Here is a 57,285-nt window from a genome sequence, read left to right on the forward strand (position 1 = left end):
TGCTGCTTGCCGCCAGCAGGCACAGGCTGCGCGGCGGCAGCGTCCAGGCGCCTTCCTCATCCGGCTCCAACGGCGTTTCGTCGGTCTGCAGGAGTACGCGCCGGAACGACAGGGCGTCGTCTGACACACAGAACCGCTGCGGGTGCTCCCCGGCGTTCAACAGCAGGGCCAGGCTGACATGCCGCCCGGGCTCGCGCAGGCCACTGTCCGGACTGCGACCGTCCAGTACGATCAGTAGCGCACGCAGCCCTGCGTCATGCCAGTCCGCTTCCTCCATGCCGCGACCATCTGGATGCCGCCAGTCGATATCGCGCAGGCCCAGCGCCTCATCGTATTCGCCGCGCAGGAACCGGTTCCGGCGCAGCAGGCCGTAGCGCCGGCGCAGTGACAGCGCCCGCCGCACGAACGCCACCTGCGCCTGTGCAGCCGGCAATGCTGCGCGCTCCCAGTCGATCCAGCTCAGCGGGTTGTCCTGGCAGTAGGCGTTGTTGTTGCCCTGCTGCGAATGGCCGAACTCATCCCCGGCGAGCAGCATCGGGGTGCCCTGCGCCAGCAGCAGCGTGGCCAGCAGGTTGCGCATCTGCCGCGCACGGAGGGAGAGAATCTCCGGATCATCGGTCTCACCCTCCACGCCATGGTTGCAGGAAAGGTTGTGCGAATGGCCATCACGGTTGTCCTCTCCGTTGGTCTCGTTGTGGCGATCGTTGTAGCTCACCAGATCGTGCAGGGTGAATCCATCATGCGCCGTCACCAGATTGATGCTGGCCGACGGCCGCCTGCCGTGGTGTTCGAACAGGTCGGCCGAGCCGGTGAAGCGCGTGGCAAACTCCGCCAGCTGGCCGCCATCGCCGCGCCACAGCGCGCGCACCGTATCGCGGAAGCGGTCGTTCCACTCGGCCCAGCCCGGCGGAAACTGGCCCAGCTGATAGCCGCCCGGGCCGATGTCCCAGGGCTCGGCAATCAGCTTCACCTGGCTCAGGATCGGGTCCTGGCGTACCGCATCGAGGAAGCTGCCCGAAGCGTCGAAGCCATGCCGTTCGCGGCCGAGGATGGTTGCCAGGTCGAAGCGGAACCCATCCACCCGCATCTCGGTCACCCAGTAGCGCAGCGAGTCCATGACCATGCGCAGCGCACCGGCATTGGTCAGGTCGAACGTATTTCCGGTGCCGGTATCGTTGATGTAGTAGCGGCGATCATCGGCCAGGCGGTAGTAGCTGGCGTTGTCGATGCCCTTGAACGACAGCGTAGGGCCCAGCTCATTGCCTTCGGCGGTGTGGTTGTAGACCACGTCCAGGATCACTTCGATGCCGGCATTGTGCAACCGCGCGACCATCTGCTTGAACTCGGCCACGATGCCCAGCGACAGGTAGCGAGGCTGCGGCGCGAAGAAGCCGATGGTGTTGTACCCCCAGTAATTGCGCAGCCCGCGCTCGAGCAGCTGCTGGTCATCGACGTATGCGTGCACGGGTAGCAGTTCGATGGCGGTCACGCCCAGATGGCTGAGGTGGTCGACCACTGCGTCATGGCGCAGGGCAGAGAAGGTGCCACGCTCGGCCTGCGGGACATCGGGATGCTGCATGGTCAGCCCGCGCACATGCGCTTCGTAGATCACGGTCCGGTCCCAGGGCGTGGCAGGTGCACGCTCGACACCCCAGCTGAAGGCCGGGTCGATCACGGCGCAGCGCGGCATGTAGCTGGCGCTGTCGCGGCGGTCGAAACTGAGATCGCCATCGCGGTGACCCAGGGTGTAGCCGAACAGGTGGGGGGCCCACTTCAGTTCGCCGACGATCTGCTTGGCGTAGGGGTCCAGCAGCAGCTTGTTGGGATTGAAGCGATGGCCCTCTTCCGGCGCATACGGGCCGTGCACCCGGTAGCCGTAACGCTGCCCGGGCCGCACGTCCGGCAGGTAACCATGCCAGATCTCGTTGGTGTACTCGGGCAGCGCGATGCGTTCCACTTCGCGGTTGCGTCCATCGAACAGGCAGAGTTCCACCCGCGTGGCGTGCCGCGAGTACAGCGCGAAGTTCACACCCAATCCGTCCCAGGTCGCCCCCAGCGGGAACGGCCGGCCTTCGCGCACCCGCGAGGTCTGCGTCCACTTACGGCTCGCCATCAGTGCCCTCCTCCCCGCGCGCGGCGGCAATCTCGGCTTCCACCAGCCGCTCGGCCATGTGCCAGTGCCGTTGCTGCTGGTCGTCCGGGCGCCCTTCTGCCTCCCAGATCTGGTGGGCAAGTGCCTCAATCCGCTGCCGTCGTTCCCTGCTGTCCATCCCTACCTGTCTCCTCGTTGATCCATATCGCCAACGGGCTGCCAGCCAGAAGCCCGGCCACGTCCGCGGTTGCGTTGAAATGTTCGATGCGCCCGTCCAGGACATTGCGCATGGGGCCTGCCGGCAGCCCACGCAGCGTCACGCCGCTGCCGACGTCGCGCGGAATGTGCAGGCTGGGCCCCGGCATGGTGGTGGGCGAACTTCGCCGTACGACCACCAGCAGCACCTGCGCCTGATGCCTGCGCGTGAACGCCAGCCACGGCGAGCGCGCAGGCGCGGACAGCGGCTGCAGCGCGCCGTGCAGGAAAAGATGCGGGTGCCTGCGGCGGCAATCGAGCAACTGCCGGAGCAGGAATGCCTTGATCCCACCGTCCCGCCAGTCATCCAGCAGCGCGGGCCACCCGCGCGCATCACGCAGCCACGCGTGCCGCGCCGGATAGTCCACCGCGTACCGGTTGTCCGGGTCCACCAGGCTCAGGTCCCAGCCTTCGCCGCCCTGGTAGAGGTCGGGCACGCCGGGCAGGCAGTGCTGCAGGCACAGCTGTGCCAGGCCGTTGCAGGCGCCCGCCGGCGCGATGCGCGCCACGAACGTCGCCAGCGCCTCCCGCACCGGCTGCAATGGCGCTCCATCCAGCAGCGCGTGCAGCCACTGCGCGGCGGCCTCCTCCACGGCCACGTTGGGATCGGACCAGCTGCTGACCCGTTTACCCTCGCGCAATGCCTTGGTCAGCCATTGCACCATCCTCGATGCGAAGTCGGCGCCGGGGGTACCGTGCATCGGCCACGCGGCGACGAGCGCCTGCCATAGCGCATAGGTCTCGGCACCCGGCAACGGCATCGGCGCGCCGGCGTGGGTCGCCATCCGGCTCCAGCGCCGCACCGCGTCCCGCCACTCGACCGTGCAGGTACTGAGAACCGCCAGCCGTGCCCGGCTGTCGGCCCCGCGCTTGTGATCGTGGGTGGCCAGCGCAAGCAGCGCCCTGGGATGGCGCCGCAGGCGCCCGGCTGCATGTTCCAGCAGCTCGCGCCCTTCCATGCCCAGCCGCTGCGGATCACTGCCGACTTCGTTGCGCGACAGCAGCCTGAAGTAACGATAGAAGCCTGTGTCTTCCACCGACTTGGCATTCAACGGCGCGGCCAGCTGCCCGAACCGTACACGCAGCTCGGTTTCAGCCGGCGCCTGGCCGGGAAGTGCCTGCAGCAGCAGATCCAGCGCGGCGCGTGCCGCACCGTCCAGCGCCTCGCGCGCAGCAGCTGCAGCGTCCACCAGCGCCTTTCGTTCACCCGTCCACTGCAGCGAATAGGGCCGGTAGGTGCGGTAATGCCGCAGCAATGAAGCCAATGCGCGTGCCAGCGCAGCCACTCCGATATCGGCCTCGGCCAGCCGGGGCTGCAGGACCTGCTGCGCACTGCGCAGCAGCCGCTGGAAGTCTGCGTGAAGGCCCTGGCGCAACATCATGCCGCGAGCGTCCTGCTGAATCCAGTCAAAGCTGCGCGAGTCACCGCCCAGCGCCTGCCACGTGCGCGAGAGCGCGGGGGCAGCCGCCGGATCGTGCAACCAGGCACCGGTCTGGTCCATGAAGTCATAGCCGGTGGTACCGTCGCAGGCCCAGCTGTCGGGCAGCTGCTCGCCCTCGGCCAGTATCTTCTCCACATGCAGGCTCACCGCCTGCGGATCACGACCGCCGGCCGCACAGGCTGCGTCGAGCGATTCACGAAGGCGCCGCAGGTAGGCGCCCGGGGAGGACAGGCCATCCACATGATCGATACGCAGGCCGTCCACCCGTCCCTCGCGTACCAACCGCAGCGGCAGCGCATGCACCGCCTCGAACACGTCGTCACGCTCCACCCGCAGCGCGGCCAGTTCATTGATATCGAAAAAGCGCCGGTAGTTCACCTGATCGCCCGCCGTGCGCCACCAGGCCAGCCGGTAGTGCTGCCGCTGCAGCAGCGTATGCAGCCGTTCAACGCTGCGGTTGCAGCGCTCGGCCCACGCCGGCCACTGCGCGGGGTCCAGTGGATGGCTGCGCGGCGACAAGGGCAACGCCAGCCCGTGGTGGCGCAGCACGGGACGCGCGTTGTCCACCACCACGCGCACTACGCCATCGCGCACCGCGTCGTGCAACGGCCGGTCCAGTGCAGGCAGCCAGAGCCGGCCCTCGCAGCCCGGCGCCTCCCAGTCGATGTCAAACCATTCTGCGTGCGGGCTTCGACGCCCGTGCATCAGCACATCGTTCCACCAATGGCTGTGCGGGGACGCCGCCAGATGGTTGGGTACGATGTCGAGGATCAGGCCCATGCCGTGCGCGCGCGTCGCTGTGGCCAGTTGCCGGAAGGCTTCTTCGCCGCCCAGTTCCGGATTGATGCGGGCCGGGTCGATGCCATCGTAGCCATGCGTAGACCCGGGCAGCGCAGCGGTGATCGGCGACAGGTAAAGGTGGCTGACGCCCAGCGCGGCGTAGTACGGCAGCTTCGTCGCGGCGGCCTCGAGGTCGAAGCCTGCATGCAATTGCAGGCGTACGGTGGCACGCAATGGAGTCATCGCCGCTCCCTCCGCCGCGTGGCGCTGAAGCGGGCAATACGTGCGTCAACCGCGTCCTGGTCCCACGCTAGCGGTAGCCGCCGGCGCCAGTTCGGATGGCCGTTGACGGTGCCCGGCAGGTTCACCTGCGCGCGACTGCCCAGGGCGTCTTCCAGCGGGAGCAGCGCCAGCCGTGACGATGCGTGCGCGACCAGCGACAGCGCACGCGCTTCAAGCGTGGCCCCCTCGCCCCGGGCGACTGCGGACAGCGCCTGGACCTCTCTGGAGCGCGCGTGCAGCGCCGACGGAAGCCCGCTCAGCTCACCCAGGCGGGCACGCCAGCGCAGGTCGCGCCCGTGCAGCCAGCCGGACAGCGGTGGCAGATCATGGGTGGAGGGCATGGCCACCGCATCGCGGCGCCACCGTGGCGCCGGCAGGAAGCGCTCACCGTTGCGGGCGAACGGCAGCACCTCGATGCCCAGGATGCCGCGGGCTGCCAGCCGCTGGCGAACGCCCGGCGGCACCACGCCCAGGTCTTCACCAATCAGCACGCAGCGATGCCGCCACGATTCCAGCACCAGCAGGTTGATCAGATCATCGAACGGATAGCGCAGGTAAACGCCCTGCCCGGCGCCCGCCCCGCGGGGAAGCACCCACAGGCGCTGCAGGCCAAGGATATGGTCGATGCGCAGCCCGCCACGGCCGGCCATCACAGCGCGCAGCACGCGGATGAACGGCTCAAAGCCCTCGCGCTGCAGGGCGAAGGGTGACCAGCTGGTGATACCCCAGGCCTGGCCCAGCGGATTGAACGCATCCGGCGGCGCGCCCAGTTCAAGACCCTGCAGCAGTTGGTCGCCGCCGGTCCGCGCCTCGACGCCCTGCGGTGCGCAACCCACCGCCAGATCCGCGATCAGCCCGATCGACGCGCCGTCGTTGCGCAATCCCGCCTGCACCTGCGCCCAGCCCTGCCGCGCCAACCATTGCGCAAACGCATGGTCGTCGGCGCTTCCAGTGAACCGGTCGGCGGCGTGCTGGCAATAGCGCAGCAGGGGTTCGCCTTGCGCATCGCGCCACGTCTGCATCTGTTCGCACTGTGCCGGCGCCTGCTGCCGCAGCCACTGGTGCACCTGGCGCAGCCAGCGCCACTTCAACGCCGCCGAGTGCGGCCAGTCGATGCGGCGCGCTGCGGTGGCGGCTGCAACTGCCGTCGCCAGTGCTTGGTCTTCAGCCAGCACGGCGTCGGCTGCCTCCGGCAGTACCTGCGGCAGGGACACCTGCAGTGGATCGAGCCAGTGCCGGTCGCTGGGCGAATAGGGGCTGTAGCCTGGCCCAGGTGGCAAGCCGGCATGCAGCGGGCTCAACGCCACTGCATCGCCGCCGTGACGGTGCAGCAGTTCGCTCCATCGTGCACAGCCGGCGCTGTCACCGATGCCAGCGTCGCAAGAGGCGCGAAGGCTGTAGACCTGCGCCGACAGGCCCCAGCCGCGCAGCGTGCCCTGCGGCCACCAGGCACGTTGTGGCGCCACCGCAACCGCCTGTTGCCGGTCGCCCCGGCGCCACTGCCAGTAACCCGGCTGGTCCGGCACGCGCCAGCGCCCTTGCGCATCGGCGCGTGCCGGCAGCACTGCGCCATGCTCATCCACCCAGCACGCTGCGCCGGCTGCGTCCGGCATCGCCAGCAGCTGTCCACAGCAGGCCGTGCGCAGGCCACCGTGCTCGGGCGCTGCATCGCCCTGCAGCCCCTCCAGCACCGCGCGCAGCACGTCCGGTGCGACCTCGCGCTCGACACCGGCCACGTCGGTCCAGCGAACCAGCAGGCCCGCGCGCCGTGCCGCCTCCAGAACCGCCGCATCGGTACTCATGCGGCGACCCAACAGGCAAGCACGCCGCCGCCTGCGGGCAGCAACGTGGCAGCGTCCGGCCCCACAACGTGCTCCCCGGCCGGCATCGCATGCACCACCGGCGACGGGCCGACATTGACCGCGATCCACCACTGGCCCGACGGCAGCTGCCAGCCCGCCTGCACCGCGCCTTCGCCCAGCACGCGCGCACCCAACGACCGCGCCTGCAGCAACCCGGGCTGCAGATAGCGCCTGCGCAGTGCCAGAAACCCGCTCGTGCAGCGCAGCCAGTCCTGCGACCAGGAATCATCGCCGGGCGGCGACGTGTAGGACGCCTGCAGGGTGGCCGGGTCGTTCGGGTCGGGAATACGCGCGCGCGCGGCGGCGTCGGCAAAGGCGCTGAAACCAGCGAACTCGCGGCGACGCCCTTCGCGCACCGCCTCGTCCAGCGGCGGCGCGTAGTCGGTGAAGAACAGGAACGGCGATTGCGCCTGCCACGGTTCGCCCATGAACAGCAGCGGGATCATCGGCGTCAGCAGGGTCAACGCCAGCGCCGCACGCAGCCGCGCCGGATCCACCAGCATCGACAAGCGCTCGCCGAAAGCACGGTTGCCTACCTGGTCGTGGTTCTGCGCGAATGCCACAAAACACGCGGGAGACAGGTCGGCGCTGGGTTCGCCGCGGGGATCGCCGCGCAGGTCCGGTTCACCCTGCCAGGCGAATCCTTCGGCCAGGCAGCGCGCCAGCAGTGCTTCGGCGCGACCGGCATAGGCCGCGTAATAGCCCTCCTGCTCGCCGGTCAGCATCACGTGCAGCGCATTGTGGAAGTCATCGTTCCACTGCCCCTGGTAGGCGCCGCGCAGCCACCGCGCCTGGTTGCGCTCGTTCTCCAGCACCAGGTGCGCGTGCGGGGCCACCGCACGTACCTCATCGGCCAGCTGCTGGAGGAAACCGTCATCGTCAATGGCGTGCACCGCGTCCAGGCGCAGGCCATCGAAGCCGTAGTCGCGCAACCACATCAGCGCGTTGTCGATGAAAAAGCGCCGCACCCAGGGCTGGCGGAAGTCGATGGCCTCGCCCCACGGCGTGCTGCGGTCGTCACGGAAGAACCCGCGCGCGTAGTCGCGCAGGTGGTTGCCCTGTGGTCCGAAGTGGTTGTAGACCACATCCAGCAGCACCGAGAGCCCTGCATCGTGCGCCGCTTCGATGAAGGCCCTCAGCGCTGCCGGCCCGCCATAGGCATGGGCCGGCGCATACGGGAACACGCCGTCGTAGCCCCAGTTGCGCTGGCCGGGAAACTGCGCGACCGGCATCAGTTCAATGGCGGTGATGCCCAGCGCGGCCAGCATCGGCAGCTGCGCGGTCAACGCCGCGAAGCCGCCGCCGGCCTCGATGTGTGCTTCATAGATCACCAGATCCTGCCAGGCATGCCCGCGCCAAGCGGGTTGCGCCATGGCCGTGTCCAGCACCACCGCGCTGTCTCCGTCGATGCCGTCCGGCTGCCAGCGCGAGGCCGGGTCGGGCACGTCCTGACCGGAAGGAAGGCGAAAACGGTAGCGGTCGCCATGCGATGCCGGTGTCCGCAGCCAGTGGCAGCCGTCCGGGTCACGTTGCATCGGCTGTTGCGTGCCGCGCAGGCACAGCGCCATCGTCCTTGCGTCCGGTGCCCACACGCGGAACTCCACCCCGTCACCGGCCACCGGCCAAGCGCCCAGGCGCGGGGCCACTGTGGTCATGCATCAACCTGCAGGTACAGCGTGGACAGCGGCGGCAGGGTCAGCCGCAGCGACTGGGCGTGGCCGTGCATCGGCCTCGACTCGGTATGCACTGCACCGAGGTTTCCCGCATTGCCGCCACCGTAATACGCGCTGTCGGTGTTGAGCCGTTCGGTCCAACACCCCGGTTGCGGCACGCCGACCCGGTAGCCGTCGCGACGCACCGGAGTGAAGTTGCTCACCACCAGAAGGGTGCGGCCGCTACCGGCAGGATCCCGGCGGATGAAGGCGTAGACGCTGTTGCGGCTGTCGTCGGCCACGCTCCAGTCGAAACCGCGTTCGTCGCGTTCGTCGCGATGCAACGCAGGTTCGGAACGCAGCACGGCATTGAGGTCGCCCACCAGGCGTGACAGGCCCTGGCCCTCACTGCTGGCCGCCCGTACCCAGTCCAGTGCCGCATCGTGCGACCACTCCTGTCCCTGGCCGAACTCGCCGCCCATGAACAGCAGTTTGCTGCCCGGGTGCGCCCACATGAAACCGTAGTACGCGCGGAGCTGGGCCGGCCGCTGCGCCGGCTCGCCCGCCATCTTGGCCAGCAGCGCCCCCTTGCCGTGCACCACCTCGTCATGCGAAAGCGGAAGCACGAACCGTTCGGAGAAGGCGTAGACCAGGCCGAAGCTGATCTCACTATGATGATGCTGGCGATGAACCGGATCGCGCCCCAGGTACTGCAGGGTGTCGTGCATCCAGCCCATGTTCCATTTGTGGGTGAAACCAAGTCCGCCCTGCTCCACCGGCGCGGTCACCCCTGGCCATGCGGTGGATTCCTCGGCGATCACCAGCACGTCCGGAAAGCGCTCGCGCAGCGTCTGGTTCATCCGCCGCAGGAACGCGACCGCCTGCAGGTTCTCGCGTCCGCCCTGCTCGTTGGGTATCCACTCCCCCTCGGCACGGCTGTAATCCCGGTACAGCATCGACGCTACTGCGTCCACGCGCAGACCGTCGATATGGAAGCGCTCCACCCATTCCAGCGCACTGCCGATCAGGTAGGCAGCCACTTCGTTGCGGCCATAGTTGTAGATCAGCGTGTCCCAGTCGGCGTGCACGCCTTCGCGCGGGTCGGCGTGCTCGTACAGCGCGGTCCCATCAAACCCGGCCAGGCCATGGGCATCGTTGGGGAAGTGCGCGCTCACCCAGTCCACGATCACGCCGATGCCGGCCTGATGGCAGCGGTCCACGAAGCGCGCGAAGGCCTGCGGCGTGCCGTGGCGCGCCGTCGGCGCGTAGATCCCCAGCGGCTGGTAGCCCCAGGAACCGCCGAAGGGATGCTCGCTCACCGGCAGCAGCTCGATGTGGGTGAAGCCAAGCCCGGCCACGTACGGAATCAACCGGTCGGCCAGGGCATCCCAGTCCAGCGGCGCGCCCTCGTCGCTGCGCTGCCAGGAGCCCGCATGCACCTCGTAGATCGACAGTGGCGCGCGGGTTCCGGCGTGGGGACGGGCCGCCATCCATGCGTCATCGTGCCACTCCATCCGCCCCGCAGAAGGCACCCGCGAAGCAGTCGCGGGAGGCAGCTCGGCCCAGCGCGCCATCGGATCGAACTTGTCGGTCATCACCTGGCGATCAGCCCCGACAATGCGGAACTTGTAACGGGCGCCCGGCTGCACGCCAGGCAGGAACAACTCCCAGACGCCAGCGGTATGCCGCAGACGCATCGGATGGCGTCGGCCATCCCAACCATTGAAATCGCCAACCACGGCAACCCGTCGCGCATTGGGGGCCCATACCGCGAAGCGCACCCCGTCGATGCCCTGCAGCTGCATCGGCAGCGCGCCCAACTGCCGCGCTGCATCAGCATCGCCGGCATGGAAACGCTCCAGCAGCGCCTCATCCAGCAGCGGACCGAAGGAATAGGCATCGTGTATCTGTTCCACACCCTGCTCGAAATGCAGGGCGAGCAGCGGCACGGGCGCTTCACCTGCTGCACCTTCGAACAGGCCAGGCAAGGGGCCCGGTTGCAGGTCCCAGCGCCGCTCCGGGCCCGCAATCACCTCCACGCGACGCGCGTGGGGCACCAGAACGCGCAGCTGGCGCTGGCCATCGGGCTGTTGGTGCGGCCCGAGCCAGGCAAACGCATCGGCCGGTCGTGCATGGACGAGGTCCTCCAGCGCCGGCGCGACCCGCTGATCCAATCCCGTCTCCGGGATCGTCTCATCCTCCAGGGCGGCCAGATGCAGGCTGTCGTGACTCATGCGGCCACCTGGCAGGTCTGCTGGTACAACGCCAGGTAGGCACGCCCCGCCGCATCCCAACCGCCCGGCCGCAGCATGGCCGCGCGGCGCATGGCCTGCAGCAGGCCGGGCAGGCGGAAGGTGCGCATCGCCCGTTCCACGCAGCGGCGCAGGCCGTCGGCATTGGCGCCGTGGAACAGGAATCCGGTTACGCCATCCTCGACGGTATCGACCAGCCCGCCGGTCGCGTGCGCGATGGGCAGGCAGCCGAAGCGCTGCGCGTACATCTGGCTCAACCCACAGGGTTCGAAACGCGAAGGCATCAGCAGGAAGTCGGCGCCGGCAAACATCTGGCGGGCCAGCGCCTCCTCGAAGCCGATGAATGCGCCCACCCGTCCGGGGTAGCGCCGGGCCAGCGCCTGCACCTGCGCTTCCACCTGCGGCTCGCCACCGCCGATGATGACCAGCTGGCCGCCGGCCGCCACGATCTGCGGCGCCACGTCGCAGGTGATGTCCAGGCCTTTCTGGTGCACCAGGCGGGACACCACCGCGAACAGCGGGCCGGCGGAGGGCGCCAGGCCGAATGCCTTGCGCACCGCATGCGCATTGGTGGCGCGCCCGGTCCACTCACCAATGCCGAAGTGGGCCTTGAGATGGATATCGCGACGCGGGTCCCAGCTGGCGTCGATGCCGTTGACGATGCCACTCAGGTGCCCGCCGGCCGCGCGACGCGCCAACAGATCATGCAGCCCGCAGCCGTCATCCGGGGCGGTGATCTGCTGCGCGTAGCGCAGGCTGACCGTGTTCAGGCGCGTGGCGTTGGTGATCCCGCCTTGCAGGAACGACATCTGCCCGTGGAAGTGCAGTTCATCCAGGTGTTCGGCCGGTACGCCCAGCACAGCTGCAAGCGCGTACGGAAACAGCCCCTGGTACGCCAGGTTGTGGATGGTCAGCAGGGTCGGCACGGTGGTCCGGTCCCAACGCACGTAGGCGGCCGCCATGGCCACGGGCCAGTCGTTCAGGTGCAGCAGCTGCGGCGACCAGTCCAGCCCGGCACGCCCGGCCGCGATCTCCGCGGCCGCGTGTGAGAGCGTGGCGAAGCGAACCGCGTTGTCCTTCCACTCCTGGCCCTGCCCGTCGACGTAGGGCGATCCTTCACGCTCGTACAGCTCAGGCGACAGCAGCACATAGATCGGAAGACCGTCTGCCTGCACCGCCATGCCGATCGTGCACGCCGGCAAGCCGGCCCGCGCGCTGACCTGCCCCACCCGCTGCAACTGTGGCAGGCGCTGCAGTACTTCCGGGTAGCCGGGCAGCAGCACGCGCGAATCACAGGCGCCGCGCACCGCACGCGGCAGGGCCGCGGCCACGTCGCCCAAGCCTCCGGCCTTGATGAAGTCGGCCATCTCGGTCGCGACGAACAACACACGCTGTACCAGTTCCGGCAGCTGCAGTGGTTGCGAGTGGCCACGGCGGGTGCCGATCGGCACGGGCGTGACCGGAGAGATCGCAACGGGTGAAGCGGACTGGGCGGCGCGGGCCATGGGGATGATCTCGGATGCTTCAGGCAGACAGACGCCAGCGGCGCCCGGACGGGCGCTGATGCTGGGAGGGAAGTCGACGCAGGACGTGGGGGACGTCAGCGAGAGGCTCAGGACGACAATAGCCCTGCATGCGATCAACCAACCGTGAAGCCATGGCGATTTCTTTGTGACAAGGTGTCATGAGCTCAGTACACATGACAGGCGCCCGCCTCCCGCCCGTGTCTCTTCCGTAGAGCCGAGCCCGCGCCCGGCTGCTGGCAATCCCGTTTGCCCCGTGAGCCGAGCATGGGCTCGGCTCTACAGAGATTCTTCCTGCGACACCCGGTCGCAGGCCATCGCATCACCCACTTGACCAATGTCAAACCGCCCGCCGCCGTGCGGGCGTATCTCTATGCAGGACCCGAACACGCCGGCGTTACCGGCATCCACAAGGACCCTGCGATGAGCTACACCCCCGACAACGCCCAGCTCGTGAATGCGCTGCAGAACGTCATGGTGATCTCCACCACCGACCTGCAGGGCAACATCACCTACGCCAATGACCTGTTCTGCACGCTCACCGGCTTCGCCCGCGAAGAGCTGATCGGCCAGCCGCACAGCATCGTGCGCCATCCGGATGTGCCCAAGGCCGTCTACAAGGACATGTGGGACACCATCAAGGCCGGCAAGACCTGGACCGGCATCGTGCCCAACCTCGGCAAGGGCGGCGTGCTCTATGTGGTCGATACCACCGTGCAGCCGCTGTTCGACGCCGACGGCAACATCACCTCGTACATCAGCATCCGCCGCGTGGTGAACGACCTGATGCAGAACTACGACCTGGTCGAGTTCAGCAAGGAAAAGTTCGACGACTTCTACGAGGCCGCGTGAACGCCCTCCCGACCAGTACGCCCTTCAGCCGCCTGCTGGTGGGTTTCGCGTCCGAGTCGGGCAATGCCCGCGCCCTGGCCCAGCGCCTGGGCGCGGACCTGCAGCCGCACGGCCCGCAGGTGCTCCCGTTCAACGACATCGACGTGGCCAGCCTCGGCCAAGGCGACGTGCTGCTCGCGATCTCCAGTTCGTTCGGCGATGGCGAACCGCCGGCCAACGGCGAGCAGTTCTTCGAAACACTGCGCCAGACCCCGACGCTGAGCGGCCTGCGCTATGCGGTGTTCGGCCTTGGTGACACCGGCTACCCCAGCTTCTGTGGCTTCACCAAGGCGCTGGATGCTGCGCTGAGCGAGCGCCAGGCGCAGCCGCTGCTGCACCGCGTGGACGCCGACCTGGGCTACGAGCAGTTCTTCCAGCAATGGCAGCCGGTGCTGGGCCAGGTGCTGGACGGCGACCTCAGCGCCGGCCGTGACCTGCACCTGCAGGTCACCGCCTATGGCGAAGACAATGCCTTCGCCGCCCCCATCCTCGAACGCCGTCGCTTGAACAGCAGCGACCCGGCCGCCTGGCACCTGCAATTGGACATTGCCGGCAGTGGCATGGCCTACCGCGCGGGCGACACCCTGCACGTGGTGCCAGAGAATGACCCTGCCCTGCTGCAGGCATTGGCCAGCTGGTACGGCGACACCGCCGCCGTGGCCGCCCTGCATGACCGCGAGCTGCGCCTGCCGAGCAAGGGCGTGCTACGCGAACTGGCCAGGCTCGGTGGCAGCGAGGTACTGAAGGGCCTGTTGAAGGTCAGCCAGAAGCGCGAGCTGGACGCCTACCTGCATGGCCTGGACCTGCTGGACGTGCTGCAGGACCACGCCACCCCGGACAGCGTTCCGCTGGACCGGCTGCGCGAACTGCTGTCACCGCGGCTGCCGCGCGCCTATTCCATCGCCTCGCACCCGTGCGACGACCAGCTGAGCCTGTGCGTGCGCGAAGTGCGCTACACCCTGCGCGGCCGCGAGCGCTTCGGCACTGCCACCGGCAGCCTCCTGCATGGCAGGGACCATGCCCGTGTGTACTGCCGCTCCAACCCTGGCTTCCACCTGCCCGATACCGGCGAGGCACCGCTGCTGCTGGTCGGCACCGGCACCGGCATCGCGCCCTTGATGGGCCTGATGCAGGAACTGCAGGCCAACGCCTGCGAACGTGAAGTGCACCTGGTGTTCGGCGAGAAGCATCGCCAGCACGACTACCTGTACCGCGACCAGCTGCAGGACTGGCACACGCGTGGCGTGCTGGCCGGCCTGCATACCGCGTTCTCGCGCGATGGCACCGAAAAGGTCTATGTGCAGCATGTGCTGCAGCAGCGCGCCAGCGAAGTGCGCGACGTCCTGGCCCGCGGTGGGCATCTGTACCTGTGCGGCAGCAAGCGCCACCTGGAAGGCGCGGTGCGCGAGGCCATCGATGCCGTCGCGGGTGCAGGGCAATGGGACGCGCTGCGGAATGAAGGCCGCACGCACTGTGAACTGTATTGATCCGTTGATCCTGTAGAGCCGAGCCCACGCTCGGCTGCTGTTGGCGGTGTCGCGCAGAGCAGCCGAGCATGGGCTCGGCTCTACAGGCGCCGGTCAATCGCCGACGATGCGGCCGTCCACCACGCGCGCCACCTGCTGGCCGAACATGGCCACGTCCTGCGGGTCGTGGCTGATCAACAACAACGGGATGCCGGTCCGGTCCAGCACGGTTTCCAGCTCCTGGCGCAGGTGCTGGCGCAGGTCGTGGTCCAGTGCGGAGAACGGCTCATCCAGCAGCAGCGCCTGGGGCTGCGTCACCAGGGCGCGCGCCAATGCAGTGCGCTGGCGCTGGCCACCGGAGACCTGCGAGGGCAGCAGATCGCCCACCGTGTCGATGCGGAATGCGTGCAGCCACTGCTCCACCGCATCGAAGCGCTGGCCCGCGCGCGGATTCAACCACCCGCGCTCCAGCCCGAACGCCACGTTCTGGCGCACGCTCAGGTGCGGGAACAACGCGTAATCCTGGAACACGTAGCCCAGCCGGCGGCGCTGCGGCGGCAGATCCACGCCGTTGGCCGCATCGAACAAGGTCTGCCCCTGCACGCGCACATGTCCCTGCCCGGGCCGCAGCAGCCCGGCCACCGCCTTCAGCGTCAGGCTCTTGCCGGCACCCGAGGGTCCGAACAGCACCACCTGCCGCTGCGTGCACTGCAGCGATACGTCCAACACGAAATCCTGGCCGGCCGCCCGCAGGCGGCGCTGCACCTGCAGGTCAAGCCACATCACGCAGCTCCCGGCGACGTCCGCCCACCAGCCGCGCAGCCAGCAACAGGATCACGATGCAGACCACCGAGGTCAGGATCACCAGCGCATTGGCCTTGCCATCCTGACCGGCCTGCACCGCCTCGTAGATGGCGATCGACAGCGTCTGCGTGCGCCCCGGAATGCTGCCCGCCACCATCAGCGTGGCACCGAACTCGCCCATGGCGCGTGCGAATGCCAGCAGCAGCCCGGCAAGAATGCCACGCCAGGCCAGCGGCAACGTGATGCGGAAGAACACCGCGGCTTCGGACACACCGAGCGTGCGTGCGGCTTGTTCCAGCTGCCCGTCCACTTCCTCGAACGCCGCGCGCGCCGGCTTGAACACCAGCGGCAACGAGGCCACCGCCGCCGCGATCACCGCGGCCTGCCAGGTGAACACCAGGTTGATGCCGAACCACGATTGCAGCCATGCGCCGACTGGGCCGTTGCGACCGATCAGTACCAGCAGGTAGTAGCCCAGCACCGTCGGCGGCAGCACCATCGGCAAGGTCAGCAGCGAATCCAGCAGCTCACGGCCGGGAAATCGCCGCCGCGCCAGCAATGCGCCCAGTGCCACGCCCAGCACCAGATTGATCGCGGTGGCCCAGCCGGCCACCTTCAGCGACAACCACAGTGCGCTCCAGTCCAGATCCATGCCTCAGGGCGTGCCGAACCCGTGCCTGGCCAGGATCGCCTGGCCTTGCGGCGAACGCACGAAGGCAGCGAAGCGCCTGGCCTCCACCGGCTGCGTACTGGCCTTGGTCACCGCCAGCGGATAGGCAATGCGCCCGGGCACCGGAACCGCGAAGGCACGGCGCACCCGGTCGGGCATTGCCTGTGCATCGGTGGCATAGACGAAGCCGGCATCCACTTCACCGCGCGCCACGTAATCCAGCGACTGGCGCACGTTCTGCGTCGTGATGATCCTGCCCTGCACCGACGGCCACAGGCCCGCCGCTTCCAGCGCGCCCTTGGCATAGCGGCCGACCGGCACGCTGTCCGGGTTGCCCAGTGCGATGCGCTGCACACCAGCACCGGCCAGGTCCTTCAAGGTATGCGGCGCAGCCTTGGCCTGCGGCGGCACCACCACCCACAGCGCATTGACCGCGAACACCTCGCGGGTGCCGGCCGCCAGCAGGTCCTGCTGCTGGGCATGGTCCATCGTGGTTTCATCGGCCGACGCGAACACATCCACCGGTGCGCCGCGGCTGATCTGCTGCAGCAGCACGCCGGAGGCGGCGAAGTTGAAATCCACCTTGGTTCCCGGGTGTGCCTTCTCATAGGCGGTGCCCAGTTCGCGGAAGCTCTCGGTCAGGCTCGATGCCGCCGACACCGTCAGCTCAGCCGCCCAGGCCGGTACTGCAACCAGCATTCCCAGCAACAACAGCCCCGCTCGCATCATGGGTCGGCCCCTCGCCTGCCTGATCAGTCCAGTCCGGATTCCCGGGTCACGGCCAGTTCCGCCAGCCGCTCGGGTTGCAGCAACAGCATCTCACGTTGGTTCACCGCAATCACACCCTCGTCGCTCAACCGGCGAAGCACCCGGCTCACCGTCTCCGGCGCCATCCGCAGGTAGTTGGCAATCTCGGTACGGGCCATGCTCAGGTTGAAACGGGTGGCCGAGAAACCGCGCCGGGAATAGCGCTCGGAAAGATCCAGCAGGAACGCCGCCATGCGCTCCTCGGTGCGATGGTTGGCCGCCAGCGTGGCGACCTTGCCGATCTCCGCACTGAGCAGGCTGAACAGCCGGGCCTGCAGTCCCGGCATGCGGGTGGCCAGCAGGCTCAGGCGCGGAAAGGAAATACGGCACAGGTAGACCGTGTCCAGCGCTATGGCATTGCAGGGGAAGCGCGCGCCATGGATGGCATTGAGCCCGATCACTTCACCGGGCAGGCTGAATCCCAGCACCTGCTCGTTGCCCTGGCTGTCATCGACAAAGGTCTTGACCATCCCCGCGCGGACCGCTGCGATCGAATCGAACGGATCGCCCGCACGGAAGAGATAGTCGCCAGCCTGGAACGGACCCACATGATCGACCAGCACATGAAGCTCGCCCAGCGCGGTCTTGTCGTAGCCCTGCGACATGCAGGCGTCCGAGAACGCACAGGTACTGCAGAAGTGCAGCGCGTCACCGTCATCGGCCGCTGCCGGATTGGGCGTGGCCGGTCGGGACGCGGAGGGAGCGGAGGGATTCAGGGGCATTGCAGCAACGCAGGAACGAAGGCCCTCATCATACGACAGCGCGTCACCCGGCCCTGAGCAACCTGCGCTTACTCCGGCGCAGGTTCAGAACGTCGCTGCGGGCCACGCTGCCGCACGCTGTCTCGCACATCCACGTCGAACTGGAGCTGCAACATGCTGTCGTCATCCAGGGCGATGCCGAAGCCCAGGCCATCGCGGCAAGGCAGCCGCCCCGCCAGCCCTTCAACAGCTTCGCGTGGCAGCACCAACCGGCAGAATGTGCCGCCATCAAGCAGCACGGCCTGATCGCCTGCATGCAACGAGACCGCGGCGCCCCAGCCGCCACTCCCACCGAAGCGGGTCAGGTTCTCCACCGACTCCCCGCCAAGCAGTCGTGCCAGTTCCTCTTCATCCACGCGCAGGCGCATCGATTGCTGTTGCAGCTGGACCTTCATGCTGTGATGGACTCCCATTCCGACGGGGTATTGCAGTTGAGCAGCAACGCCTGATCCTCCGGCGCCAGTGGCAACCGCGTCACGCCCAGGCGTTCCTGCAGGGCGCGCAGTGAACGACGCGCCGTCGGATCCTCAATCAGCTCCTGCAGCACGCGGCGGCAATGATCATCGATCGGCAACCGCATCGGCAACGGTTCATCGTCGAACACCGTGCAGGCACGCGCTTGATCGGCCTGCAGCCGTTGCAACAGCGCGGGTGTCACCCGCGGCGTATCGACCGGCACCACCCAGGCGGGGCCATCAGTCATCTTCATCGCGACACTGTAGAGGCCGCCCAGCGGGCCGCAGCGTGCGACCCGGTCCGGGATTCCGCCAAACGCCGGGTAGTCACCGCTCACCCACACCCGCCCGGCGCCCGCCTGCAGCAACAGCCCCCGCATGTGTTCCAGCATTGTGCGGCCGTGCCAGGGCAGCAGCGCCTTGTCGCGGCCCATCCGGCTGGACAGGCCACCGGCCAGCACGATGCCGTTGATGGTCATCGCAATAGAGCCACGCCATGCGTGGCTGTGTCGGCCGGACGCGCGGGAAAGGCCTCATCCACGCATGGCGTGGATCTACTGAGTCCCGCGCCCCTCCGAAGGGCGCGGTCAATGCCCATGGTCATGTGTGTGGTCGTGGGAGTGCGAAGCTTCGCTGTCTGCATGGCATAGGCTGCAGCCCTCGCTCCACGCGCTGTCGCCGTCTTCGTAATGCTCCTGCTTCCAGATCGGGCACTGGTGCTTCACCACCTCGATCAGCTGCCGGCACGCGCGGAACGCCTCGTCGCGGTGCGGGCTGCCGGCGGCCACCACCACCGCCACATCGCCGATGCCGAGTCGCCCCTTGGCATGGGCCACATACAGTTTCAACTTCGGACCGAACGTAGCCTCGACCTCGGCCGCCAGGCGCTTGAACTCGTTCAGCACCAACGGCTCGAACAGGTCGTAGGTGATCCCGGTCACCCGCCGGCCCACATTGACGTCGCGCACCTTGCCGATGAACACATCGATGCCGCCGAAGCCCGGATCGGAGACCGCCGCGATGCCTTCGGCCGGATCAATCGCCGCCTGCGCGCGGTCCACCACCTTCGCGATGATCGTCTCGCTCATCGCTCAGCCCCCGCTCACCGGCGGCAGGATCGCCACTCGGCCATCGTCGGGCAACGCCTCGTGGTCGCGCAGCACGCGTTGCTGGTCGGCGAACGCCGAGTAATCCAGCAGCCCGGCACGGAAACCCGGCCAACGCAGCGGCAGCAGCTCGCGCAGCGCCTGGCGCAGATCGGCCACGGTGCCGCCGGCCACCTCCACGGCAATCTCGCGGCTGGCATCCAGATCGGAGAACGCGCCGAACAACTGCAGATTTACCTGTCTCATCACGGCTCCTGGCTCGCCAGCTGCACCGGGTCCTGATGACCCCAGCCCTGCACACGCACCGGCGTGCCGGCAGGGGCCAGACCGCCCTCGCCTTCCAGCACCACCCAGGCGTTGGCCTGCAGCATGGACATCAAACGGAACGACTCCTGCCCGGCCAGCACGCGCGCACTCAGGCGACCCTGCGCATCCACTTCCACCCGCGCCCGCGCGTGGAAGCGCAGGCCGGGCGGCGTGCGCACGTCGGTCTGCAGGGGCAATGTCAACACCGGCTCCGGTGCCAGCCCCAGCAGGCGGCGCAGTACCGGCTCGACGAAGAAGCGCTGGCCCACCGCAGCCGACACCGGGTTGCCGGGCAGGCCGAAATACAGCGCGCCATTGGGCAGCACCGCAAACAGCAACGGCTTGCCCGGCCGGATCGCCACCTTGTGGAACACGATGCGCGCACCCCGGCCGCGAAGCGCGTCGGGAATGAAATCGTAGCGGCCGGCCGACACCGCGCCGGTGCTGATCAACAGCTGCGCACCCGCGTCCAGCGCTTCATCCAGGACCGCGTTGAACGCCGCCACCTCATCGCCCACCGTGCCCTGCCAGACCACCTCGGCACCGGCGGCCTGCAGGCGGCCGACCAGATACGGCCGGTTGCTGTCACGAATCTGCCCGGATGCCAGCGTCTGCGCCGCCTCGGTCACCAGCTCCTTGCCGGTAGCAATCACCGCCGCCTTTGGCCGCGCCACCACCGCCACCTCGCCCACGCCAATGGCATGCAGCAGGGTGCGCGCGTTGATGTCCAGCACCTGCCCGGCCTGCAGCACGCGCTCGCCGTCGCTTACATCCTCGCCGCGCAGGCGCACGTTCTGGCCCGGCTTCACCAATGCCTTCAGGGCAATGCGGGTCGGGCGGCCATCCTCGCTGGCGAGGATTTCTACGTTCTCGACCGGTACCACCGTATCCAGCCCTGCCGGCATGCGCGCACCGGTCATGATTTCCCAGGCACCCTCGCCGCCTTCGGCGCCGGCATCGCCTGCTGCCTGCCAGCCCTGAACAGCGAACTCGGTACCAGCTTCGAACGTCGCGCCGTTGGCGCGCAGCGCGAAGCCGTCCATCGCCGAATTGTCGAACGGCGGCAGTGACTGCGCGCTGTGGATGTCACTGGCCAGGACCCGCCCGGCCGCCTCATGCAGCGGCAGGTGTTCGGCCGGCAACGGCGTGGCCGCGTCCAGCAGGTGCTGCAGCGCTTCACTGTAGGCAATCATGCGTGGCCATCCCCCTCGACCATCGCCAGCGCATGGCCCAGCACCGGCGCCAGGATATCCAGGCACTGCGCCGCCGCCTTCGGGCTGCCAGGCAATGCAAACACCAGCATGTTGCCCAGCTGCACCACCTCGGCGCGGCTCAGCCAGGCCATCGGCGTGTGCTGCGCGCTCAGCGCCCGCACCATCTGTGCCAGGCCATGCACCGGCCGCGCGTTCAACGAACGCAGCGCCTCCGGGGTCAGGTCACGCGGGCCCAGCCCGGTGCCGCCGGTACACAGGCACAGGCGCACGCCCTCGGCCGCCAAGGCCTGCAGGCGGGTGGCCAACGGCTCGATGCCATCAGGCAAGACCTCGGCGGCCACCACCTCGCCACCCAGCTTTTTCAGCCCGGTCACGAGGGTCGGGCCGGACACATCCTCATAACTGCCCTCGCTGGCGCGATCACTCAGTGTGATCACCGCGCAGGCCGCACCCTCCAACCCCTTCGGTGCACGCGGCTTGAAACGCGCACGCTCGGCCTCGTCCATGCCGTCGGGGTGCAGCCAGACCCCGCGCTTGCCGCCTTCCTTGAACAGCAGGCGGATGCCTTCGATGCGCAGCGCCGGCTCCACCGGCTTGCTCAGGTCGTACAGGGTCAGCAGCGCCGCGTTGACGCCGGCCAGTGCCTCCATCTCCACGCCGGTGCGCGCCTCGCTGGCGCACTCGCACCACACGCGGATCGCCTGCCGCTCCGGCACCGGTGCGCAGAACACCTGCACCAGTTCCAGCGGCAGCGGATGGCACAGCGGCATCAGCATCGACGCCATCTTGGCGCCCTGCAGGCCGGCAATCTCGGCCATCACCAGCGCATCGCCCTTGGGCAGGCGGCGCTCGACAATCAGCGGATAGGCCACCGGACCGGCATGAAGCTCGCCCACCGCCACCGCACGACGGCGGCTGATGCGCTTGTTGCGGACATCGGCCATGTGGAAGGCCGCATTCAATTCCCCACTCATCGTGTTGCTCATCCTCCGATGGAGGCCAGGTGCGGGGTCAGCCCGGTCTGGCCCTGGTGCAGTCCATGCCCGGCCGCTTTCAGGCCAAGCTGGGTGGTGATGCGTGCCAGCAGCGCGTCGTGGTCCTCGTCGCGCTGCAGCAGCGGGCGCAGCGGCACGCCGAACTCGCCGAACAGGCACAGCCGCAGGTCGCCCTTGGCGGTCACCCGCAGGCGGTTGCAGCCCTTGCAGAAGTCACGCGAGTACGGCGCGATGATGCCGATGCTGCCGCGATGGTCGGGGTGGCCGAACTCGCGCGCCGGGCCGGCATCGGCGGCGCGCGGGCGCTCGTGCCAGCCAGCCGCCAGCAGCTGCTCGATCACCACGTCGGCGCGCAGGTGGTGGCGCTGGAAATAGGCTTCGTTGTCGCCGGTACGCATCAGTTCGATGAAGCGCACGCTGAAGGGGCGATCGCGCAGGTACTCCATCCACTGCGGCAGCTCGTCGTCGTTCAGGCCGCGCAGCAGCACTGCGTTGAGCTTGATTGCCGAAAGGCCCAGCGCCTGCGCCAGCGCAAGACCCTGCTGGATCTCTGGCAGACGGTCGTGGCCGGTGATGGTGTGGAAACGCTCGCGCTGCAGGCTGTCCATGCTCACGTTCAGCGCAGTCAGGCCTGCCCGGTGCCAACCCGGCAGGCGCCGCGGCAGCAGCGTGCCATTGGTGGTGATGGCCACCTTGCGGATGCCCGGCACCGCCGCCACGGTGGCGATGATCTCGTCCAGATCCTTGCGCAGGCTGGGCTCGCCACCGGTCAGGCGGATCTTGCTCATGCCCAGCGCGGCAAAGGCCCGCACCAAGCGGCCGATCTCATCCACCTGCAGGAAACGCGGGCGGCCGTCGGCCTGGTACCCGTCGGGAAGGCAGTAGCTGCACCGGAAGTTGCAGGCTTCGGTGAGCGACAAGCGCAGGTACGGAAAGCTGCGTCCGAAGCTGTCGGTGAGTTGGCTCATCGCTGTTCCGCCTCCTGGTACCACCCTGCAGCCCTGCCCCTGAACGGGTTGTCGACCCCAACCCGCAGAGTGCGCTGGGGCGTTGAAAGCGTCAACCCGGGAGGCACGCAGCCTGAATTGGCACCGCCTGTCGTGATAGGCCCTCCCCGCCCGTCCCGTTCGCCGTGACAACCTGGACACATGTCGCAGATTGCACGTTGCGGGCGGATCACTACGCCAGCCAGCACTGGCGGGGCTTAACAGCGTAGGACAATGTCAAAAGCGTCTCCAATCGAGTGATGTTTGCAACTCTTCTGATTGGCATTGCACAGCGCCAGGGGCTCAGATGGCGTGCCACCGGAAAAGGGTGGCCGGGCTTCGAATCCCGTGTTGGCCTTGAGTAAGTGCGCTTGCCAGCCGGCGTCACCATGCGTGGCGCCGGCTGGCAATCCGTCTGCCGGCTATGGCGGGCGGTGCGTTGGGGGCGTTCGCGCCCGCCGGCTTGAGGCCAACCCGGATTCGAACCACGTACCGCCCGCCACCTTTCGAGTGGCGGCTACCGATTGCCCTGCACGGAGCCTCGCCATGAACGAATCGGACTTCCCGCATCTGCACGCCTACCGCAGCGCCGCCGGCGATGACGGTTCGCCACAGGCTGCGCCAACAGTGGACAGGAACACCTTCATTGCCAATCTCCACCGCATCGGCTCCGGTGCGGCGGCCGATGGGCAACCGTGGCCGGAGCGTCACCAGCTGCCCGGCCGCCGCCTCGCCCTGGCCGACGCCGATTGCGCGTTGACCGGGTTGCGGGTGGTGCTGGAAATGCTGCTGGCGGCCGAACGCACCCGGCAGAATGGCGAACCGGAAGAGTACGTGGGCGACCGGGTGATGGAGGGGTTGGTCATGGCCTGCCAGTCGTTGTGCGCGCAGGCGGTGGGGCGGTTGCAGCCCGAAGGGTGAACGCGATGCGCCACGCCCTTCGGCGAGGACCACTTTCAGCAGGTGTCAGTGCTCGCTGAAAGCGCTCCTCAGATCGACCCCGATGATCGGTGAGAAGTCCACTTTGCACAGCTCCAGCTCGAAGAGCTGATCGTGATTGTCCAGGCACAGGGTGACTCTCACCGGCACGCCGTCGGCATCGGCAAGCATTGCAGTGGCAATGTCGCTTCCGAAGACCTGGGTCGTGCTGGACAGGAACACCACGCCTCCGAATCCGACGACCTCCACGTCCTCCACCTGGGCGAGCGCCAGATCCTTCAACAACCGTTCGGACAGCTCGTTCGTCTCGGGCAGCAGCCTGTGGATGAGGGAGACCTCGTCGGGGGTGAGGAATCTGGGCACGGGATGTCCTTCAGGGCACTGCATCCAGCCTCCCCCGCAAAGACTACTGTGAGTAATTGACTTCTTTAGTGACATTTCCACTTCGGTCGTACCATCGCCACACACCGGCCTTATGCCCATTCTTAAACTGTCCACGCATACGAATATACCCATCATCTGCGGCGACAAATGGACCATCAGCAATCTCGCACCCCTTCAAAGAGCCCGCTTTTCCCCACGGCTCGGTCTTCAGTCGAGCGGGCTCAACACATTCTATCCGCTCATCGTCGAACGAATTCGTCGTTGCGCCCTGCTTCTGATCCGCACATGCCGAAGAAAGTGACGCCAGCAGGACGCATGTCATGTATCTCTTCATACCTACCTCAGCCCAGGAACCTTCGAGTTGAGCAATCGTTTGTTCTGCTCTTGCTGCAGTTCGACTGTACTAGCATTCCAAAGTGTCTTGGCTACAAATGATTGGCAATGGTTGGCAGGCCCCCACCTACCAAGTGATCTCCCTATCTGAAGCTGGGAATTGACTCTCGCTTCGTCGACATTTTTAACCACTTTGCATGATGCTCCAGGCTCATTGCTACGACCGACATGGTTGGTCACCTGCACGGGATCGCCTGGCATGTCTCCACTGTCGTTACCAGGTACGTTTCCACGAGTGCCACCCATGCCTGCCTCAACTGTATCCGTACGAATCCATTGGTGATCAATTGGATTGTTGGATACTCCAAAGGCCGGCTGACTACATACAAGTACTTCCAAGCCCTCAGGGTCAATCCAACTCATCGGATTTCCCATCGCGTAGCCAAAGGTATTTGGCCCCGCTGCGAGCCCAATCGGATCACTCTGCGAATAACGACCCACCGCAGGGTCATACTCCCGCTGGTAGTTGTAGAACAACCCACTCGCATCCGTCGCCTGTTGGCCCGGGAATCGCAGCGCCAACTCGAATGCCACGCCATCGCCGTCCGGATCGGCGCTGGGAATCTGGTTGCCAAATACTTCGCTCTTGTTGCTCCACTCCCAGATCGAGACATTCCGCACCGGGTCGATCACAACGCGCGGTGTGCCAGGTGATCTGATTGGACGTAGGCCAGTTCCGGCACGCCGGTACTCTGCCCATTGATCAGCGCCACCGGGTAGTTGTCCAACCAGATGGCCTGCTGCTGCGCCTGGCCCGTGGCCGAGTAGTTGCCCAGCCACTGCCCAGCCTCGTCGTAAAACGTGATCTGCGCTGCGCCACCGGCCGGGGTACGCAGCACGCGCTCGCCGCGATGGTTGTAACCGTAGCTTTCCAGCACGGCATCACCCTGCCTCACCGCGTTCATGCGGTTCGCATCGTTGTAGATGAACGTCTTGCTGCCGATGCTGGTGGTGTTGCCCACCGCGTCCTGGGTGCGCGCTTCGCCATCCACGGCGGTCAGCCGGTGGCTGGTTGCGGGATAGGTGTAGCTGGCGGTGCCTGCCGAGATGGTCAGCGCGGTCCGATTGCCCGTGGCGTCGTAGGCATAGGTTTCGATCGGCGTGCCAGTCGCGCCGTCCTGAGTCTGGGTCAGGCGACCCAGCGTGTCGTAGGCGTACTTGGCCAGCACCGTCGAGCCCGTGCCGTTCTTCAGCTCGGTGACCGAGCCGACCGGGTCATAGCCGTAGCCCAGCGACAGGCCGCCTGCCGCCGGGTCGTGCACCGCCTGCGGGCGATAGTCGAGGTCCAGCGGGCGCTGCAACTGGCGGCCGTTGCCATAAGTCCAACCGGTCGCCGGTCCGAAGGCCGCATAGGTCACGTTGTTCACCACGATCTGGCGGGCTTGGCCGGGCCGGGTCAGGCCGATCTGGCTGATGCGGCCCTGGATATCGCGCACGTTCCAGGCAACGGCTTCCCCCGTTGTTCCCCGCTACTGCCCGCGCAGCCGCACGGCAAAGTACCGCGCCGGGGAAAGGCCAAGCGCCTTCTTGAACATCGTGATGAAGGCCGTCACCGACTCATAGCCCAGCGTCTCGGAAACGCGTTGTACCGGTGCACCCGCGGCGAGTTCACGAATGGCGATGAGCAGATGCAACTGCTGCCGCCAGCGCCCGAAGGACAATCCCGTTTCGCGTTCGATGAGCCGGGTCAACGTCCGCTCGCCCAGGGCCAGGCGCATGGCCCACTGGCTGATGGTGCTGCGGTCTGCCGGATCCGCCGACAGCGCCGCCGCCAGCGCACGCACCTTCGGGTGATGGCTGACCGGCAGCGACAGATGCTCGGCCGGCATCTGCACCAGCTCGTCCAGCAACACCCGCGCCAGCCGGTCGGTGTGGCTGCCATGCGGGTAGTCCAGCGGCGCGTCGGCCAGGTGCAGGATCATCTCGCGCAGCATCGGGGAGATCGCCAGCGTCACGCATTGCATGGGCAGATCGACAATGCCGGGCTCGACGAACAGGTAGCACAGGCGCGCGTTGGCGGTGGCGCGGTTGCTGTGCGGCATGCCACCCGGAATCCAGACGCCACACTGGGGCGGCACGATCCACAACGCATTGGCCACTTCGCAGGTCACCGCCCCATGCAGCGCAAGAATGAGCTGACCCTTGCGGTGCTCATGCACGGGAATCTCCGCGTCGTGCTCGGCCACCTGCAGGCGGCTGGCGACCGCCGGGCGATCGGTCTCGTCCGGGTCCAGGTCAAAGCCGGGGAGCGAAATGCGAGCCATTCTCACATTGACCGGTTTTAGCGATTGATTGTCATTGTAGCGAAATTCGCCAGTGCGGCCGATCACTAGCATGAGCCGCATGCACTCCCCCACCCCGTTCCGCCCCTACATGCGCCAGGCATTTGCCCGGTTGAAAAACCCTGCCCTCAGGACCGATCAGGAAGCGCTGCTGTTCTCGCTCAAATGCCTGCTCGCCGCGTCGCTGGGGCTGTATGTCTCTCTGAGGGTCGGCCTGAATCGCCCGTTCTGGGTGATCGGCACGGTCTATCTGGTGTCACAGCCCTTTTCCGGGGCAACGCTCAGCCGCGGCCTGTTCCGCCTGCTCGGTACCGTGGGCGGGGCCGTCGCCACCGTCGTGCTGGTGCCACGTTTCGCCAATGCCCCCCTGGTGCTGAGCGCCGCACTCGCCACGTGGATGGCGCTGTGCCTGTATCTGGCGATGCTCGACCGCACGCCACGTGCCTATGCGTTCCTGCTGGCCGGCTATACCACCAGCCTGATTGGATTTCCTGCGGTGATGGTGCCGGGAGACGTGTTCACCATTGCCATCACGCGGGTGCAGGAAATCGCCATCGGCATCCTGGCTGCAACGCTGGTACATGCGCTGGTGCTGCCGCGCCGGGTCTCGATGCGCGTGCACGCGCGGGTTGCTGCCGTGCTGGATGATGCGGAACGATGGACACGGGACATGCGCGCCGGTGCATCGGACACGGTACTGGCGACGGACCGCTCGAAAGTGGCCGCCGACCTGCTCGAGCTGCATGTGCTGTCGATCCACCTGCCCTACGACAGCGCCCACGGCGTGGCGCAGGTGCAGATCCTGCGCGCCCTGCACGACCGGATGCTGGACGTCCTGATGCTGTCCAGCGCGGTGGAAGATTCCATCGACCGACTGCGTTCACCACAGGCCGGCGCGATGGATGCAACGGGCTGGCGCGATCTGCTGCAGGCCGGCCTCGCCGCGCAACAGGCCGAGCTCGACCTCGCCCACGCCGACTGCCGCGTGCTGCGGGCGCAACTGCACACTGCCCGTCCCGACTGGCGTCGGCATGTGCCTGCCCGCCTTGCGCGACATGTGCAGGGTGCGGTACTTCACCGGGATCATCGGCTTGCCCTGCGCAGCGCGCTGGGCGCGTTCGCCGGCATCCTGCTGAGCTGCGTTCTGTGGATCGTCACCGGCTGGTCGGAGGGCGCCACGGCGGTATCCATCATCGGCACGGCGTGCGTGCTGTTCGGCACGATCGAAGCGCCGGCACCGCATGTCATGCGCTACCTGGTGGGATCGTGCATCGGCGTGGCCGTCGGCCTGCTCTACGGTCTGCTGATCTTCCCCGCGTTGTCCGATATCACCGGCCTGATTGCCGCGCTCGCGCCGGTGCTGCTGCTGTGCGGATCGTTCCTGGCCCGGCCGCCCTTCATCATGGCCGCCCTGGGCGTGGTACTGACCTTCCCGATCATCGCAGGCCTGGGCGCGACCAATTCGGTCAACATCGTCGGCGCACTCAACAACAGCGTTGCGCTGTTCGTGGGTACGACGGTGGCACTGTGCAGCATGCAGCTGTTCCAGACCGCCGACGCGGGCCGCAACCGCGCACGGTTGGAGCATTCGATCCGTCGGGATATCGCACGACACACCGCCGGACGAGGTGATGTGACCCGCGCCTGGCTCAGCCGCATGCTGGATCGCATCGGGCTGCTCGCTCCAAGGTTGCAGGGCCGTTCCAGCGCAGTACACGAGCTGCGGGTATTGTTTGCGGACGTTCGTGCGGCACATGCATCCAGCCAACTCCGCACACTGGACAAGTACCTGGACAACCCGCACGTTCGGGCGCTACACGCGGCGCTGGTCGAACGCGTCGCCGCACATTTCAGGGTTCGCGCCCACGCGCCACGCAGTGTCGATGCCCATCTTCTGAAGTTGTTGGACTGCATGCGCGAGGCCGCAACAGCCATCGCCGAGGCCGATCGAGGGAATCTGCTGCACCTGCTCAGCGGGTTGCGCCGCGACCTGCTGGCCTCACCGCTCACCCATCGGCACTGACCGCATGCTCTCTGATCTTTCCATTGATGGCGTGCACATTCCCGGCCTGCTCGCCGTGGCCGCTGCCGCCTTGGTGCTGTCGATACTGACTTCACGCCTGCTCGCCAGCCTCGGTCTGTACCGGCTGTTCGCCGCGCGGCCGCTGGTGGGCCTGTCCCTGTTCGTGATCCTGGCGGAGCTGATGATCCGGCTCTCGCCCCTGCTCGAGAAATGAAATGAAACACCTGCTTGCTGTCATCGGGCGCTGGAGCGCAACTCTGGGCGTGTGTGCGCTTGCCGCCATTGCCGCGTTCTCCCTCTGGAATCGTTACGAAATGCGCCCGTGGACGCGGGATGGGCGGGTGCGCGCCGATGTGGTGCGCGTTGCGTCGGACATGGGGGGGCTGGTCACCCAGGTGCTGGTGCACGACAATCAGCGGGTCAGTGCCGGCCAGCTGCTGCTGGTGCTCGATCAGCCACGCTTCGCCGCCACGCTGGAGAAGGCAGACGCGGCGGTCAGGAGCGCGCATGCCACGCTGGCGCTGGCCCGCCGCGAATCGGCGCGGGACAACGCACTTGGCAACCTGGTCGCTTCGGAAACCCGCGAACGCAATGCCGCCAAGGTCGATACCGAGCTGGCCGCGCTGGCGCAGGCACGGGCCGAACAGCGCGTTGCCCAGCTCAACGTGCAACGCACCGAGGTGCGCGCAACCACCGATGGCATCATCACCAACCTCGACCTGCACGCGGGCGACTACCTGCAACCCGGTGCGCAGGCACTGGCGCTGATCGACACCGGCAGCCTGCGTATCGAGGGCTACTTCGAGGAAACCAAACTGGCCTGCATCACCGAGGGGGATGCCGCCGTGGCCCGGCTGATGGGCGACAACCACGACGTCCGCGGACACGTGGATACCATCGCCGCCGGCATTGCCGACGATCAGCGCTCAAGCACACACAACCTGCTGCCCGCCGTGGCGCCAACTTATACCTGGGTGAGGCTGGCGCAGCGCATCCCGGTACGCATCCGCATCGATGATGCGCCGTCGGATATCCGCCTGATCGTGGGTCGCACTGCGAGTGTGACCATCACACCCTCGGCACCGGGAGCCTGCAAGTGAGCGTGCGAACACTACGCGGTGGGCTGCTTGCCCTGCTGCTGCCCATGACGGCCTGCGTATCCGGCCCCGACTATCACCTGCCTGCGAATGCGGTCGCGGCCTCCCCCCAGGTGGCGCGGGCGTTCGTCTCGGGCCAGGAGGCATCGTTCAGCCAGGACGCGCCACCAGATCGATGGTGGCACCTGTACGGCGACCCCCGGCTTGACGCCTACGTACGCGAAGCACTGGCGGCCAATACCGACCTGCGCGCCGCCGATGCCAACCTTCGGCGCGCCAGCGCAACCGTGCTGGAGTACCGCGCGCGCGGTGCCGTGCAAGCCGACGTGGATGCATCGGGCACGCTCACCCATACAGGTGGCTACGCCCAAGCGCCGGCCGCGCCGCAGTCGTATGCGCTGGGCCTTCACCTCTCCTATCCACTGGATCTTGCAGGCGGCATCCGCCGCGGCATCGAAGCCGCCAACGCGGACGCCGAGGCCGTCGCTGCGGCACGCGACCAGGTCCGCGTGGTCGTCGCTGCTGCCGTCACCCGTGCCTATTTCCAGATCTGCACAAGCAATCACACGCTCGCTGCGACCCGGCAGGTGCTGGCGATACAGCGCGCCACGCTGGAGGCAACCCGCCGCCTCGCCGCAGGCGGCCGAGGAACGGACTTCGATGTCAGCCGTGCCGGTGCCGCCGTCAACCGCAGCGCGGCGGGGATACCGCACCTGCTGGCCGAACGTCAGGCCGCACTGTTCGAACTGGCCGCATTGATGGGCAGGGTGCCGGCGGACTATCCGAGGGAGGCGGAAGCGTGCCCGCGCCCCCCGGAGCTGGAGCAGGCGCTGCCGGTCGGTGAGGGCTGGCAGCTGCTCCAGCGGCGCCCTGACATACGTGCCGCCGAGCGGAGCCTTGCCGCGGCCACGGCGATGATCGGCGTAGAGACCGCGGAACTTTATCCGCGGGTCACCCTGGGCGCATCCCTGGGCACAGCAGGCACGCGAGGGCAGCTGTTTTCGGCCGACGGTTTCGGGGCGAGCGTCGGGCCGCTGCTCTCATGGCACTGGCCCAACCGCCGCGTGGCCAAGGCCCGCATCGCGGCGGCCGGCGCCAATGTGGATGCCGCTCTTGCTTCCTTTGACGGCATCGTGCTGCAGGCACTGCGCCAGACCGAGACCGCGCTTTCTGCCTGCACGCAGGAGCTTGAACGCGAGCGCAGCCTGGCGCAGGCGCGCGGGGACGCGGCGCGCGCAGCCGGACAGGCACAGCAGCTCTACCGCTTCGGCAGGATCGATTTTCTCGACGTGCTTTCGGCCCAGGCCGCGCTGGCAGATGCGGAGTCCGCACTGGCGGCCTCCCGCGCGGAGCGGGTCGACCGTCAGATGGATGTGTTCCTGTCAGTGGGTGGCGGTTGGGCTGCAGGGGCCGTCGCCATTGGTGCGGCCCGCTGACGTCGTCTTCGCAGCAGCAGCCGCTACCCGATCTGTTCATGAAAGCCCTGTCCACATCCGTATTCATTCACACGGCCTGCCCTATATTCGCGCTCACAGCGCCGCATATCGCGGCCATGACGGAGGCATCCCGATGACATCCATACGTCTTCTTGCCATTGCCGTGGGCTCGGCCGCAGCACTCGCCGTAGCGCCCGCCTTCGCCGATCCGCCGCACCACGCCCGCGGCAACGGCCCGCCACCGCATGCGGGCGGCCCGCATAACCGTGATGCGCCGCCGCCGGGCTGGCAGAAGAAGGCCTGGCGACGTGGCGAGCGCCTGCCGTGGGCCGAAGTGGACCGCCGCTACTGGGTAGACGATTACGCGCGCTATGACCTGCGCGAGCCGGGCCGCGACCGGCGTTGGGTGCGCCAGTCCGACAACGAGTACCTGTTGGTGGAGATCGCCACCGGGCTGATCATCGACGCCCTGCATCGCTGAAGCGACCTGCAGCGTCCGACATGGAGCGATTTACCCCGGTGCAGACACCCTACGACCGGGGTCGCTCCGGTCGGGGGTGTTTGCGCCCACCGCGCCCCACATGCCTCCGCTGCCGCCCGGCATGCATGCCCTCCCGCAGTGCGATATGCCCGACCATCAGCGCCGCGGCAACGAGCCCCATCGCAACCAGTATTTCGAATCCCCGATCACCAAAGAGCAGGCGGATGGAGATCTCCAGTGAGCACAGCCTGCCGCAGCTCAGGCCGTGCTCGTTGAAGCCATAAATGAGCACCATTACGCCCATCAGCCCGCACGACGCCATCAGGGCCAAGCTTGCGATGAAGATGAAAGGTCGATGGATACGCATGCGCTTGTCGCGGTCTTCTACAGTGATGTCAAGCGCGACGTTACGAGCACGTGATCGGAAGCAGCCAACTCCACCGACCAGGCTTGGGTATCCAGGCCCAGCCGGTTCTCATACCACCATCGCTGCGCACAGCGACCCCGCATCCACTGCTGGCATAGCGGGTAAAGGGAGCACCGGCATGCTCCACCACGTCAGGTTGCCCCAGCACCCGCAGTACCTAGGCCCTGCTCGCCCCGACCGGGACCGAGGCAAGCGCGTGGGAATGCCACACTGAGATCGCCGAGCAACTGGCAACGTACGCCACGAACAGGCCGGCAAGCCCCCCCCATCAGTGTCCTCATTGACAGACCCCCTCCCGCGCCTCGCGCCTCGCGCCCGCGCATCATCCGCGCAGACCTTCTTCAACGTCAAACCTCGACAAGCGGGCCTGTTGCAGCGCCCGGCATCCGTGCTAGCGTGCGCCGACCGATGATTCAGGATGAACACAGGGACGCCCGTCGATGGCAGGCAAGCGCCGGAAGGACAGGATCGCGCAGGAGATCGGCCTGTTCATGCAGCAGTACGCGCGCAAGGCGCAGCGCCATACCGGACCCAACGACCGGCCGTACGATCGGAAACTGGAAGCGCGGCTCAAGCGCTTGCCACCGGAAGAACTGGGTAGGCTGCTTTCCGGAGAAGAGGACGACGATGACTAGCCCCGCCGGAATGGCCAGGCGCGCCATCGTCGTGACATTCTGTAGCGCGCTCGGCGCCTGCGGACTGGTGATGGACAGTTCGTTCGACACTCTGTGCGAGGCGCTTGACGCCGACATGGTGAACAAGGGATGGATTCCCGATTGGGTACCCCACGAGGCGACCGACCTGCGCGAGGTACACGACCTCGACTCGAACACCAGCGCGCTGGCCTTCACCAAGCCCCCTGCGATACCACTGCAGCTGCCTGCGGATTGCCAGGCAACCATATTCAACGACAGCGATCCTGTTGCGTTCAATCGACACTGGTGGCCTGGCGACGCGACGCTCAGCGCGTCGTACCGCGTCTTTCGCTGCGCACCTGAATCCGGAAAATCGGTCTTCGTCGCCATCAACAGGACCGAAGACCGCGTGCTCTTCTGGCGAACCTACGCACGGTGATGCGCCCGCACCGCCGCCCCTCTTCTCAGGAACCCATGATGCCCAACGCGCGTGCACGCCTCGCCGCCCTCGCCCTCTCTCTCGCGGCGTGCCTGCCGGCCTACGCCGCGCAGAACGCCCCCGCCGACATCGAAGCGATCGAACAGGTTGTCGAATCCTTCCGGACCTCGCTGATCAACAAGGACAAGCCGACCTACATGGACCTGTTCTTTTCGGACAAGCCGGAAGACATCGGCTGGCAGTATGTTTCCGAGGACGTGCGCCTGCAGGACATCCGCAAGGCCAAGCCCGATGCGATCAAGGTGCGGCAGATTCCCGCCAACAACTTCATCGCGCTGATCGATGGAGCGGTGGCCTCGCCGAAGCCGAAGGAGGAGAAGTTCTCCAACACGAAGATCGAGACAGACGGCGACGTGGCCTCGGTGTCGTTCGACTACAGCTTCCACGACGATGGGGTGAAGACCAACTGGGGCAAGGAAATGTGGCAGCTGATCCGCACCGAACAGGGCTGGAAGATCTTTTCGGTGATCTATTCGATCCGCGACTCACGCAGCCCGGCCGATTGAACGTCGCTTGAGGACGCTGAGCGCCGATTGCCGATTGCCGATTGCGATCCATTCAGCCAGGGCATTGGCATCCGGCAAGAGATCGGGCAGAGTTCGGCCACGCGCAAGGACGCACGCCATGACCCGCCTGCTGATCATCGAAGACAACCCCGAGCTGGTTGCCAATCTGTATGCCTTCTTTGAACCGCTGGGCTACGTCCTGGACGACGCCCGCGACGGCGCCAGCGGACTGCGCCGGGCCACGCAGCACGACTACGACGCCATCCTGCTGGACCTGATGCTGCCCCGGCTGGACGGCATGACGCTGTGCCAGAAGCTGCGCCAGGAGTTCCAGAACCCGGTACCGATCCTGATGCTGACCGCGCGCGATCCGGTCGAAGACCGCGTGCAGGGCCTGGCCCTGGGCGCGGATGACTACCTGGTCAAACCGTTTTCGCTGACGGAACTGGATGCGCGGATCAAGGCCCTGATACGACGCGCCCAGGGCCGCCAGGTCCAGAGCGTGCTGGCGTGGAAGGATCTGCAGGTGGACACGCGCTCGCCGCAGGCCTGGCGGCAAGGCCGCTGCATTGCGCTGACACCCACGTCGCACAAGCTGCTGATGTGCCTGGTGCGCGCGGCGCCCGCCGTGGTGCGCAAGCAGGAGATGGAATACCTGGTCTGGGGCGACGAGCCACCGGACAGCGGCGCGCTGCGAACACACATCCATGAGCTGCGCCTGCAGGTGGACCGCAGCTTCGACGCCGCGCTGATCACCACGGTGCACAGCGTCGGCTGGCGCATGCAGGCGTGAGCCCTGCCTCCCTCTACCGCCGCCTGAGCTTGCGTGCCCGCATCACGATCTCGTTCGTGCTGTTGATGGCCGGTGCCATGGGTTTCATCGTTCTGGCCGAACAGGTCGACTACGACCAGGTCCGGGCTGCTGTCGTCGCGCGGACCCAGCACGGTGAAGTGGAAAGGCTGCAGGCCGCGCTGGCTCGTGGCCAACGCCCCGCCCTGCCACCGGGGACCCAGCTGTTCGATGCCCATGACGCGCCTGTCGTGCTGCGCCAGTACGGCCCGGGCCATCACGGCGAAGAGGCGCCCAACGAGTGGCACCTGAGCGTCTTCAACAACGGCGACCAGCGCTACTACCTGCTGCAGGATGCGGCGCACTATGGCTATCTGGAACACCTGATCAACGCCTTTGCGGCACTGGTCATTTCGATCTGCGTGCTCGGCGCCTTCCTGATCGGCCGCAAGGTAGCGACGCACGTCATCGCACCCATCACGCGATTGGCGGACGCGGTGCAGGACGGCCAGAAGCCCTTTCCCTACCAGACCGCGCGCGATGAGATCGGTGTACTCGCCCGCGCCTTCGCGCGGCACAGTGACGAGCTCGAACGGTTCCTGCATCGCGAACAGTGCTTCAGCGGCGATGCCAGCCACGAGCTGCGCACGCCGCTGGCCATCATCGGCGGTGCTGCGGAGACGCTCGCCTGCCAGCTTCCGGCCGACAGCCACCTGGTTCCCAGCGCGGAGCGCATCCTGCGCACCACCCAGGAGATGCAGCGCCAGCTGACCTGCCTGCTGCTGCTCTCACGCGCCCCCAGTACCGTGCCGCGCAACAAGGTGGCCCTGCGCCCGCTGATCGAATCCTGCATGGAGCGCTGCCAGCCGTGGATTTCCGGCAAGCCGGTGATCGTTGCGTTTGATGCCCGGCATGACGCCGTGCTGGACACCAACGCAGATCTGGCGCACAGCGTGATCTGGAACCTCCTGCGCAACGCCTGCCAGTACACCGAAAGGGGCGAAGTGAGGATCACCCTCCACGACACCGCACTCACCGTCGCCGACACCGGACCCGGCCTGCCCTCCAGTATCGACCCACAGCAGTTCCAGCGCTTCGTGCCCGGCAGCCCGCACAGTGGCGAGGGACTGGGGCTGTCCATCGTGCAGCGCATCGTCGAGCACCTGGGTTGGAGGATGACGGTGCGTTCCTCGCAGCAGGGCTGCCGGTTCAGACTGGAGTGGCCCATCTGACGGTTTCCTGACGCGCGCCTGCACATGCTGGGGATTGCTCACTTCACGGCGGAAACGGCATGCAGCACCCCAAGGACAGCGGCAAGTACCCGCACGGCAAGAGCGGCCTGAGCCGCATCTTCCACACCCTCATCCATTCGCGCGATGGTTTCATCGCCACCTTCCGCGGCGAGGCGGCCTTTCGCCAACTGCTGCTTCTGCACGCGCTGTTGATCATTGCAGCGTTCGTGCTGGACATCAGCAAGCTCGAACGGGCGCTGGTGCTGGCGGTCTGCTTCATCGGCCTGCTGGTGGAACTGCTCAACTCGGCCATCGAAGCAGTGGTCGATCGCATCTCACTGGAACGGCATCCACTGTCCAAGAACGCAAAGGACATGGGCAGCGCCGCGCAGACCACCGCACTGTTGATGGTGGGCGCGGTGTGGGGCGTGATCCTGCTGGGCTAGTCCGCCCAACCTGACAACTTCCTGATAAAGCGGTTTCGATACTGCGCGCACTCCCGCTCCACGGAACCTGCTCGTGCGTCAACGCCGCCGTTTTCCACGGCCCCATCCGATCGTTCTGGTCTGGGCCACCGCAATGTTCTTCACCACGATTGGAAACATCGCCCTCTGGAAGACGCTGTGGGGGCTGATCGACCTCAACAGCCTGCGCAGCGTGCTGTTCCTGGCCAGCTTGCCGGTGGTGCTTTTCTGCCTGTTCAACCTGCTGCTGACGCCACTGCTGGCACTGCCGTTCCTGCGCAGGCCGCTGCTGGTGCTGCTCGTTGTCGTCAGCGCCGCCTGCAGCTACTTCATGCTGCACTACAACGTGCTGATCGATCGCAGCATGGTGCAGAACGTGTTCGAGACCAACCAGGCTGAACTGAACGCCTATCTGTCGCTGCCACTGCTGTTGACCCTGCTGGCGCTGGGCGGGCTGCCCGCGACCGGGCTGGTCCTGATGCGCACCGCCAGCGGGGCGGGCTCGATACGTTCGTTCCTGGTGTGGCCAGTCAACGTCCTGGTATCCATGATGGTGCTGCTGGCGATCGGCTTTGCGTTCTACAAGGACTATTCGTCATTGCTTCGCAACAACCGCTACATCCGCGACCAGGTGCTGCCGTTGAACGTGGTGCGGCATACCCACGGTTACCTGAAGAGCCTCTACAGCACCCGCCAGCAACCGCTGCGCGCGATTGGCATGGACGCACGGCGCGCGCCGGGCCCGCGCCCGAAGCTGGTGATCCTGGTCGTCGGCGAGACCGCGCGATCACAGAACTTCCAGCTCAACGGCTACCCACGCGCGACCAATCCCCGGCTCTCGCGCAAGGAAGGCGTCATCAGCTTCAATGATGTCTCCTCATGCGGGACCGCCACGGCCATCTCGGTGCCGTGCATGTTCTCGCGGATGACCCGAGGCCAGTACGACGACGTGCGCGCCGCAACCGAGGAAAACGTGCTCGACATCCTGCAGCGCACCGGCATCAGCGTGCTCTGGCGCAACAACAACAACGGCGGCTGCAAGGGCGTGTGCGAACGCGTACCGACCGAGGACATGCCTGCGCTGAAGGTGGCCGGCCAGTGCGTCAACGCCGACGGCACCTGCTACGACGACGTGCTGCTGCACCAGTTGGGCGCACGCATCGATGCCATCAACGGCGATGCCCTGATCGTGCTGCATCAGCTCGGCAGTCATGGGCCGACCTACTTTGAACGGTATCCCGCAGCGTCGCGGGCTTTCAGCCCGACCTGCGACAGCAACCAGATCCAGCATTGCAGCAACGAGGCGCTGGTCAACACCTACGACAACACTCTGGTCCACACCGACCACCTGCTGGGCAAGGCCATCGACCTGCTGCAGGGCTATGCGGACCAGCGTGATGTCGCACTGATCTATGTGTCCGACCATGGCGAGTCGCTGGGCGAACGCGGGATGTACCTGCACGGCACGCCCTACTTCATCGCCCCGCGCGAGCAGACCCAGGTGCCGATGGTGATGTGGTTCTCACCGGAATTCAGCCGCAACGCAGGCCTGGACCTGGCCTGCCTGCACCAGAATGCCCTGCACCGGGCGCACAGCCACGACAACCTCTTCCACTCGCTGCTGGGCCTGTTCGCGGTCAACAGCGGGGTGTACCAGCACGATCTGGATGTGTTCGCAGGTTGCCGCGCGTCGGCTTCGCCGGCTGTGGCCACCTCACCGTCCAAAGAAAGGCGCCGGCTGATGCCGGTCGCTGCCCGGAACCTGGCGCGCTACTGCGCCGCCAGGGCGAAATCCAGGCCCGCACACACCGCCGCCACCTGGGCGTCATTGCATTCCTGCGGGTTGGTGCGCGGGCTGTCCGGGTAGACCTCGGTGGTGGTGGCAAAGCGCGCGTCGGTGAAGCCGGCGCAGGCGCCGATCGAACGCGATTCACCCCAGACCACGCCCGGCGACTGCAGCGGCAGGCCGACCAGGTTGCCTTCGGCATCGGCCGGGGCGATATGGGTGACCGGGGCCACGGCGGTGATCAATGCCTTCTGGAACTCGGCCTGCGGATCTTCGCTGTTGCCGATCACGTAGAAACCATCCGGAATGGTGTCGCGCTCGAATGGCTTGCCGTCGCGGGCACAACGCGCCGGATCGAACTCCTGCAGGTCGCTGTCGGTGGTCTCGTGCAGGTCCAGGTGCACCAGCAGGTTCGGCTTGCGCTCGGCCACCCAAGCCATCAGGGCGGCGGCTTCCACGATCTGGCCGCCGTCACGGAAGCTGCGGTTGGGGTCGATGGCGTCCGGGTTCCAGCGCTGGATGCGCTCGTAGCCCCACGGGCTGACGCACGGCGCCACGATCAGGTTCAGCCGGCCCAGGTAACGCTCCGCCTGCTGCTCCAGGAACTGCAGGGCACCGTGCACGCCGCTGGTCTCGTAGCCATGCACGCCACCGGTGATCAGCGCGGTCGGCAGCGCCGGGTTCCAGTCGTGGTTGACCACGGCGAACAGCGGGTAATGGTCCGGCGCATAGTCCAGCTGGCCGTACTGGATCACATCGAAGCTGTCGTCCAGGCGCTCGAGCGCGGCCACCACGTCGTCGTGGTAGCTGCGCCGGCGCTGCTGGCGGGCCCGCCACTGTGCGCGTTCCGCGTCGCCCCAGGGCTGTCCGGGGGTGCCGATCGGGTAGAACTGCGCAACGGTCATTGGGGAACTCCAGGGGTCGAACGGGATGGGTGCAGCCGGACATTCTAAGCCTTGTCGCGCCTGCGGGCGCCCCCGCCCCGCCCCGCCTTCATCCAACCGGGGTCATCTGGTTGTAAAATCAATGGTTTTTGGCCCCTCACCCCTTGATGGCGAACGCAGCGCAGCCGGTCCTGGGTGGACCGGAGTTCCTCCGCCTGCTCGCCCGTCTCAGCGACGGCGCGATGCCGGCCACCAGTCCCGCCCTGACCGATCGCCTCGGCCAGTGGGTGGACTGGAGCCGTGCCGTGGCTCTGTCCGGGGCGCTCGGCGGACGCCTGCCCGAGCCCGGTGAAGCCGCCGAAGCGGTCGAGGATGTACTGGCCGACTGCGCCCAGGCGCACGCCAGCCTGCTCGCCTCGATCAGTGAGGATGCCGAGGCCGAGCGCCTGCTGGACCTGGCCGAAGCTGCCGCCGCACCCAACTTCGCCTCGCTGCGCCAGCGCTACCGGGTACTGCAGCAGGCCATCCAGACCGCCACCGGGCGCCTGCGCGGCCGCCTGCGCGACCAGCTGGTACAGGTTTCGCCGGAGCTGGCGCGGCTGGCCGAGGTCGATGCGGTGATGGAGCAGACCCTCACCCCGCGCGAGCACAGCCTGCTGGCCACCGCGCCGGCCGTGCTCGGCGCCCGTTTTGAACGCGTGCACGGCCAGCCCGGCTGGCGCGCGGCCTTCCGCCATGACATGCGCACACTGCTGCTCGCCGAGCTGCAGCTGCGCTTCCACCCGATCGAAGGGCTGCAAGACGCCCTGCGCTCCCACTGACCGGAACACCATGTCCAGAACTGCTTTCCATGTCGTTGTTTTCCTTGTCGGCCTGCTGGCCGTGTGCTGGATCGGCATTGGCTACGTTTCGGTGCATCCGCTGGGTGCAGCGGTGGCGGCGATCATCGCCGCCTGCTACATCGCCGGCGGCGTGGAGCTGTACCGCTATCGCCAGGCCAGCAACGGCCTGCGTGCAGCGCTTAGCGACCTGTCCAGCGCGAAGGAAAGCCTTGCCCCCTGGCTGGAGCGCGTGCCGGTGGGCCTGCGCAACGCTGTGCGCCTGCGCGTGGAAGGCGAGCGCACCGCCCTGCCCGCGCCGGTACTGACCCCGTATCTGGTTGGCCTGCTGGTGCTGCTGGGCATGCTCGGCACCCTGCTGGGCATGATGGATACCCTGCGCGGCACCGGCCTGGCACTGCAGAGCGCGACCGACATGACCGCCATCCGCGGTTCGCTGGCCTCGCCGGTACAGGGCCTGGCGGTGGCATTCGGCACCTCGATCGCCGGTGTGGCCAGCTCGGCCATGCTCGGCCTGCTGGCGGCGCTGCTGCGTCGGGATCGGCTGCAGGCCGTGCAGCAGCTGGACCGGGCCATTGCAGGCGACCTGCATCCCTACTCGCAGGCCTGGCAGCGCGCCGAGTCGCTGCGCCTGCTGCAGGCACAGTCCGCCGCGCTGCCGGCACTGGTCGACCGCCTGCAGGCGATGACACAGACCTTTGAACAGCACAGCACGGCCGCCAACGAGCGCCTGCTGGCCGGCCAGGCCGAATTCCTGACCCAGAGCCAGGCGCTGCAGGAGCGTCTGGCGGTCTCGCTGCAGCAGTCGCTGCGCGAAGGCGCCGAAGCCAGCGCCGCCGCCATCGGCGGTGCGCTGCAGCCGATGGCCGAGACCACGTTGGCCGGTCTGGCCCACCATGGCGAGGCACTGCACGCCCGCGTCGAGCGGGCCGTGCAGCAGCAGCTGGCTGGCCTGAGCGACGGTTTCGAGCGCAGCCGCGTTGCGACCGAAGCCAACTGGGCCAAGGTGGTGAGTGAACAGAGCCAGGCACAGCAGGCCCTGGTGGACGATCTGCGCCAGCACCTGCAGGCCTTCAGCGATGGCCAGGGCACGCAGGCCGAAGCACTGGTCGCGCGCATCGGCGAGCGCCTGCAGGTCGATGCCAACGGCAACGCCGAGGCCTGGCGCGCCGCCATCGAGCAGCAGCAGGCACTGAACAGCGCGCTGGTCGAGCGCCAGCAGCAGGCGCTGCTGGCGGCCGGCCAGCAGCTGGACGAGCATGCGCAGGCATTGCTGCGGGCACTGGAGCAGCGTCACGACGCCAGCCAGTCGTTGCTGCAGGACCACGAACAGCAGCGCTCGCAGCAGTGGCAGGCCGCCCAGGCTGCCGCCGCAACCGCACACGCCGAACTGCAGGCCTGCCTGGACATTCGCGAACAGCAGCGCCAGGCGCGCTGGGACGCGGTCAGCGCCGAACTGCAGCAAGCCCACGCCGCGCTGCATGCGCAGCTGCAGGCCGGCGACGAACAGCGCCTGCAGCGCTGGAGCGATGCCTTGCAGCACGTTTCCACCGACCTGGCCGAGCGCCTGCGGGCCAACGGCGAGCGCCTGGCTGCGCAGCAGCAGCAGGTCTGCGACACGCTGGCGGCGACCGCACAGCAGATCGGCGAGAACGGTCGTGCACAGGCCAGCGCAACGCTGGCCGAAGTCTCCACCCTGCTGCAGACCGCGGCAGCCGCGCCGAAGGCCGCTGCCGACGTCATCAACGAACTGCGCAGCACGCTCTCTGAAAGCCTGGTGCGTGACAACGCAATGCTGGAAGAACGCGGTCGCCTGCTGGCCACCGTGCAGACCCTGCTCGATGCGATCAACCATGCCTCGCACGAACAGCGCACCGCCGTGGACGCGCTGGTTGGCGGATCGGCCGAGCTGCTGGAGCGCGTCGGCAACCGCTTCACCGACCATATCGCCGCCGAGACCGGGAAGCTGGACGGCATCGCCGCAGCGCTCAACGGCAGCGCCGGTGAAGTGGGCCAGTTGGCCAGCACCTTTGGTGAAGCTGTCGCGCAGTTCGGCAGTGCCTCCACCGAGCTTTCCGGCCGCCTGGAACAGATTGGCGGCGCACTGGATGCCTCGCTGGCCCGCAGTGATGAGCAGCTGGCCTACTACGTGGCACAGGCGCGCGAGGTGGTCGACCTCAGCCTGCTGTCGCAGAAGCAGGTGATGGAAGAACTGCAGCAGCTGGCCACGCGCCGCGGCAAGGCCGGCAGCGCATGAGCGACGAGCTGGAGGTCGATGGCGGCTCACACGTCCCGATCTGGGCCGCCTTCGGCGACCTGATGTCGGTGCTGCTGGGTGCGTTCGTGCTGATCCTGGTGGGTGTGGTCGCGGTGCAGCTGGAGCTGTCGCAGCGGTTGGACCAGGAAGTGAAGCAGCGCCAGGCCGAAGCCAAGCGCCTGCAGACGCTCGAACAGGCACTGGCTGGCCCGCTGGCTGCCGGTCGCGTGACGCTGGTTGACGGCCGCATCGGCATCAGCGGCAGCGTGTTGTTCGCGCTCAACTCCGACCAGCTGCAGCCGGAAGGCCAGGAGCTGCTGCGCAGCCTGGCGGCACCGCTGGCCGCCTATCTGGGCAGTCGCGAAGAAATCCTCATGGTCAGCGGCTTCACCGATGATGCGCCGGTGCGCGAAGGCAACCGCCGCTTCGCCGACAACTGGGAGCTGTCCGCGCAACGTTCGCTGACCGTGACCCGTACCCTGATTGCCGATGGCGTACCGGCTGACGCCGTGTTCGCCGCCGCGTTCGGCAGCGAGCAGCCGGTCAGTTCCAATGCCAATGAGGAAGGACGCGCACGCAACCGTCGCGTGGAGATCGCGCCGATTCCCAAGCCCAAGGCCCCGGATGCCAAGTAAGCCGCCCGCACTGGAGGGACTGCGCGCACTGGTGCGCGACCTCGATGCGGGGTCGCGCTCGCTGCCGCATTACCCGCGGGTGCCGATGCTGCAGCAGGTACAGCGCGAGTGGTCGGAACTGCGCAGCGAACTGCAGGTGCGCCGCTCGCTGCGCGCCGAGGCTCCGGCTGACGGCGGCCCGCTGAACTCGGCGGTGCTGGTGCAGCGCATGCTGGACACGCTGCAGGCCACCAGCCCAGGTTACCTGCGCCATTTCATCGACTACGTGGACACCCTGTCCTGGCTGCAGGCGCTGCAGGACGGTGCCGTGAGCAGTGGTGACACCGCAAAGCCGAAGCGCACGCGCAAGCCGCGCAACGCGGGTTGATCGCACAGTGACGCCGACCTCGTTCGGCGCCCCCGTAGACGCCAACCTTGGTTGGCGTTCCACCAACGACGCCGCGCATGCCAACCAAGGTTGGCATATATCAATGCATGCTCCGGCATGCCACGCGTGTAGCGGTGTCACCAGACAGTCATCTGTCTAGCGCACCATTTTCACGTGGGCCCACGGCGCGTGCAGCGCCTGCAGTCGCATCGCTTGTCTCCCCTTTTCAATTCCATGAGCTCCGCGCCAGCGCGGTGGCTCGTGCCTGCCTGAGTGTCTGCAACATGACGAAGACTTTGTTGGCCGCCGCGCTGTCGATCGCGCTTGCTCCCGCGGCCTGGGCACAGGATGCTGCCCCGACCTCCCATGGCACGTCCGCCACCGACCTCGATGCGGTTTCGGTGATCGGCAGCGGTGAAGCGCGCCAGGTGCAGCGCATCACCCGCGAGAACCTCGACATCCTGCCGCCGGGGACCAGCCTGCAGAAGACCCTGAACCTGCTGCCGGGCGTCAACGCGCAGTCGGCCGATGCGCTGGGCACCAACGAGCAGTCGATGACCCTCAGCCTGCGTGGCTTCAACTCCACCCGCCTCGGCTACACGCTGGATGGCGTGCCGCTGGGCGATGGCGCGTACAACAACTACAACGGCCTGACCATCAACCGTGCGCTGATCAGCGAGAACATGGCCGGCGCCGAACTGGCCGTGGGTATCGGCAGCCTCGGCACGCCGTCCACCAGCAACCTCGGTGGCACCATCTCGTACACCTCCGACCGCCCGGCCCAGAAACTCGGCGGCCGCGTGGTGCAGACCTTCGGCAGCGATGCCAACCGCCGCACCTTCGTGCGTGTGGACAGCGGCGAGTACAACGGCTTCTCCGGCTACGTTTCCGGCATGAACGCGGTCTCCGATCTGTGGAACGACCAGACCGCCTACAACAGATCCACCACCAAGCAGTTCAACGCCAAGGGCGTGTGGAACTTCGACCGCGGCCAGATCACCGGTTTCGTCGATACGTCACGTACCACCCAGGCCGACTACTTCTACCTGTCCAAGGACGAGATGTCGCGCGGGCTGGGCTGGGACTGGGGCGGCTATGCGCCGGACTGGAACAAGGCCGTGGCCAAGGCCTACTGCAATACCGCCAGCTTCAACGCGAAGAAGTGCGACAGCAGCGGCCCGGACAAGGATGCCGACGGTGCGTTCACCGCCGGGCAGATCCTGCGCGATGACAACCTGTACTACCTGGCCGGCGATTTCTTCCTGGCCGATGGCTTCAGCCTGCGTGCCCTGGCCTACCACCACGACGACCGCGGCGAAGGCCACAACTGGAACAGCGGCGCGTGGTCGAACAAGGGCACCGCGCAGGAAATCCCGATCATCTTCCGCAACACGATCTATACCATCGACCGCGATGGCGGCACGCTGTCGTTCGATTGGGAACTGGGCGCGCACCGCATCGAGGGCGGCGTCTGGTACGAGCGCAACACCAGCAGCGCCGAGCGCTACCAGACCGCCGTGGACGGCCCGCGCGACCTGAGTGGCATGAACACCCTGCCCTCCGACGTCGGCGTGTTCGCCCAGCGCACGCGCTGGAAGACCCACCAGTTCTTCCTGAAGGACACCTGGCGCCTGCTCGATGATCGCCTGACCCTGGAGTTCGGTGCCAAGAGCCCGCATGCCACCTCCGATGCGCAGGCCCTGCCGGGCGACGCGAAGACGCCGATCTCGCCGACCTCCAACAACCAGTTCGCCACCGGCTCGCTGAAGGCCAGCAAGAACTTCCTGCCCAGCATCGGCGCCAACTTCCGCTTGGCCGAGCACCACGAAATCTTCGCCAGCTACGCCGAGAACATCGCCATGTTCCAGGGCGGCTTCAAGCTGGGCCCGCAGGCAGTCAGCCAGGCCACCTGGAACGCGCAGGGCAACCTGAAGCCGGAAGAATCCCGCTCGCTGGAGGCCGGCTACCGCTTCGTCACCGATACCCTGCAGGCCTCGGTCGCGGCCTACAGCGTGCGCTTCGACAACCGCCTGCTGCAGTACAACCCCTGCGACTCGCGGCAGCCGGTCGGCCCGACCTGCGGCAACCGCTTCTACAACGTGGGCGGCGTCGACAGCCGTGGTGCCGAGCTGACCGTGCTGTGGACCCCGAACGAGCACTTCAGCTGGTACACCTCGGCCTCGCTGAACCGCTCGACCTATGCGTCGAACTACGTGCAGGCCGGCGTCGAGCAGCAGATCAAGGGCAAGATCCAGACCGATACACCCAAGCAGCTGCTGGCCACCGAGATCACCTGGCGCGACAACGTCTGGTTCGCCAGCCTGCGCGGCAAGTACACCGGCGAACGCTTCTACACCTACACCAACGACCAGGGCTTCGGCGGCTTTACCGTGTTCGATCTGGCCGGTGGCTATGACTTCGGCCAGGTCGGCTTCGCCAAGGGCATGCGCGTGTCGTTCAACGTGACCAACCTGACCAACAAGCGCTATGCCAGCAACCTGGATTCGAGCGTGTTCGCCCCGAGCGACCCGGCCGGCAAACTGTACGTGTTCCATGCCTCGGCACCACGCCAGGTGTTCGGTACGATCGACCTTCGCTTCTGATTGACCGTCCGGAGTCCACTGATGCTCACGACCGCCCTGCTGATGGCCACTCTCTCCGCCAGCGGATACTCCGCTCCGCATGAGGCGACGGGCGCAGCGCCGCGCACCCTGCAGCTGGGCGGTCGCAGCTATGTGGACAAAGGCCTGGTCGCCGCCGGGCGGCTGTCGGCGGGCACGGTGGACTTCCTGGGCGACACGCTGGGATCGTTCTCGTCGCTGGCGGTGCAGCCCGGCACCTGGAAGCGCACTGCCAACGGCTACGAAGGCGTGTTGTGGACCCTGCCCGACCGCGGCCGCAACGATCCCGGGGCTGGCCTGTTCTACGACTACACCGGCCGCGTGGAGCGCATGCAGCTGCGCATCGACGTTTCCCCGGGCAAGTCCGAGCTTGGCACGCTGACGATGGCGCCCGACAAGGGTGTGGTACTGAAGGATTTCAACGGGCAGCCGTTCACCGGTGCCGACCCGGGCGACCACACGGTCACCCAGCGCCAGGTGGTGCTGCCTTCGCCGGCCAGCGGCGCCGGTGCGGGCAAGGTCTCGCTGGATGCTGAGTCACTGCAGTTCACCGCAGATGGCCACTTCTATATCGGCGACGAGTACACCGCCAACGTCTACTACTTCGATGCGCAGGGCCAGGTGCAGGGTGTGATCGTGGCACCACCCGCGATCCGTCCGCAGCGCGACGGCAAGCCGGCGTTCGGTTCGCTGGCGCCACCGCAGACCGGCCGACGCAACAACCAGGGCGTGGAAGGCATGGGCCTGTCACCCGACGGCAGCCGCCTGTTCGTCGCCCTGCAGAGCGCGACGCTGCAGGACAGCGCGCAGGGCAACGCGGCGGGCCGCATCAACACCCGCGTGCTGGTCTACGACGTGACGGCCTCGCCAACGCCACAGCAGCCGATCGGCCATTACGTGATGGCTTTGCCTGCCTACGCGCACGACGGCAAGGGCAAGCTGGACCGAACCGCGGCGCAGAGCGAGCTGCGCGCGCTGGATGGCCATCGCTTTCTGCTGCTGGCCCGCGACGGAAACGGGCTGGGCAAGGACGGCGACGACCCGATCGTCTACAAGTCGGTGCTGCTGGTCGATGTGGCCGATGCCACCAACCTGGCCGAAAGTGCCTATGAAACCGGCACGGCCTCGGTTCTGGCCGACCCGACCGACACCGCGCTGAAGCCGGAAATCATGCCAGCACGCAGCGACGAACTGCTGAACCTGCTGGACCGCCCGCAGTTGGCCCGTGCCGGGCTGGACCTGGACACAAAGCGCGGCCCACATGCCGGACTGCTGTCAGAGAAGTGGGAAGCCATGGACGTGCTGCCGGCGCTCGACCCGCAGCACCCGAACGACGTACTGCTGCTGATCGGCAACGACAACGACTTCATCGCCCGCCACTGCCGCATGCAGGGCCAGGCCTGCGACAGCCCGTACGACAACGACAACCGCGTGCTGGTGTACCGCCTGACCCTGCCTTGAATCGTCGCCGGGCTTGGCCCGCCGCTACCGGATCAACCCGCTGTTTGTTGTAGAGCCGAGCCCATGCTCGGCTGCTTTTCCTTCAGGCATCCGTATCTCTGAAGGAACAGCCGAGCATGGGCTCGGCTCTACAAAAGCTCACCCACGCAGGGTGGCGCCGCCGTCCACATACAGGTCGCTCATCGCCACATGCCCGGCCTGTTCGGAGAGCAGGAACATCACCGAGTGCGCGATGTCCTCCGGGGTGGCCAGCTTGCGCAGCGGAATGCCGGCCTTGTAGGTTTCAAGGTTGCCGGCGATCACCCGCTCGGCACCATGCTCGTCCAGCCACATGCCGGTCTGCATTGGGGTCAGTGTTGAACCCGGGGCAACGATGTTGCAGCGGATGCCCAGCGGCGCCAGTTCCAGCCCGAGGCAGCGGGTAAACATCGTGGCGGCGGCCTTGGAGGCCGCATAGGCCGCCATGCCGTGCCTTGGTACACCGGCCGCATTCGAGCTGACGGTAACGATCGCGCCCTGCCGACGCGGTGACATCACCCGCGCCAACGCCCTTCCGACATGGAACACGCCATCGGCATTGACTGCAAACACCCGGCGCCAGTCGTCGTCGGTGGTCCCGGTGACGCCGCCCACATGCAGTACGCCGGCTACGCTGGCGGCCAGCATGATCGGCCCGATGCTGGACTCGACCTGATCCACCAAGGCGTCCACGGCGGCGCTGTCGGTTACATCGAGTGCGAGCGACTTCACCCGGGTATCGGCCACGCGCGGCGTCTCGCGATCGGTCGCCACCACCGTGCAGCCGGCCTCGGCCAACAGCCGTACCAACGCCTCGCCGATGCCGCCGGATGCACCCGTAACCAACGCCACGCGGCCGTCGAAACCGGTCAACTGCATGTTGCGATCTCCTGTTGCTCATCCCAGTGGCGCAGCCGCGCCGACAACCACGGCGCCAGCTGCGCCACCGCATCGCGGCCGGTCAGTTCGGCGTGCAGGAACGGCAGTTCCAGCGCCTGCACCCTGCGCGCGTGGGTCCGCCACAACGTCGATTGCAGCTGTGGCCGCGCCTGATGATCCCGACCCGCACGGACGTGCACCAGCGTGCCGTCGAACGGTTGGTGAATATGTTCGCGGATCAGTCGATTGGTGCCGGTCACCGCGCGCACCACGCCATCGAGCACCACATCCGGCAGGCTGCCGAGTGCACTGCCGCCACGGCGCAGGAACCCCAGAATGCGTTCACGGCTGTCGAGTTCCGGATGCGCATCCGGATCGTGGCCGGCAATCGCCAGCAATGCCCGCAATGCGGCGATGGGATCGGGTTCCGGTTCGGCCCGCCAGCACTCGCTGGGATACGCGTCCAGCAGCACCAGCTCGCCGACGTCGCGGCCGATTTCATGCAGGCGCACCGCCATCGCCTGGGCGAGGATGCCACCTACCGACCACCCCAGCAGATGCACTGGCCCCTTCGGCTGTAGTGCGACCACGCGCTGCACGTAGTCGTTGGCCATCGCCTCGATGCTGCTCGGCAGCGGCTGCCGGGCGTCCAGTGCCGGCGACTGCAGGCCGTACACCGGGCGTGCCGGCTGCAGTGCCCGGGCCAGGGTGCGGTAGTTCCAGGCGATCCCCCCGGCCGGATGCAGCACGAACAGCGGCGTGGGCCCGGCGGCGTCGGTTGCGGCCAATGCGATCACCGGCCCCAGTGCGTGATCGGCCAGCGCGGGAGGCTCGGCAATACGAACCGCCAGCGCGGCCACGGTGGGCTGCGCAAACAATGCACCCAGACCCAGATCGCAGCGCCAGCGCTGCTCGATCGCCAGCAGCAGGTGCACCGCCGACAGCGAATCACCGCCGAGACTGAAGAAATCTGCATCCACTGCCACCGGCGCCTCACGCCCAAGCGCCTGGGCGAACAACAACGCCAGCTCCTGTTCCAACGGCGTGCGCGGCGCCAAGCCGGCAACTTCAAGTTGCGGTGGCTTCGGCAACGCGTTGCGGTCGAGCTTGCCGTTGGCGGTCACCGGCCAGTGGTCCACGCCGACAAACGCCGAGGGCACCATATAGTCCGGCACGCGCGTGGCCAGGTGGCTGCGCAGCGTTACGGCATCGGCAAGCGCGGTCGGCAGATACGCCACCAGACGCACTTCGCCGGGAGCATCCTGGCGCAGCAGCACTTCCACCCGCTCCATGCCAGGCAGCTCGCGCAGTGCCGCCTCGATCTCGCCCAGTTCGATGCGCAGGCCGCGCAGTTTCACCTGGTGGTCGCTGCGGCCGAGATACTCGACCGCACCATCGCGGCGCCAACGGGCTACGTCGCCGGTGCGGTAGATACGCTCGCCCGCCCGGAACGGATCTGCAATGAAACGTTCGGCAGTCAGATCATCGCGACCGAGATAGCCACGCGCCAGCTGGACGCCACCCAGGTACAGGTCACCGGGCACGCCCACCGGCACCGGCTGCATCCGGGCGTCCAGCACGTACAGGCGGGTGTTCCAGACCGGGAACCCGATCGGCACCGGCCGCGAACGATCCTGCGCCGACGCCGGCCAGTAGCTGACGTCCACCGCAGCTTCGGTCGGGCCATACAGGTTGTGCAGCTCGGCATGCACACGCGCGTGGAAGCGGTCGCGGGACGAAGCATCCAGCGCCTCGCCACTGGTGAACACCCGTCGCAGCTGCAGCCCTTCGGAGGCCGGTGCAGCGAGGAAGGCATCCAACATCGATGGCACGAAATGCGCCGTGGTGATGCCATGCTCGCGGATCAGCCGCGCCAGTTCAGTGGGATCGCGATGCGCGTCCGGCCCGGCGACCACCAGCGTGGCCCCGCACAGCAGCGGCAGGAAGAACTCCCAGACCGAGACGTCGAAGGTGGCCGGGGTCTTCTGCAGCACGCGGTCATCGGCGCGGATGTCGTAGTGCTCGCGCATCCACAGCAGGCGGTTGACGATGGCACGGTGTTCGATGACCACGCCCTTGGGCTCGCCGGTCGAGCCGGAGGTATAGATCACGTAGGCCGCATCGTCAGGTGCCGGATCGGCCCACGGTGCGGCAAAACTCAGCGCAGTCCACTGCTCCGGCGCGAGCACCGGTACGCCGGCCACGCGCGCCGATACGTCCGCCGCAGCCAGTACGCACACCGGCTGTGCCGAGGCGAGAATACGCGCCAGGCGCTCGTCCGGATGAGCAAGGTCCAACGGCAGGTAGGCGGCTCCGGCACGCAGCACCGCCAGCAGCGCGATCACCAGCTCCAGCGAGCGCGGCAATGCCACCGCCACCACGGTGCCCGGGCCGACATCCATTGTCCGCAGCTGTGCCGCCAGCGCGAAGCTGCGCGCTTCCAGCGTTGCGTAGTCCAGCGTAGTGTCGCCGAACACCAGTGCCGGCGCGTGCGGGTCCCGATCCATGCCCTGCTGCAGCAGCTCGACCAGGGTCGTCTCCGGCAGGGCGTGCGCGGTGGCATTGAAGCCTTGCAGCACCTGCTGCACCTCGTCGGTCGTCGCCAGAGGTACGGCTGCGATATCGTCAGCCTGCAGTGCCGCCGACACGAAATGCAGCAACCGCGCCGCGTGCGCCTCGACATCCTCGCGACTGTACAGCGCGGGATTGGCCTCGATCTCCAGATCCAGCAGACGCTGGCCATCGCCGCGGAAGCCCAGCGTCAGGTCATCCACCGGCCCGGTGCACAGCACCTCCAGCGTCGCCTGCACGCCCGTCAGCGCCAGCGGCGTGTAGAACGGCTGCACATTCACCATGGGACCGTGCAGGCGCTGCTGCGCGCCCACCAGGCCCAGATCCCGGCGCAGTTGCTCGCCTCGGTAACGGCCGTGCTTGCGCCCTTGGCTGAGCTGCCGGCCCAGGCTGCGGGTAAAGGTTTCGACGCTGCCCTCGCCGGCGGCCACGCGCAGCGGCAACACATTCATCACCATCGCCGGTACCCGTGCCGACGCGTTGCCAAGCCGGCCCATGTAGGGCACGCCCAGCACCACTTCATCGGCCGCGCTCATCCGCCGCAGGTACTCGGCCGACAACGCGGCCAGCACGTCTGGCCAGGGCTGCAACCAACGTACCGATGCCTGCAGCAACTGCTCACGGAATGCCGCATCGAGCGGCTGCACCCAGCGCAGCGCGTCGTCACTGGCCGCGAGCGTACCGGCCAGGCCGACGCCCGCCGGTGCCCCCTGCATGTGCTCGCGCCACCACTGCCCGGCCTGCGTGCGGCGCGGGTCGGCACGATAGGCGGCATCATCGGCCAGCACGCCAGTCAGCCCCGGCAGTGGCTCACCGGTACGACCGGCATACAACGCGCACACGCGATCAGTGAACAGCGCCATGCCGTAACCATCGGTGGCCAGATGATGCACACGCAGGTACCAGACCCAGTGCTGCCCGCCCAGCTCAAGCAGCACCTGCTGACTGATCCGGTCGCGGGTGGGATCGACCGGGCTCAGCCGGTCGGCGTGCATCAGGTTGCGTGCCGCAGCGGCGGGATCCGTCTCGGTGGACACATCACGCACCGAAAGCAACGGCACGTGTGCGGGGTCATGCCACTGCAGCGGCTGGCCATCGGCCCCTTCGGCAAAGCGCAGTGCTAAGGCCTGGGCCTCGCCTGCAGCCTGGTCTGCCGCTGCGACGAACGCGGCCACGTCCAGCGGGCCATCGATCCACACCGCGTGCGCGGTATTGAATGACGGGTTGTCCGGTGCCAGCCGCTGTGCGAACCACAGTCCCGCCTGGGCCTCGGTCAATGCCACCGGCGTGGCCAGCGCGGCGGCGTTCATGCGTTCTGCGCGGCCTGCAGCGTCTGCACCACGTTCCACCACTGGCGCAGCGTGGTGTGTTCGGCCAACTGCGAGAACTCCAGCGGCAGGCCGGTGTTGCCCCAGGCCAGGACCAGGCCGAGCATGCGCATCGAATCCAGGTCCAGGTCGATCAGGTTGTCGTCGTCACCGATCTCTGCCGGTGTGCACTCCAGCACGCGCGCCACATCGGCACGCATCCGCTCCAGATCCAGCACCTCACCCGTGGCAGCCATCACAGCACCTCCAGCAGCTGGTCGGTGGTCATCGGCACCCCGCTGGTGCGTGCGATCCAGTGCAGCGCCTGATCATGATCGGCACGCGAGAAGTCCGCCACCGCGTCAGCGGCGATGAAGGCCTCGATGTCACGCTGGAAGGCCTCGACCACGGTCGCGGTGCAGCCGATATGGGCGTACACGCCGGTCACCAGCAGCTGGTCGCGCCCACGTACCCGCATCAGCGTCTCCAGGTTGCTGCGCTGGAAGGCGCTGTAGCGGTGCTTCACCAGCACGTGCTCGCCTGGCTGCGGTGCCAGCGCCTCGATGATCGGTTCGTGGTCGGCGCTGCGGCGCATGCCCGGCCCCCACAGATCGGCCTGCAGGCCACGGTCACGGCGATCCTGGTCACCATGCTGGGCGGTGTAGAACACCGGAATGCCGTGCGCGCGGCAGTGCGCCAGCAGCCGTGCGATGTTGTCCACGGCCGGCCGTAGCGGTGCATTACCGGCGTCGAAGGCGGCCAGGAAGTAACGCTGCATGTCGTGCACCAACAGCGCGACACGAGCGCGCTGCGGGCGCCACGGGCCACGCGCCTGCGGCAGTTCGGCGGCAGTCGGCAAGGGATAATCGGTGATACGGGGCAGCGCCATCAGCGCGTTCCTCCTGTCTGTTGCAGATGACGCGCACGCAATTGCGCGCGCAGTTCGCGGCGGCTGATCTTGCCGACCGCAGTGGTATCGAAACTTTCGACGAACACGACCTGGTCGGGCACCTTGAACGCCGCCAGGCCGCGCCCGCGCATCCAGGCCTTCAGTGCCGGGGCCTTGAACGGCTCACCCTGCGCGATCACGAACGCACAGCTGCGCTCGCCCAGATACTCATCGGGAATGGAGACCACGGCGGCGTCGAACACACCCGGGTGCGCCAGCAGGTGGTCCTCGATCTCCTCAGCGGAGATCTTCTCGCCAGCGCGGTTGATGTGGTCACCCGCACGGCCCTGTACCACCAGATAGCCACCGGGCAGCTGCTGCACACGGTCGCCGGTGCGATAGAAGCCGTCGTCGGTGAACGAGCGCGCATTGGCCACCGCATCGTTGTGGTAGCCACGGATGGTGTACGGGCCACGGGTGAGTAGATGCCCCACCTCGCCCTCGGCCACCGGCTGGTCATGGTCATCGACCACGCGCACTTCATCATCCGGACTGATCGGTCGCCCCTGGCAGGCCACGATCAGTTCTTCCGGATCATCCAGGCGGGTGTAGTTCACCAGCCCTTCGGCCATGCCGAATACCTGCTGCAAGGTACAGCCGAGGCCGTCGATCACCCGCCGCGCGGCTTCCGGCACCAGCTTGGCGCCGCCCACCTGCAGTACCTGCAGGCTGGACAGGTCATGCCTGCTGGTGGCGGCGGCCTGCGCCCACAGCAACGCCAGCGGCGGCACCAGGCCACAGCAGGTCACCCGCTCCCGTGCGATCAGCGGGAAGGCCGCATCCGGTCCGGGGCCGGGGCTGAGCACCACGCGGGCACCGGCGTACAGCGCGCCGAAGAAGCCGGGCGAGCTCATCGGGAAGTTGTGCGCAGCCGGCAGCGCGACCAGGTAGACGCTGTCGCGGTCTATGCCGCAGAGGTCATTGCTGGCGCGGAACGAGTAGATGTAGTCGTCGTGGGTACGCGGAATCAGCTTGGACAGCCCGGTGCTGCCTCCGGAAATCTGCAGGAACGCTACCGATTGCGGGTCCGGATCGACCGGCAGCTGGCTGCGATCGCCCTGCAGCGCCTCCAGCGCGACGAACTCCGCCGCATCGCCGTCGATCACCACATGGCGAACCGCCGGGACCTCGGCCTGCAGCGCCCGCGCCAGCCCGCGGTGATCGAAGCCGTCGTGCAGTGCCGTGGTGATGTAGGCACTGGCTTCGGCCTTGCTGGCGAAGTGCACCAGCTCGGTGATGCGGTGCGCCGGCAACGCGTACACCGGCACCAGCCCGGCACGGAACAGGCCACAGACCGTGGTGATGAAGCCTGCCGTGTTGCCCAGCTGCACCAGCACCCGCCCCCCTGGCTGCAGGCCCAGCGCCAACAGGCCGGCGCCGATCCGCCCGGCCTCGTGCCACAGCTGTGCATAGCTCAGGCGGACGTCGCCGGCGACCACCGCGATGTCATCGGCATAGCGTTCTGCACGGTCGCGCAGGAACGCCGGGAAGGTCTCGCCACGCCAGTGACCGGCCTCGCGATAGCGCGCCACCAGCGCGTCGGGCCACACCTGCTGCAGTGGCAGGCGGGAGGATTCAACGGAAGCATTCATGCGGCAGGCTCGATGGCGGGCGCGGATTCATGGACACCCAGCGCGTTCAACAGGGCAGCAAACTTCGCTGCGGTTTCAGCCACCTCGGCCTCGGGGTGCGACTCGGCGACGATGCCGGCACCGGCATACAGGCGCAGTTGCGTGCCCTGCAGGCGCGCGCAGCGGATCGCCACGTACCAGTCGCCGTCACCCTGCGCGTCCAACCAACCCACGGCGCCGGCATAGAAGCCACGCGGTACAGGTTCCAGCTCGCGGATGCGCTGCAGCGCCGCCAACCGCGGCGTACCGCAGACCGCCGGCGTGGGATGCAGCTGTGCCAACAGCTCGGCCGCCGATGTCTGCGGAACCTTCAGGGTGGCGTGGATGCGGGTGCCGAGGTGCCACATGCTGGCGGTGGCATGCAGCACCGGGCGCGGCTGTGCATCGATGTGGCTGCAGTACGGTGCCAGGCCCTCGACGATGGCTTCGACCACGTGGCGGTGCTCGTCGTGGTCCTTGGTCGAGGCCAGCAGCGCCTGCGCCGCACGCTCGTCCTCGGCGGCATCGGCACTGCGCCGCGCGGAACCCGCCAACGGATGCGACAACAGTTCGGCGCCGCGCTTGCGCAGCAGCAGCTCCGGCGTCGCACCGACCAGCCATGCCGGTGCCTGGCCCAGCTCCACCGGAAGCGGCACCGCGTAGGTCGCCACCGACGGATCCGCGCCCAGGCGTGCCAGCAGCACGTCCGGAGAAAGCGCCTGGCGGGTGCGTGCCAGCAGGCTGCGCGCCAGCACCACCTTGTGCAGGTTCTGCTCGGGCGCACGCAAGGCCTGCACTGCCGCAGCGACTGCAGCGGCATAGTCCTGCGGCACAGGTTCGGCCCGCAGGGCGCCGTCCAGCGGCGGTGCGGCCTGCGGCTGCAGTGCCAGCGCCGGCAGCAGGCGCTCGGGCTGGTACAGCGCATCGTCGGCACGCGGCTCGAACGGCACCGCGCCAACCAGCAGGCCCGGGCCGCCACGCTGCTGGGCAAAGAACTCCGAAACGCGTTCTGCCAACGTCGCCAGTGCACCGGCTGGCAACGTGGCGCGGCAACCGCGGGCGTGCACGTGCTGGCCGGCATGCTGCAGCAGGAACAGCGACGCGTCGTCGGTGCTCTCCTGTGGTGCTGGCGCAGCCTCCGGCCACGCGCCCTGCATCAGGGAATCGTTCATGGGGTCTCCTTCATCCGATGCGCTGCGGCCAGCGCGCACAGCAACAGCAGCAGCGCGCCCACCAGCAGGTAAGGCAGGCTTGGCCCGCCGCGATACAACAGCGTGCCGAGCATCGGACCGGCCACCATGCCCAGCCCTTGCGCGGCCGCCACGGTGCCTGCGGCGGCGCCCTGCTCGTGCGCCTCTACCGCATCGGCGGCCAGCGCCTGGAACGAGGGGAATACGAAGCCCATGCCGAACGCAGCCAGCGCATACGCCGCAGGCAATTGCCAGGCCTGCTGCACGCCCGCCACCGAAGTGAAGCCGATGCCGGAAATGAGAGCGCCGAGGACGATCCAGCGACGTGGATGCACCTCCAGCTTCATCACCAGCGCCTGCGCCAGGATCAGGCCGACGCCAACGGCGGTGAGTGCAATGCCGGCCATGCGCGCACCGGTCGCCGCATCCAGACCCAGGCGATCAATTGCGAAGAAGCCGACCGTGACCTGCGCGATAGTCACCGAGACCATGGCGATGAACGCTGCCAGCTGCGGCAGGCACAGGCGCGCGTCGAGGCGGCTCATCGGCGTGCGGCGCTGTGCGGACGCGCCCACCACGGGCGGTGTAGCCGGCAGCCGCCAGGCCAGCAATGCCAGTGCCAGCAACGGCAGCAGCGCGGCCACGTACAGCGCCAGCGACAGGTTCGTATAGGCCAGCCAGCCCGCGGCGGCCGGGCCGAGCACCATGCCCAGCGCGTTGGCACTGCCCAGGCGGGCGAGGAATTTTGCACGCTGTCCGGTGGGTGCCCTGTCGGCGATCAGCGCCGCTGCGGTAGGAGGCACAGCCGCGTAGAACAGGCCGATCAGGCCACGCGCACCGACCAGCACCAGCACTGACACCAGCACCGGCGGCGCTGCCTGCAGGGCGACATCGATGAACACCGCCAGCGCGATATAGACGACGGTGTAGGCGCTCATCGCCAGCATCAGCACGCGTTTGCGGCCGATGCGGTCGCTGAGCTGGCCCCAGGGGCGCGCGGCCAGCATCCACAGCACGCCTGCGGCGGTGACCGACAGGCCGGCATGCCACTCGGACAGGCCGAGCATGCGGACCACCGGGCCGATCACAGCGACGAAGGACATCATCGCCATGGTGCCGATCAGGGCAGCCAACACCAGCGCCGGCAAGCCGGGAACGACGGGACGTGCGTGCATGAAACACCAGCCGTAACAGGAAAGGATTGGCCGGGCGCGTCTGCACGCCCCGCCCGGCACCCGCCCCACTCAGGACCGGATGCCACCCTTAAATGATAACGGCTCGTATTTGCATTTGATACCCATTCTCTTGAATGGGCATGCAACAGTGGGTTCAGCGCATTGCACGCAGGCCCAGCAGACCACGGCGCTTGAACCACCACTCCAGCGGCAGCGTCACCAACGGCGGGATGGCCGCCAGCAGGGCCAGGGCACTGGCCCACCACGGCCAGCGCAGGCGCACCGCCGCAAACAGCGTGACCGCCACGTACACCAGGAAGGCCACGCCGTGCAGGGGCCCGAACAGCTTCACCAGCGCCACGTTGGTCATGGGGCCGTATTTCATCCACATGCCGATGAGCAGGCCGGCCCAGGTCACGGCCTCGATGAAAGCGACCGCGGCGAACAGGCGTCCGGTCGAGTGCATGGGGGAACGTTGGGTCACGCGGGGCTCCGGCATCGGGATATCAAATGCGAATGATACGCAGATGCGAACGCCATGTAGAGT

At 67.5% G+C, this 57,285-nt stretch carries 51 protein-coding genes and 1 pseudogene; 21 read left to right on the top strand and 31 right to left on the bottom strand.

Annotated elements, in window-relative coordinates; all coding sequences use genetic code 11:
* The 7 genes from glgX to glgA all read right to left on the bottom strand — a co-directional run.
* Positions 1-2,113, bottom strand: a 2,113-nt coding sequence (glgX, locus tag N5D45_RS15260) for a glycogen debranching protein GlgX (protein ID WP_279939248.1), incomplete at its 3' end; no start/stop codon positions are given.
* Complete coding sequence (locus tag N5D45_RS15265) at positions 2,100-2,270, bottom strand: DUF2934 domain-containing protein (protein WP_080352942.1); 171 nt, start codon at positions 2,268-2,270, stop codon at positions 2,100-2,102. The genes N5D45_RS15265 and glgX, both read right to left, overlap by 14 nt.
* A complete protein-coding gene (gene treY / locus N5D45_RS15270) occupies positions 2,239-4,812 on the bottom strand; it encodes a malto-oligosyltrehalose synthase (protein ID WP_057503718.1) in 2,574 nt (857 codons plus the stop codon). Before treY ends, N5D45_RS15265 begins: the two co-directional genes overlap by 32 nt.
* A complete protein-coding gene (locus N5D45_RS15275; protein WP_057503717.1) occupies positions 4,809-6,653 on the bottom strand; it encodes a 4-alpha-glucanotransferase in 1,845 nt (614 codons plus the stop codon). Before N5D45_RS15275 ends, treY begins: the two co-directional genes overlap by 4 nt.
* Entirely contained in the window at positions 6,650-8,368 is a 1,719-nt protein-coding gene (gene treZ, locus N5D45_RS15280; RefSeq protein WP_057503716.1) for a malto-oligosyltrehalose trehalohydrolase, read from the bottom strand. The genes N5D45_RS15275 and treZ overlap by 4 nt, the downstream gene beginning before the upstream one ends.
* Positions 8,365-10,599, bottom strand: a complete 2,235-nt coding sequence (locus N5D45_RS15285) for a 1,4-alpha-glucan branching enzyme (protein WP_279939249.1) — start codon at positions 10,597-10,599, stop codon at positions 8,365-8,367. Before N5D45_RS15285 ends, treZ begins: the two co-directional genes overlap by 4 nt.
* Entirely contained in the window at positions 10,596-12,122 is a 1,527-nt protein-coding gene (gene glgA / locus N5D45_RS15290) for a glycogen synthase GlgA (protein ID WP_082587881.1), read from the bottom strand. The genes N5D45_RS15285 and glgA overlap by 4 nt, the downstream gene beginning before the upstream one ends.
* Before the next feature lie 441 nt (positions 12,123-12,563).
* Here glgA and N5D45_RS15295 point away from each other — a divergent pair, with 441 nt between their 5' ends.
* On the top strand, positions 12,564-12,992 hold the full coding sequence (locus N5D45_RS15295) for a PAS domain-containing protein (protein WP_197657007.1): 429 nt from the start codon (positions 12,564-12,566) through the stop codon (positions 12,990-12,992).
* A complete protein-coding gene (locus tag N5D45_RS15300) occupies positions 12,989-14,518 on the top strand; it encodes a sulfite reductase flavoprotein subunit alpha (RefSeq protein WP_197657006.1) in 1,530 nt (509 codons plus the stop codon). Before N5D45_RS15295 ends, N5D45_RS15300 begins: the two co-directional genes overlap by 4 nt.
* Positions 14,519-14,611: 93 nt before the next feature.
* On the opposite strand, the gene N5D45_RS15305 is transcribed toward N5D45_RS15300, so the two are convergent.
* The 11 genes from N5D45_RS15305 to moaA all read right to left on the bottom strand — a co-directional run bounded on the left by N5D45_RS15305 (position 14,612) and on the right by moaA (position 22,583).
* Positions 14,612-15,280, bottom strand: a complete 669-nt coding sequence (locus N5D45_RS15305) for an ATP-binding cassette domain-containing protein (RefSeq protein WP_164191801.1) — start codon at positions 15,278-15,280, stop codon at positions 14,612-14,614.
* Positions 15,270-15,953: a molybdate ABC transporter permease subunit gene (gene modB / locus N5D45_RS15310; RefSeq protein WP_197657005.1), complete on the bottom strand. Its 684-nt coding sequence runs from the start codon at positions 15,951-15,953 to the stop codon at positions 15,270-15,272. The genes N5D45_RS15305 and modB overlap by 11 nt, the downstream gene beginning before the upstream one ends.
* 3 nt (positions 15,954-15,956) lie before the next feature.
* Positions 15,957-16,700 carry a molybdate ABC transporter substrate-binding protein gene (gene modA, locus N5D45_RS15315; RefSeq protein WP_057503709.1) on the bottom strand — a complete coding sequence of 248 codons (744 nt, stop codon included), beginning with the start codon at positions 16,698-16,700 and terminating at the stop codon, positions 15,957-15,959.
* Positions 16,701-16,723: 23 nt separating this feature from the next.
* Complete coding sequence (locus N5D45_RS15320) at positions 16,724-17,500, bottom strand: helix-turn-helix domain-containing protein (protein WP_057503708.1); 777 nt, start codon at positions 17,498-17,500, stop codon at positions 16,724-16,726.
* A gap of 68 nt (positions 17,501-17,568) precedes the next feature.
* Complete coding sequence (locus tag N5D45_RS15325) at positions 17,569-17,934, bottom strand: hypothetical protein (RefSeq protein WP_057503707.1); 366 nt, start codon at positions 17,932-17,934, stop codon at positions 17,569-17,571.
* The gene (locus tag N5D45_RS15330) at positions 17,931-18,473 is read right to left on the bottom strand and encodes a molybdenum cofactor guanylyltransferase (RefSeq protein WP_057503706.1); all 543 of its coding nucleotides are present in this window, start codon (positions 18,471-18,473) and stop codon (positions 17,931-17,933) included. The genes N5D45_RS15325 and N5D45_RS15330 overlap by 4 nt, the downstream gene beginning before the upstream one ends.
* 108 nt (positions 18,474-18,581) lie before the next feature.
* Positions 18,582-19,082, bottom strand: coding sequence for a molybdenum cofactor biosynthesis protein MoaE (locus N5D45_RS15335; protein ID WP_057503705.1), 501 nt, complete (start codon positions 19,080-19,082; stop codon positions 18,582-18,584).
* Between the two features lie 3 nt (positions 19,083-19,085).
* Complete coding sequence (locus tag N5D45_RS15340) at positions 19,086-19,346, bottom strand: MoaD/ThiS family protein (protein ID WP_005413671.1); 261 nt, start codon at positions 19,344-19,346, stop codon at positions 19,086-19,088.
* Positions 19,346-20,599, bottom strand: coding sequence for a gephyrin-like molybdotransferase Glp (gene glp / locus N5D45_RS15345; RefSeq protein WP_057503704.1), 1,254 nt, complete (start codon positions 20,597-20,599; stop codon positions 19,346-19,348). The genes N5D45_RS15340 and glp overlap by 1 nt, the downstream gene beginning before the upstream one ends.
* Positions 20,596-21,594 (bottom strand): bifunctional molybdenum cofactor biosynthesis protein MoaC/MoaB, encoded by a 999-nt coding sequence (moaCB, locus tag N5D45_RS15350; RefSeq protein WP_057503703.1) that lies wholly within the window; start codon positions 21,592-21,594, stop codon positions 20,596-20,598. Before moaCB ends, glp begins: the two co-directional genes overlap by 4 nt.
* Positions 21,595-21,602: 8 nt before the next feature.
* Complete coding sequence (gene moaA / locus N5D45_RS15355) at positions 21,603-22,583, bottom strand: GTP 3',8-cyclase MoaA (RefSeq protein WP_057503702.1); 981 nt, start codon at positions 22,581-22,583, stop codon at positions 21,603-21,605.
* A 564-nt stretch (positions 22,584-23,147) separates the two neighbouring features.
* On the opposite strand from moaA, the gene N5D45_RS15360 reads away from it, so the two are divergent.
* Positions 23,148-23,522: a hypothetical protein gene (locus N5D45_RS15360; protein ID WP_057503701.1), complete on the top strand. Its 375-nt coding sequence runs from the start codon at positions 23,148-23,150 to the stop codon at positions 23,520-23,522.
* A 45-nt stretch (positions 23,523-23,567) separates the two neighbouring features.
* On the opposite strand, the gene N5D45_RS15365 is transcribed toward N5D45_RS15360, so the two are convergent.
* From N5D45_RS15365 to N5D45_RS15375, 3 genes and pseudogenes are all read right to left on the bottom strand, one after another.
* Positions 23,568-23,903, bottom strand: a complete 336-nt coding sequence (locus N5D45_RS15365; RefSeq protein WP_049480918.1) for a hypothetical protein — start codon at positions 23,901-23,903, stop codon at positions 23,568-23,570.
* A gap of 750 nt (positions 23,904-24,653) precedes the next feature.
* Positions 24,654-25,753 (bottom strand): annotated as a pseudogene (locus N5D45_RS15370) (RHS repeat-associated core domain-containing protein); the annotation flags it as partial.
* Between the two features lie 33 nt (positions 25,754-25,786).
* Positions 25,787-26,581, bottom strand: a complete 795-nt coding sequence (locus tag N5D45_RS15375) for a helix-turn-helix transcriptional regulator (protein ID WP_057503699.1) — start codon at positions 26,579-26,581, stop codon at positions 25,787-25,789.
* 79 nt (positions 26,582-26,660) lie between these two features.
* Here N5D45_RS15375 and N5D45_RS15380 point away from each other — a divergent pair, with 79 nt between their 5' ends.
* The 5 genes from N5D45_RS15380 (at position 26,661) to N5D45_RS15400 (ending at position 31,636) form a co-directional block, all read left to right on the top strand.
* Entirely contained in the window at positions 26,661-28,622 is a 1,962-nt protein-coding gene (locus tag N5D45_RS15380) for an FUSC family protein (RefSeq protein WP_279939251.1), read from the top strand.
* Positions 28,623-28,626: 4 nt separating this feature from the next.
* A complete protein-coding gene (locus tag N5D45_RS15385; protein ID WP_057503698.1) occupies positions 28,627-28,836 on the top strand; it encodes a DUF1656 domain-containing protein in 210 nt (69 codons plus the stop codon).
* 1 nt (position 28,837) lies between these two features.
* Positions 28,838-29,722, top strand: coding sequence for a biotin/lipoyl-binding protein (locus N5D45_RS15390; protein ID WP_057503697.1), 885 nt, complete (start codon positions 28,838-28,840; stop codon positions 29,720-29,722).
* Positions 29,719-31,155 (top strand): efflux transporter outer membrane subunit, encoded by a 1,437-nt coding sequence (locus N5D45_RS15395; RefSeq protein ID WP_279939252.1) that lies wholly within the window; start codon positions 29,719-29,721, stop codon positions 31,153-31,155. The genes N5D45_RS15390 and N5D45_RS15395 overlap by 4 nt, the downstream gene beginning before the upstream one ends.
* A 133-nt stretch (positions 31,156-31,288) precedes the next feature.
* Positions 31,289-31,636: an RcnB family protein gene (locus N5D45_RS15400; RefSeq protein WP_019337825.1), complete on the top strand. Its 348-nt coding sequence runs from the start codon at positions 31,289-31,291 to the stop codon at positions 31,634-31,636.
* A 49-nt stretch (positions 31,637-31,685) separates the two neighbouring features.
* Here N5D45_RS15400 and N5D45_RS15405 read toward each other — a convergent pair whose 3' ends face one another.
* Complete coding sequence (locus N5D45_RS15405) at positions 31,686-32,003, bottom strand: hypothetical protein (protein ID WP_057503695.1); 318 nt, start codon at positions 32,001-32,003, stop codon at positions 31,686-31,688.
* 500 nt (positions 32,004-32,503) lie between these two features.
* Between N5D45_RS15405 and N5D45_RS15410 the strand changes: the two genes are divergently transcribed.
* From N5D45_RS15410 to N5D45_RS15440, 7 genes are all read left to right on the top strand, one after another.
* Positions 32,504-32,698 (top strand): hypothetical protein, encoded by a 195-nt coding sequence (locus tag N5D45_RS15410; protein WP_057503694.1) that lies wholly within the window; start codon positions 32,504-32,506, stop codon positions 32,696-32,698.
* Positions 32,691-33,137 carry a hypothetical protein gene (locus N5D45_RS15415; RefSeq protein ID WP_057503693.1) on the top strand — a complete coding sequence of 149 codons (447 nt, stop codon included), beginning with the start codon at positions 32,691-32,693 and terminating at the stop codon, positions 33,135-33,137. The genes N5D45_RS15410 and N5D45_RS15415 overlap by 8 nt, the downstream gene beginning before the upstream one ends.
* A gap of 35 nt (positions 33,138-33,172) precedes the next feature.
* The gene (locus N5D45_RS15420) at positions 33,173-33,703 is read left to right on the top strand and encodes a hypothetical protein (RefSeq protein WP_057503692.1); all 531 of its coding nucleotides are present in this window, start codon (positions 33,173-33,175) and stop codon (positions 33,701-33,703) included.
* A 118-nt stretch (positions 33,704-33,821) separates the two neighbouring features.
* The gene (locus N5D45_RS15425; RefSeq protein ID WP_057503691.1) at positions 33,822-34,496 is read left to right on the top strand and encodes a response regulator transcription factor; all 675 of its coding nucleotides are present in this window, start codon (positions 33,822-33,824) and stop codon (positions 34,494-34,496) included.
* Positions 34,493-35,725, top strand: coding sequence for a HAMP domain-containing sensor histidine kinase (locus tag N5D45_RS15430; RefSeq protein ID WP_228354593.1), 1,233 nt, complete (start codon positions 34,493-34,495; stop codon positions 35,723-35,725). Before N5D45_RS15425 ends, N5D45_RS15430 begins: the two co-directional genes overlap by 4 nt.
* Before the next feature lie 59 nt (positions 35,726-35,784).
* Positions 35,785-36,171 carry a diacylglycerol kinase gene (locus N5D45_RS15435; RefSeq protein ID WP_228354594.1) on the top strand — a complete coding sequence of 129 codons (387 nt, stop codon included), beginning with the start codon at positions 35,785-35,787 and terminating at the stop codon, positions 36,169-36,171.
* A 73-nt stretch (positions 36,172-36,244) separates the two neighbouring features.
* A complete protein-coding gene (locus N5D45_RS15440) occupies positions 36,245-38,056 on the top strand; it encodes a phosphoethanolamine--lipid A transferase (protein WP_228354595.1) in 1,812 nt (603 codons plus the stop codon).
* On the opposite strand, the gene N5D45_RS15445 is transcribed toward N5D45_RS15440, so the two are convergent.
* Positions 37,960-38,880, bottom strand: a complete 921-nt coding sequence (locus tag N5D45_RS15445) for a M14 family metallocarboxypeptidase (protein WP_043396360.1) — start codon at positions 38,878-38,880, stop codon at positions 37,960-37,962. The two genes, N5D45_RS15440 and N5D45_RS15445, sit on opposite strands and share 97 nt — an antisense overlap.
* Positions 38,881-39,026: 146 nt before the next feature.
* On the opposite strand from N5D45_RS15445, the gene N5D45_RS15450 reads away from it, so the two are divergent.
* The 6 genes from N5D45_RS15450 to N5D45_RS15475 all read left to right on the top strand — a co-directional run bounded on the left by N5D45_RS15450 (position 39,027) and on the right by N5D45_RS15475 (position 47,039).
* The gene (locus N5D45_RS15450) at positions 39,027-39,680 is read left to right on the top strand and encodes a DUF3348 family protein (RefSeq protein WP_228354596.1); all 654 of its coding nucleotides are present in this window, start codon (positions 39,027-39,029) and stop codon (positions 39,678-39,680) included.
* Positions 39,681-39,690: 10 nt separating this feature from the next.
* Entirely contained in the window at positions 39,691-41,955 is a 2,265-nt protein-coding gene (locus N5D45_RS15455; RefSeq protein WP_228354597.1) for a DUF802 domain-containing protein, read from the top strand.
* Entirely contained in the window at positions 41,952-42,590 is a 639-nt protein-coding gene (locus N5D45_RS15460; RefSeq protein ID WP_279939253.1) for an OmpA family protein, read from the top strand. The genes N5D45_RS15455 and N5D45_RS15460 overlap by 4 nt, the downstream gene beginning before the upstream one ends.
* Entirely contained in the window at positions 42,580-42,957 is a 378-nt protein-coding gene (locus tag N5D45_RS15465; RefSeq protein ID WP_197656991.1) for a DUF2894 domain-containing protein, read from the top strand. The genes N5D45_RS15460 and N5D45_RS15465 overlap by 11 nt, the downstream gene beginning before the upstream one ends.
* A gap of 284 nt (positions 42,958-43,241) precedes the next feature.
* Positions 43,242-45,560, top strand: a complete 2,319-nt coding sequence (locus N5D45_RS15470) for a TonB-dependent receptor (RefSeq protein WP_057503685.1) — start codon at positions 43,242-43,244, stop codon at positions 45,558-45,560.
* Between the two features lie 21 nt (positions 45,561-45,581).
* Positions 45,582-47,039, top strand: a complete 1,458-nt coding sequence (locus tag N5D45_RS15475) for an esterase-like activity of phytase family protein (RefSeq protein WP_164191742.1) — start codon at positions 45,582-45,584, stop codon at positions 47,037-47,039.
* 138 nt (positions 47,040-47,177) lie between these two features.
* Here the strand turns inward: N5D45_RS15475 and N5D45_RS15480 are convergent, their stop codons facing one another.
* The 8 genes from N5D45_RS15480 to N5D45_RS15515 form a co-directional block, all read right to left on the bottom strand.
* Positions 47,178-47,936: a 2,3-dihydro-2,3-dihydroxybenzoate dehydrogenase gene (locus N5D45_RS15480; protein WP_010485235.1), complete on the bottom strand. Its 759-nt coding sequence runs from the start codon at positions 47,934-47,936 to the stop codon at positions 47,178-47,180.
* Positions 47,927-51,817 (bottom strand): enterobactin synthase subunit F, encoded by a 3,891-nt coding sequence (locus N5D45_RS15485; RefSeq protein ID WP_279939254.1) that lies wholly within the window; start codon positions 51,815-51,817, stop codon positions 47,927-47,929. The genes N5D45_RS15480 and N5D45_RS15485 overlap by 10 nt, the downstream gene beginning before the upstream one ends.
* Positions 51,814-52,071: a phosphopantetheine-binding protein gene (locus N5D45_RS15490; RefSeq protein WP_046986169.1), complete on the bottom strand. Its 258-nt coding sequence runs from the start codon at positions 52,069-52,071 to the stop codon at positions 51,814-51,816. Before N5D45_RS15490 ends, N5D45_RS15485 begins: the two co-directional genes overlap by 4 nt.
* The gene (locus N5D45_RS15495) at positions 52,071-52,703 is read right to left on the bottom strand and encodes an isochorismatase family protein (protein ID WP_019337843.1); all 633 of its coding nucleotides are present in this window, start codon (positions 52,701-52,703) and stop codon (positions 52,071-52,073) included. The genes N5D45_RS15490 and N5D45_RS15495 overlap by 1 nt, the downstream gene beginning before the upstream one ends.
* Positions 52,703-54,355 carry an AMP-binding protein gene (locus N5D45_RS15500; protein ID WP_057503682.1) on the bottom strand — a complete coding sequence of 551 codons (1,653 nt, stop codon included), beginning with the start codon at positions 54,353-54,355 and terminating at the stop codon, positions 52,703-52,705. The genes N5D45_RS15495 and N5D45_RS15500 overlap by 1 nt, the downstream gene beginning before the upstream one ends.
* Positions 54,352-55,545, bottom strand: a complete 1,194-nt coding sequence (locus N5D45_RS15505) for an isochorismate synthase (protein WP_057503681.1) — start codon at positions 55,543-55,545, stop codon at positions 54,352-54,354. The genes N5D45_RS15500 and N5D45_RS15505 overlap by 4 nt, the downstream gene beginning before the upstream one ends.
* Positions 55,542-56,738 carry an MFS transporter gene (locus tag N5D45_RS15510; RefSeq protein WP_057503680.1) on the bottom strand — a complete coding sequence of 399 codons (1,197 nt, stop codon included), beginning with the start codon at positions 56,736-56,738 and terminating at the stop codon, positions 55,542-55,544. The genes N5D45_RS15505 and N5D45_RS15510 overlap by 4 nt, the downstream gene beginning before the upstream one ends.
* Positions 56,739-56,892: 154 nt before the next feature.
* Positions 56,893-57,204: a DUF3817 domain-containing protein gene (locus N5D45_RS15515; RefSeq protein WP_057503679.1), complete on the bottom strand. Its 312-nt coding sequence runs from the start codon at positions 57,202-57,204 to the stop codon at positions 56,893-56,895.
* Positions 57,205-57,285: the final 81 nt, after the last annotated feature.

It is taken from the genome of Stenotrophomonas sp. GD03819, from assembly GCF_029841665.1.
Classification (GTDB): Bacteria; Pseudomonadota; Gammaproteobacteria; order Xanthomonadales; family Xanthomonadaceae; genus Stenotrophomonas; species Stenotrophomonas geniculata.

Coding starts and splice junctions, on each gene's coding strand:
- N5D45_RS15470 (WP_057503685.1), top strand. CDS start 43,242: ATGACGAAGACTTTGTTGGCCGCCGCGCTGTCGATCGCGCTTGCTCCC.
- N5D45_RS15480 (WP_010485235.1), bottom strand. CDS start 47,936: ATGCAGTTGACCGGTTTCGACGGCCGCGTGGCGTTGGTTACGGGTGCA.
- N5D45_RS15420 (WP_057503692.1), top strand. CDS start 33,173: ATGATGCCCAACGCGCGTGCACGCCTCGCCGCCCTCGCCCTCTCTCTC.
- moaA (WP_057503702.1), bottom strand. CDS start 22,583: ATGAGCCAACTCACCGACAGCTTCGGACGCAGCTTTCCGTACCTGCGC.
- N5D45_RS15445 (WP_043396360.1), bottom strand. CDS start 38,880: ATGACCGTTGCGCAGTTCTACCCGATCGGCACCCCCGGACAGCCCTGG.
- N5D45_RS15275 (WP_057503717.1), bottom strand. CDS start 6,653: ATGAGTACCGATGCGGCGGTTCTGGAGGCGGCACGGCGCGCGGGCCTG.
- N5D45_RS15380 (WP_279939251.1), top strand. CDS start 26,661: ATGCACTCCCCCACCCCGTTCCGCCCCTACATGCGCCAGGCATTTGCC.
- N5D45_RS15450 (WP_228354596.1), top strand. CDS start 39,027: ATGGCGAACGCAGCGCAGCCGGTCCTGGGTGGACCGGAGTTCCTCCGC.
- N5D45_RS15305 (WP_164191801.1), bottom strand. CDS start 15,280: ATGTGGCTTGACCTGCAGGTGCAGCGCCGCCTGCGGGCGGCCGGCCAG.
- N5D45_RS15335 (WP_057503705.1), bottom strand. CDS start 19,082: ATGAGCGAGACGATCATCGCGAAGGTGGTGGACCGCGCGCAGGCGGCG.
- N5D45_RS15515 (WP_057503679.1), bottom strand. CDS start 57,204: ATGCACTCGACCGGACGCCTGTTCGCCGCGGTCGCTTTCATCGAGGCC.
- N5D45_RS15410 (WP_057503694.1), top strand. CDS start 32,504: ATGGCAGGCAAGCGCCGGAAGGACAGGATCGCGCAGGAGATCGGCCTG.
- N5D45_RS15385 (WP_057503698.1), top strand. CDS start 28,627: ATGCTCTCTGATCTTTCCATTGATGGCGTGCACATTCCCGGCCTGCTC.
- N5D45_RS15340 (WP_005413671.1), bottom strand. CDS start 19,346: ATGAGACAGGTAAATCTGCAGTTGTTCGGCGCGTTCTCCGATCTGGAT.
- N5D45_RS15475 (WP_164191742.1), top strand. CDS start 45,582: ATGCTCACGACCGCCCTGCTGATGGCCACTCTCTCCGCCAGCGGATAC.
- N5D45_RS15405 (WP_057503695.1), bottom strand. CDS start 32,003: ATGCGTATCCATCGACCTTTCATCTTCATCGCAAGCTTGGCCCTGATG.
- N5D45_RS15455 (WP_228354597.1), top strand. CDS start 39,691: ATGTCCAGAACTGCTTTCCATGTCGTTGTTTTCCTTGTCGGCCTGCTG.
- N5D45_RS15460 (WP_279939253.1), top strand. CDS start 41,952: ATGAGCGACGAGCTGGAGGTCGATGGCGGCTCACACGTCCCGATCTGG.
- N5D45_RS15425 (WP_057503691.1), top strand. CDS start 33,822: ATGACCCGCCTGCTGATCATCGAAGACAACCCCGAGCTGGTTGCCAAT.
- N5D45_RS15465 (WP_197656991.1), top strand. CDS start 42,580: ATGCCAAGTAAGCCGCCCGCACTGGAGGGACTGCGCGCACTGGTGCGC.
- N5D45_RS15415 (WP_057503693.1), top strand. CDS start 32,691: ATGACTAGCCCCGCCGGAATGGCCAGGCGCGCCATCGTCGTGACATTC.
- N5D45_RS15400 (WP_019337825.1), top strand. CDS start 31,289: ATGACATCCATACGTCTTCTTGCCATTGCCGTGGGCTCGGCCGCAGCA.
- N5D45_RS15505 (WP_057503681.1), bottom strand. CDS start 55,545: ATGAACGATTCCCTGATGCAGGGCGCGTGGCCGGAGGCTGCGCCAGCA.
- N5D45_RS15485 (WP_279939254.1), bottom strand. CDS start 51,817: ATGAACGCCGCCGCGCTGGCCACGCCGGTGGCATTGACCGAGGCCCAG.
- moaCB (WP_057503703.1), bottom strand. CDS start 21,594: ATGAGTGGGGAATTGAATGCGGCCTTCCACATGGCCGATGTCCGCAAC.
- modA (WP_057503709.1), bottom strand. CDS start 16,700: ATGATGCGAGCGGGGCTGTTGTTGCTGGGAATGCTGGTTGCAGTACCG.
- N5D45_RS15320 (WP_057503708.1), bottom strand. CDS start 17,500: ATGCCCCTGAATCCCTCCGCTCCCTCCGCGTCCCGACCGGCCACGCCC.
- N5D45_RS15490 (WP_046986169.1), bottom strand. CDS start 52,071: ATGGCTGCCACGGGTGAGGTGCTGGATCTGGAGCGGATGCGTGCCGAT.
- N5D45_RS15265 (WP_080352942.1), bottom strand. CDS start 2,270: ATGGACAGCAGGGAACGACGGCAGCGGATTGAGGCACTTGCCCACCAG.
- treZ (WP_057503716.1), bottom strand. CDS start 8,368: ATGACCACAGTGGCCCCGCGCCTGGGCGCTTGGCCGGTGGCCGGTGAC.
- N5D45_RS15325 (WP_057503707.1), bottom strand. CDS start 17,934: ATGAAGGTCCAGCTGCAACAGCAATCGATGCGCCTGCGCGTGGATGAA.
- N5D45_RS15500 (WP_057503682.1), bottom strand. CDS start 54,355: ATGAATGCTTCCGTTGAATCCTCCCGCCTGCCACTGCAGCAGGTGTGG.
- treY (WP_057503718.1), bottom strand. CDS start 4,812: ATGACTCCATTGCGTGCCACCGTACGCCTGCAATTGCATGCAGGCTTC.
- modB (WP_197657005.1), bottom strand. CDS start 15,953: ATGGATCTGGACTGGAGCGCACTGTGGTTGTCGCTGAAGGTGGCCGGC.
- N5D45_RS15495 (WP_019337843.1), bottom strand. CDS start 52,703: ATGGCGCTGCCCCGTATCACCGATTATCCCTTGCCGACTGCCGCCGAA.
- N5D45_RS15390 (WP_057503697.1), top strand. CDS start 28,838: ATGAAACACCTGCTTGCTGTCATCGGGCGCTGGAGCGCAACTCTGGGC.
- N5D45_RS15435 (WP_228354594.1), top strand. CDS start 35,785: ATGCAGCACCCCAAGGACAGCGGCAAGTACCCGCACGGCAAGAGCGGC.
- N5D45_RS15295 (WP_197657007.1), top strand. CDS start 12,564: ATGAGCTACACCCCCGACAACGCCCAGCTCGTGAATGCGCTGCAGAAC.
- N5D45_RS15360 (WP_057503701.1), top strand. CDS start 23,148: ATGAACGAATCGGACTTCCCGCATCTGCACGCCTACCGCAGCGCCGCC.
- glp (WP_057503704.1), bottom strand. CDS start 20,599: ATGATTGCCTACAGTGAAGCGCTGCAGCACCTGCTGGACGCGGCCACG.
- glgA (WP_082587881.1), bottom strand. CDS start 12,122: ATGGCCCGCGCCGCCCAGTCCGCTTCACCCGTTGCGATCTCTCCGGTC.
- N5D45_RS15285 (WP_279939249.1), bottom strand. CDS start 10,599: ATGAGTCACGACAGCCTGCATCTGGCCGCCCTGGAGGATGAGACGATC.
- N5D45_RS15510 (WP_057503680.1), bottom strand. CDS start 56,738: ATGCACGCACGTCCCGTCGTTCCCGGCTTGCCGGCGCTGGTGTTGGCT.
- N5D45_RS15330 (WP_057503706.1), bottom strand. CDS start 18,473: ATGACCATCAACGGCATCGTGCTGGCCGGTGGCCTGTCCAGCCGGATG.
- N5D45_RS15375 (WP_057503699.1), bottom strand. CDS start 26,581: ATGGCTCGCATTTCGCTCCCCGGCTTTGACCTGGACCCGGACGAGACC.